Origin of the sequence: Candidatus Epulonipiscium viviparus, from assembly GCF_000171335.1 — a bacterium.
GTDB classification, from domain to species: domain Bacteria; phylum Bacillota; class Clostridia; order Lachnospirales; family Cellulosilyticaceae; genus Epulonipiscioides; species Epulonipiscioides viviparus.
The window spans coordinates 1-57671 of the sequence record NZ_ABEQ01000006.1; the positions used below are offsets into that span (position 1 = coordinate 1).

The 57671-nt window shown below is 36.0% G+C and carries 48 protein-coding genes and 1 pseudogene (1 of these 49 running past the window's edge); 40 read left to right on the plus strand and 9 right to left on the minus strand.

What is annotated here, in order from left to right; translation table 11 throughout:
* Window positions 1–745 precede the first annotated feature (745 nt).
* The 23 genes from EPU_RS01555 to EPU_RS01665 all read left to right on the plus strand — a co-directional run bounded on the left by EPU_RS01555 (window position 746) and on the right by EPU_RS01665 (window position 24226).
* Window positions 746–3448 carry a beta-agarase gene (locus EPU_RS01555; protein WP_010166127.1) on the plus strand — a complete coding sequence of 901 codons (2703 nt, stop codon included), beginning with the start codon at window positions 746–748 and terminating at the stop codon, window positions 3446–3448.
* Window positions 3449–3589: 141 nt separating this feature from the next.
* Complete coding sequence (locus EPU_RS01560) at window positions 3590–4828, plus strand: MFS transporter (RefSeq protein WP_010166128.1); 1239 nt, start codon at window positions 3590–3592, stop codon at window positions 4826–4828.
* Between the two features lie 63 nt (window positions 4829–4891).
* Window positions 4892–6178 (plus strand): FAD-binding oxidoreductase, encoded by a 1287-nt coding sequence (locus EPU_RS01565; RefSeq protein ID WP_010166129.1) that lies wholly within the window; start codon window positions 4892–4894, stop codon window positions 6176–6178.
* Window positions 6175–6966, plus strand: coding sequence for an electron transfer flavoprotein subunit beta/FixA family protein (locus tag EPU_RS01570; RefSeq protein ID WP_010166131.1), 792 nt, complete (start codon window positions 6175–6177; stop codon window positions 6964–6966). The genes EPU_RS01565 and EPU_RS01570 overlap by 4 nt, the downstream gene beginning before the upstream one ends.
* Window positions 6963–7946, plus strand: coding sequence for an electron transfer flavoprotein subunit alpha/FixB family protein (locus EPU_RS01575; RefSeq protein ID WP_010166132.1), 984 nt, complete (start codon window positions 6963–6965; stop codon window positions 7944–7946). Before EPU_RS01570 ends, EPU_RS01575 begins: the two co-directional genes overlap by 4 nt.
* 13 nt (window positions 7947–7959) lie before the next feature.
* Complete coding sequence (locus tag EPU_RS01580; RefSeq protein ID WP_010166134.1) at window positions 7960–9552, plus strand: BCCT family transporter; 1593 nt, start codon at window positions 7960–7962, stop codon at window positions 9550–9552.
* Between the two features lie 168 nt (window positions 9553–9720).
* Entirely contained in the window at window positions 9721–11157 is a 1437-nt protein-coding gene (locus EPU_RS01585) for an FAD-binding oxidoreductase (RefSeq protein ID WP_010166137.1), read from the plus strand.
* A gap of 45 nt (window positions 11158–11202) precedes the next feature.
* A complete protein-coding gene (locus EPU_RS01590; protein WP_010166139.1) occupies window positions 11203–11940 on the plus strand; it encodes an adenine nucleotide alpha hydrolase family protein in 738 nt (245 codons plus the stop codon).
* A 12-nt stretch (window positions 11941–11952) separates the two neighbouring features.
* Complete coding sequence (locus EPU_RS01595; RefSeq protein ID WP_010166141.1) at window positions 11953–12876, plus strand: FAD-binding protein; 924 nt, start codon at window positions 11953–11955, stop codon at window positions 12874–12876.
* A complete protein-coding gene (locus tag EPU_RS01600) occupies window positions 12863–13432 on the plus strand; it encodes a glycerol-3-phosphate responsive antiterminator (protein WP_010166142.1) in 570 nt (189 codons plus the stop codon). The genes EPU_RS01595 and EPU_RS01600 overlap by 14 nt, the downstream gene beginning before the upstream one ends.
* Before the next feature lie 192 nt (window positions 13433–13624).
* Window positions 13625–14410 (plus strand): SDR family oxidoreductase, encoded by a 786-nt coding sequence (locus EPU_RS01605; RefSeq protein WP_010166143.1) that lies wholly within the window; start codon window positions 13625–13627, stop codon window positions 14408–14410.
* Between the two features lie 36 nt (window positions 14411–14446).
* A complete protein-coding gene (locus EPU_RS01610) occupies window positions 14447–15874 on the plus strand; it encodes an FGGY-family carbohydrate kinase (protein ID WP_010166144.1) in 1428 nt (475 codons plus the stop codon).
* Window positions 15875–15987: 113 nt separating this feature from the next.
* The gene (locus EPU_RS01615; RefSeq protein ID WP_010166146.1) at window positions 15988–16476 is read left to right on the plus strand and encodes a tRNA (cytidine(34)-2'-O)-methyltransferase; all 489 of its coding nucleotides are present in this window, start codon (window positions 15988–15990) and stop codon (window positions 16474–16476) included.
* A 111-nt stretch (window positions 16477–16587) separates the two neighbouring features.
* A complete protein-coding gene (locus EPU_RS01620; RefSeq protein WP_010166148.1) occupies window positions 16588–17262 on the plus strand; it encodes a C40 family peptidase in 675 nt (224 codons plus the stop codon).
* Window positions 17263–17331: 69 nt separating this feature from the next.
* On the plus strand, window positions 17332–18477 hold the full coding sequence (locus EPU_RS01625; protein WP_010166150.1) for an iron-containing alcohol dehydrogenase: 1146 nt from the start codon (window positions 17332–17334) through the stop codon (window positions 18475–18477).
* A gap of 67 nt (window positions 18478–18544) precedes the next feature.
* Window positions 18545–19216 (plus strand): hypothetical protein, encoded by a 672-nt coding sequence (locus EPU_RS01630; RefSeq protein ID WP_010166151.1) that lies wholly within the window; start codon window positions 18545–18547, stop codon window positions 19214–19216.
* 63 nt (window positions 19217–19279) lie between these two features.
* Window positions 19280–20332 carry an ABC transporter ATP-binding protein gene (locus EPU_RS01635; protein WP_010166153.1) on the plus strand — a complete coding sequence of 351 codons (1053 nt, stop codon included), beginning with the start codon at window positions 19280–19282 and terminating at the stop codon, window positions 20330–20332.
* Window positions 20325–21149, plus strand: coding sequence for an ABC transporter permease (locus EPU_RS01640; RefSeq protein WP_010166154.1), 825 nt, complete (start codon window positions 20325–20327; stop codon window positions 21147–21149). The genes EPU_RS01635 and EPU_RS01640 overlap by 8 nt, the downstream gene beginning before the upstream one ends.
* The gene (locus EPU_RS14265; protein WP_010166156.1) at window positions 21149–21277 is read left to right on the plus strand and encodes a hypothetical protein; all 129 of its coding nucleotides are present in this window, start codon (window positions 21149–21151) and stop codon (window positions 21275–21277) included. Before EPU_RS01640 ends, EPU_RS14265 begins: the two co-directional genes overlap by 1 nt.
* Window positions 21277–22062: an ABC transporter permease gene (locus EPU_RS01650; RefSeq protein ID WP_010166158.1), complete on the plus strand. Its 786-nt coding sequence runs from the start codon at window positions 21277–21279 to the stop codon at window positions 22060–22062. Before EPU_RS14265 ends, EPU_RS01650 begins: the two co-directional genes overlap by 1 nt.
* Window positions 22059–23093 carry an ABC transporter substrate-binding protein gene (locus tag EPU_RS01655; RefSeq protein WP_010166160.1) on the plus strand — a complete coding sequence of 345 codons (1035 nt, stop codon included), beginning with the start codon at window positions 22059–22061 and terminating at the stop codon, window positions 23091–23093. The genes EPU_RS01650 and EPU_RS01655 overlap by 4 nt, the downstream gene beginning before the upstream one ends.
* 21 nt (window positions 23094–23114) lie before the next feature.
* The gene (locus tag EPU_RS11155) at window positions 23115–23444 is read left to right on the plus strand and encodes a DUF4190 domain-containing protein (RefSeq protein WP_010166162.1); all 330 of its coding nucleotides are present in this window, start codon (window positions 23115–23117) and stop codon (window positions 23442–23444) included.
* Window positions 23445–23518: 74 nt separating this feature from the next.
* A complete protein-coding gene (locus EPU_RS01665) occupies window positions 23519–24226 on the plus strand; it encodes a gamma-glutamyl-gamma-aminobutyrate hydrolase family protein (RefSeq protein ID WP_010166164.1) in 708 nt (235 codons plus the stop codon).
* Here the strand turns inward: EPU_RS01665 and EPU_RS01670 are convergent.
* From EPU_RS01670 to EPU_RS01695, 6 genes are all read right to left on the minus strand, one after another.
* Window positions 24215–25159, minus strand: coding sequence for a 1-phosphofructokinase family hexose kinase (locus EPU_RS01670; protein ID WP_010166167.1), 945 nt, complete (start codon window positions 25157–25159; stop codon window positions 24215–24217). The two genes, EPU_RS01665 and EPU_RS01670, sit on opposite strands and share 12 nt — an antisense overlap.
* A gap of 147 nt (window positions 25160–25306) precedes the next feature.
* Window positions 25307–26929 carry an extracellular solute-binding protein gene (locus EPU_RS01675; RefSeq protein WP_010166169.1) on the minus strand — a complete coding sequence of 541 codons (1623 nt, stop codon included), beginning with the start codon at window positions 26927–26929 and terminating at the stop codon, window positions 25307–25309.
* Between the two features lie 15 nt (window positions 26930–26944).
* A complete protein-coding gene (locus tag EPU_RS01680; protein ID WP_010166171.1) occupies window positions 26945–27826 on the minus strand; it encodes a carbohydrate ABC transporter permease in 882 nt (293 codons plus the stop codon).
* Between the two features lie 15 nt (window positions 27827–27841).
* Window positions 27842–28765: an ABC transporter permease gene (locus EPU_RS01685; protein ID WP_010166172.1), complete on the minus strand. Its 924-nt coding sequence runs from the start codon at window positions 28763–28765 to the stop codon at window positions 27842–27844.
* A 166-nt stretch (window positions 28766–28931) separates the two neighbouring features.
* Window positions 28932–29966, minus strand: a complete 1035-nt coding sequence (locus EPU_RS01690) for a uroporphyrinogen decarboxylase family protein (RefSeq protein ID WP_010166174.1) — start codon at window positions 29964–29966, stop codon at window positions 28932–28934.
* Window positions 29967–30083: 117 nt separating this feature from the next.
* The gene (locus EPU_RS01695) at window positions 30084–37904 is read right to left on the minus strand and encodes a midas domain-containing protein (protein WP_010166176.1); all 7821 of its coding nucleotides are present in this window, start codon (window positions 37902–37904) and stop codon (window positions 30084–30086) included.
* Between the two features lie 241 nt (window positions 37905–38145).
* Between EPU_RS01695 and pheS the strand changes: the two genes are divergently transcribed.
* The 9 genes and pseudogenes from pheS (at window position 38146) to EPU_RS01740 (ending at window position 47761) form a co-directional block, all read left to right on the plus strand.
* On the plus strand, window positions 38146–39165 hold the full coding sequence (pheS, locus tag EPU_RS01700; protein ID WP_010166180.1) for a phenylalanine--tRNA ligase subunit alpha: 1020 nt from the start codon (window positions 38146–38148) through the stop codon (window positions 39163–39165).
* 51 nt (window positions 39166–39216) lie between these two features.
* Complete coding sequence (pheT, locus tag EPU_RS01705) at window positions 39217–41601, plus strand: phenylalanine--tRNA ligase subunit beta (protein WP_010166182.1); 2385 nt, start codon at window positions 39217–39219, stop codon at window positions 41599–41601.
* Between the two features lie 330 nt (window positions 41602–41931).
* Window positions 41932–42762 carry an adenosylmethionine decarboxylase gene (speD, locus tag EPU_RS01710; protein WP_010166184.1) on the plus strand — a complete coding sequence of 277 codons (831 nt, stop codon included), beginning with the start codon at window positions 41932–41934 and terminating at the stop codon, window positions 42760–42762.
* Window positions 42752–44125, plus strand: a pseudogene (locus EPU_RS14530) (aminotransferase class I/II-fold pyridoxal phosphate-dependent enzyme); the annotation flags it as partial. The gene speD and the pseudogene EPU_RS14530, both read left to right, overlap by 11 nt.
* A gap of 93 nt (window positions 44126–44218) precedes the next feature.
* The gene (speE, locus tag EPU_RS14535; RefSeq protein WP_010166186.1) at window positions 44219–45082 is read left to right on the plus strand and encodes a polyamine aminopropyltransferase; all 864 of its coding nucleotides are present in this window, start codon (window positions 44219–44221) and stop codon (window positions 45080–45082) included.
* Complete coding sequence (gene speB / locus EPU_RS01725; protein ID WP_010166188.1) at window positions 45075–45917, plus strand: agmatinase; 843 nt, start codon at window positions 45075–45077, stop codon at window positions 45915–45917. Before speE ends, speB begins: the two co-directional genes overlap by 8 nt.
* Window positions 45914–46222, plus strand: a complete 309-nt coding sequence (locus tag EPU_RS01730; RefSeq protein WP_010166190.1) for a hypothetical protein — start codon at window positions 45914–45916, stop codon at window positions 46220–46222. The genes speB and EPU_RS01730 overlap by 4 nt, the downstream gene beginning before the upstream one ends.
* Window positions 46216–47331, plus strand: coding sequence for a hypothetical protein (locus EPU_RS01735; protein WP_010166193.1), 1116 nt, complete (start codon window positions 46216–46218; stop codon window positions 47329–47331). Before EPU_RS01730 ends, EPU_RS01735 begins: the two co-directional genes overlap by 7 nt.
* The gene (locus EPU_RS01740; RefSeq protein WP_010166195.1) at window positions 47318–47761 is read left to right on the plus strand and encodes a spore germination protein GerW family protein; all 444 of its coding nucleotides are present in this window, start codon (window positions 47318–47320) and stop codon (window positions 47759–47761) included. The genes EPU_RS01735 and EPU_RS01740 overlap by 14 nt, the downstream gene beginning before the upstream one ends.
* A gap of 32 nt (window positions 47762–47793) precedes the next feature.
* Here EPU_RS01740 and EPU_RS01745 read toward each other — a convergent pair whose 3' ends face one another.
* Complete coding sequence (locus EPU_RS01745; RefSeq protein ID WP_010166197.1) at window positions 47794–48342, minus strand: NADH peroxidase; 549 nt, start codon at window positions 48340–48342, stop codon at window positions 47794–47796.
* Between the two features lie 151 nt (window positions 48343–48493).
* Here EPU_RS01745 and dnaX point away from each other — a divergent pair, with 151 nt between their 5' ends.
* The 8 genes from dnaX (at window position 48494) to spoIVB (ending at window position 56531) form a co-directional block, all read left to right on the plus strand.
* Entirely contained in the window at window positions 48494–50062 is a 1569-nt protein-coding gene (gene dnaX / locus EPU_RS11165; RefSeq protein WP_010166198.1) for a DNA polymerase III subunit gamma/tau, read from the plus strand.
* 13 nt (window positions 50063–50075) lie between these two features.
* On the plus strand, window positions 50076–50417 hold the full coding sequence (locus EPU_RS01755; protein WP_010166200.1) for a YbaB/EbfC family nucleoid-associated protein: 342 nt from the start codon (window positions 50076–50078) through the stop codon (window positions 50415–50417).
* Window positions 50418–50440: 23 nt separating this feature from the next.
* The gene (gene recR / locus EPU_RS01760; protein WP_044149223.1) at window positions 50441–51019 is read left to right on the plus strand and encodes a recombination mediator RecR; all 579 of its coding nucleotides are present in this window, start codon (window positions 50441–50443) and stop codon (window positions 51017–51019) included.
* Window positions 51020–51122: 103 nt separating this feature from the next.
* Window positions 51123–52976 (plus strand): 1-deoxy-D-xylulose-5-phosphate synthase, encoded by a 1854-nt coding sequence (gene dxs, locus EPU_RS01765; RefSeq protein ID WP_010166203.1) that lies wholly within the window; start codon window positions 51123–51125, stop codon window positions 52974–52976.
* Between the two features lie 3 nt (window positions 52977–52979).
* A complete protein-coding gene (locus EPU_RS01770; protein ID WP_010166206.1) occupies window positions 52980–53786 on the plus strand; it encodes a TlyA family RNA methyltransferase in 807 nt (268 codons plus the stop codon).
* A gap of 2 nt (window positions 53787–53788) precedes the next feature.
* Entirely contained in the window at window positions 53789–54628 is an 840-nt protein-coding gene (locus EPU_RS11170) for an NAD(+)/NADH kinase (RefSeq protein ID WP_010166208.1), read from the plus strand.
* Window positions 54600–55058, plus strand: coding sequence for an arginine repressor (gene argR, locus EPU_RS01780; protein WP_010166210.1), 459 nt, complete (start codon window positions 54600–54602; stop codon window positions 55056–55058). The genes EPU_RS11170 and argR overlap by 29 nt, the downstream gene beginning before the upstream one ends.
* A gap of 174 nt (window positions 55059–55232) precedes the next feature.
* Entirely contained in the window at window positions 55233–56531 is a 1299-nt protein-coding gene (spoIVB, locus tag EPU_RS01785) for a SpoIVB peptidase (protein WP_010166212.1), read from the plus strand.
* Between the two features lie 220 nt (window positions 56532–56751).
* Here spoIVB and EPU_RS01790 read toward each other — a convergent pair whose 3' ends face one another.
* Entirely contained in the window at window positions 56752–57336 is a 585-nt protein-coding gene (locus tag EPU_RS01790; RefSeq protein WP_010166215.1) for a TerD family protein, read from the minus strand.
* Window positions 57337–57423: 87 nt separating this feature from the next.
* Window positions 57424–57671, minus strand: the 3' end of a protein-coding gene (tuf, locus tag EPU_RS01795; RefSeq protein WP_010166217.1) for an elongation factor Tu. Its footprint extends 946 nt past the window's final position; only the last 248 of its 1194 coding nucleotides appear in the window; its start codon lies off the right edge, out of view — the gene reads right to left on this strand; it ends in the stop codon at window positions 57424–57426.

Sequence of the window (57671 nt, forward strand, 5' to 3'; positions counted from 1 at the left end):
CTAAAATTTAGTACAAATCTTCTGATAGATATCATTATATAGTAATATATGGAGTATACACAAATTATATGTAAAAGGCAAGTAATTTTTGGCAAAAAAAAGAACCCAGGTTTCGGGGGATGAAACCCAGGTTGAGGGGGGATTTAGCGATGTACCTCACACTTGGTACAATCATAGTATTGCCACAATTTAGAATTATATACAACTAAAATAAAAAAAAATTGTATTGTACAGGCAATATATCTAAAAAAAATAAGATGAATTATACATATATGCTAATAAATAATTTATTTGTTTTATGGACAAGTACTAATTGATTTGATAATATTTAAAAACGAAAAAAACGTTTTGTCTAATAATTAAAAAGAAAAAAATATATTTTTGTGAGTTATATTCAAAGTTATTTAGAAAAAATATGAATAAAGTAAATGTTAAAAGCAAACCAAGTTGCGAAATGAAAAATTTCTGATGGTTGACCGGACAGTAAGAGTGATTCGATATATAACGGTTACAAATTAATTTTGGAGGGTAACATAAATATCGTTGTCCGATGGAGAACCGAATTTTGCACTTGATGTAGTTGCTTGAGTTAATAATACTAAAAATTTGTGTATAAATGATGAAGTTAAGCTAATTATAATATGTAGTGAGGTTGTTTGTTGTATTTATTTTAAGAAAGAGGTTGCTATGTGTGATTCCATTTGTTATTATATACATATAAAACCAATATTTGGAGGAGGACATTATGAAACTTAGAAATAAATTATTTGCTTTACTTTTATGCGGAGTTGTAGGATTTGGTTCTGTAACAATAACGCAAGCACAAACAGTAAATTTGCCTGCAGAAGTGGAATTAAACCTCAAAGACTTTGCAACTATATCAGAATTAGCAAACAAATATCCAACCCAGTATTATACATTAGTAAATAGCGATGAAAAAAGAATACGTCGTGTAGAATTTTTAAAAGGGCCTCTTGTTGTGGATGGAGAAGTAACGGTAGATTTGCCAGCAGATATTATAAAAGCATTAAGATTTTTTGATGATATCAGAATGTCTGGAGAGGGATCTGCCAATACCAAAATTACAATCGTAAATCCCAAAGGCGAAACAATGGACTGGAAAGGTGGTTCATATGGAAGCGGTACCAAGACAACCAGATATTTAAAAACGAATACGTTGGCAAATACTACCATAGGCTTAGACAATCCGCTATTAGTCGTTGATGATAATGGGGAGCCGATATATGAAGGCTATAAAATGGTGTTAAAAGGTAATGCAGTGATAAATGAGATGGTTTTATATGCGGAGCAGGGCGTTATCAACGAATACGATATTACTGCGTGGACAGTGATAGGAGAAGATAAGCCAACGTTGGATGTAACAGTCGATGTTGATATCACAAAAAATCTTAGTATCGAAGGCGAAATAAAATTAGATGAAGACAAATTTAAACGACTACATATAGGAAGCGGGCCGATTTCTAGCTTTGACATGAATAAAAACACATCTACAGTTGATAAGACCAATAGTATCCCAATGTCTAAATATGGATTTTATCCGGGGCGAGGAACAATTAGATTTGGCCCTCATTTAGAAGATATAAAAGCGGGGCAAGCTCCAAAGTTGACTGCCGATGAAGAAAGGGAAGGATATACAGACTATGCATACCTGGAGAAGCTGACTGTATTTGATCAAGATATAGTGGATAAAACCAATAGATTATTTCCATTTACTGGAGATGATTATGTAATGACATTCAATGACTGGCCATCTTGGATGCTAAACGATTCCAACGTGGATTTAAGCGCGGGGACTCCCGCAGTTAAGCATTTTGATGCGGCCGCGGAACTGGCAGCAGAAACGATGAGATTGTTAGACCAAAAATATGCCGATGAAGGGCCGAAATATGTGGAGGTTAAAAACGAGTCTTCGCTTACAAACGAGTGGGAGTATCACAAAACTGAGCCAGATAAGGCCTGGGACTATTTAGCAGATTTTCATAATCAGGTTGCGGATGCGGTAAAGGCGGTAGATGAGACAGTCTTAGTGGGTGGTCCATCAACTGCAAGCATGGGGATAGAGGCCGGAGACTTTAATAAGGCAAGAACGATAATGAAGTTTATGGATGATACCAAAGGTCACCTAGATTTTTATTCGCATCACTTTTATGAGTCGGAGACAGTTGTGTTAAATGATACGGGTAGTAATAATGTAGGATATACCGATGGAAGGTTAGAGGCAATATTTAGTTTATTTGAAAACCATATGTATCTGACTGACAACGAAAAACCGATTGTAATTACGGAGCAGGGGACGTTATATGAGGGAGATGCTGATCGCGACTATTGGATAAAGCTCAAAAATTATAACACATACATGATGACATTTATGAATATGACAGATACGGTAGAAATGATGGTACCATATTTGTATGGAGTGAAAAATTGGTTACCAAATTCTAAGGACACACTATATCTGTATGCAAACGCAAATACTGCATTAAAAAATCCGACACCTATGATGAACTATTTGGATTTGTGGGATGAATATGCAGGGGCATTTGTACCGGTTAAATCCAATCAATATCGAGTGGATACCAATGCAGTTTTGCAGGGAAATAAGCTGTATGTTGCAGTAAATAATATGAATCCGAATCGAGTGAATATTAATTTGGATATCGATACGGGAGACGCAAAAATTGTGGATGTAACTCGCAAACACACATATTTGGAGCTTGGAGAGTTGGTGCATGAAGAAATTCCGGTAGAGGATATTACAAATGTGCCTATGCGCGTGGAAGAGACTAGCATATTTGAAATCACGCTAGATAAGGCACCAGAATTTGAGGAAACGGTGTATCGGAAAACTTATTATGGCGACAAAACTTTGGTGCCTACATCTACCACGCCAGTAACATTCAATTTGGAATGTGATACAGAAGATTTAACCGCAGCAAACCTAAGAATCAATATAGCAAGTGATACGTCTGGATTTAAGGAAGATATGGTAATAAATGTAAATGGATATAGAGTATTGGTAGATTTGGGGCATACGGATCAGCCTGGCAGAATCTATACTTATGTTGATGTTGTAGTGCCAGCAGAATATGTTAAGGCGGAGAATGAAATTAAGATTACGTTGCCAGCCAATCATGGGTATATTGCCAATGTAGAAATGACAAACGACTACGCAGCTGCCGCGCCGGTTTCTGAAGATGTACTAGAGCTTGCCACAGAGACGGCTATCGCTATGTGGACTAGAGATAGAATAGCAGAAGTGCCAACGTCTGGATCTAATAAAGAAGCCTATGATGGATTAATTTTGGCGATTGAGTATGCCAAAGATGTTTGCGAATTTACATTAGCAACAGAAAAGGAAATTACAAAGGCGAGCGAAGCGCTTGCGAGAATGGTAGAATTAGCCGAAAGAACGCTAATAGCAAAATAAATAATTGACTTTTGACGCGTTTTGTTATATACTGAAAACATGTTACGAGAGTATAGAGAGTAGTGACTTTTTTTATAAAGCCATTGCTCTCTATTTTTTTGTGCAAAATTTAGCGAAAAAGATATTTTGAAAGGAGATAATATGGATAGAGCATTTATTAAGAAGTATGGGATATTAACATTGCTTGCAGCAGGAGCAGGAATAATTTATCAATTGCCTTACATAAGAGAAACATTTTATGTACCTATACAAAATGCAATGAATTTGACAGATGCCGAGATGGGTCTTTTGTCATCAGGATATGCAGCAGTTGCGCTAATTTCGTATTTTATAGGAGGTATAGTTGCGGATAGGTTTTCTGCGAGATATTTGCTTACGTTTTCGTTTTTGATAACAGGGATGTTGGGATTTTGGTTTTCGACATTTCCGAGCTTTACTGTTAGCAGAATAATTTTTATATTGTTAGGGGTTTCTACTATTATTACGTATTGGTCGGCATGTATAAAGGCGACTAGAATGTTAGGTTCGGCAGAAGAGCAAGGCAGATTGTTTGGGTTACAAGAGGGGCTACGAGGTTTGATAAATGCAGTGGTAGTTTTTGGCATGACCTTTGCGTTTAATCAGTTTATTGATGAGGTAGCAGGAACAGCTGCAGCTATCAGAGTGTGTTCAACCGCTATTATTATAATTGGAGTATTAAACTATATCTTTATAGAAGATACTTCAAGAGAAGAAAAACCAGAATCATTAGTGGAAATAACAAAAGGTATGTTTCAAACATTACTAATACCTCGGATATGGATATTAGTTGCAATTGTTTTTACAGCCTATAGTGTGTATGGGTTGTTGGGATATGTAACAACTTATGCGGTAAGATTTTATGGATTAAGCGCAGCGGCGGCGGCAACCATTGGAGGACTACGGTATTTGCTTCAAGGAGTGGGTGGTATATTAGGAGGATTTTTAGCAGATAAAATATCTCGTAGTAAGGTAATAGTTATTGGATGTATAGGTCTTGCGATTTCGTTTGCATTATATCCTATAATTCCAGAAGGGGCACAATATTTGTCACCAGTTATTATTAACTTCTTCTTTGGATTGATATTTATTTATTTTGTACGCAGTCAATATTTTGCAATACATCAAGATTCGCATATTTCATTGGGAATGAGCGGGCGTGTGTCTGGAATTACGTCTGCGTTGGGATATGCACCAGATATATTCTTGTATACTATGGTTGGATCTTGGATGGATTCGTATGGCAGAAACGGATTTAATATGACGTGGGCATACGCGGCAATTATGGCGACAATATGTATTGTGTTGACGATTATTTTAATGAGGATTAATAAAAAATTGGATAGTGAGCAAGCAGCATAAGAAATTTGAGAGGAACGGGGAAGAATATTCACTGTTCCTTATTATATATGGAGGGATAAAAATATGGATATACAAAATGTAATGGCATCAGATGTAGTAGATGAGTCGAAAATGATAGGTAATGCAGAAGGAATTTGCTATGCGGAAACTGAAGAGGATATTATAAACTTTGTAAAGTGGGTTATAGAAAAGAGCTCGACCATAACTATTCAAGGCTCGAAAACGGGGTTGGTTGGTGGAAGCGTTCCAAATGGTGGATATATTTTAAACTTGACCAAATATAACAAGATTGAAGCAGGCGATGCAAACAGTATAATAGCGCAGTCGGGAGCAACACTATTAAAGATAGGGCAGTATATTGATAAGCATTTTTCGAATTTGCGATTTATACCTAATCCAACAGAAAGCAGTGCAACAATTGGAGGCATAGTGTCAAACAATTCGAGAGGATTAAATAGATATGGAGAGGTTGGGCAATATATAAAAAATATTAAAGTATTGCTAGAAACATTAAAAATAGTTGATATAAAACCAGGTGAGGAATTATTTGATTTAGTAGTGGGTGGAGAAGGACTATATGGGGTTATATTAGAAGTTGAATTAGAATTAAGTATAAAGCCGGCAGATATGTGGGCAATAGCATTTTTCTTTGAGGAGATCTTGGAAAGTGCCAAATTTGTGGATCAGATTAAAGGCTACAAAGAAATAGTTGCCATAGAATTACTGGATAAAAATGTAATAAAGTTGATACAACAACGCAGAGAAATGTCAACGCAGCTGGCGCAAGTGCCAGTAATTAATGATAATTATGCTGCAATGATTTATATCGAGATAGAAGGTTTGGAAGAGGATATTATGGCAATGGCGGAGCAGTTATTAGAAATAGCGGCAGAGTGTAATAGTAATGTAGATGATAGTTGGGTATTTTCGGGATTAGCGGAAATGCAAAAAATCAGGAATCTTAGACATGCGGCAGTGGAAGTTATAGGAATGGAAATAGAAAAAATAAGATTACAAGATAGTAGAATAATGAAATTATCGAGTGACATTGCAAATAAAAAAACAAGTGCAAGTGACTTAGTAAAATTTTATTTAGAAGATAAAATAAACATAGAATATTGTATGTTTGGTCATATAGGAAGCCAGAATATACAAGTTAATTTGTTGCCCAAGACATATTTGGAATATATAGAGAGTGTAAAGTTAATGAAGAAGTGGGCTAAAGATGCTATAAAAGAGGGAGGAAAAATAGTAGCGGAGCAAGGATATGGAAAGTTGAAACCGTATATTTATGGAAAAGAAATAATGATGCAAGTAGAACAACAAAATAGGAGTGTAGTATTTCAATGAAAATATTAGTGTGTATTAAACAGGTGCCGGCGTTAAACAACGAAGATGCAGACAAAAACACAGGGCTAATAATTAGAACAGGCGAAATGATATTAAATGCGTATGATTTATTTGCAATAGAGGCAGCGTTGAGGCTGAAAGATAAATATGCTGTAGAAGTTGATGTAATAACAATGGGGCCAGCATCAGCGAAGGCTGTAATAAGAGACGCATATGCATATGGAGTGGATTGCGGATATTTATTATCAGATAAAGCCTTTGCAGGAGCAGATGTGTTGGCAACCTCATATGCATTATTTCAAGGAATAAAGATTTTGGATGAATATGATCTAATAATATGTGGAAAAAATACGACAGATGGAGATACAGGAATGGTGGGAAGTAGCTTAGCAAAGTGGCTAGAGATACCATATATTCCAAATATAAATCAAATAGTAATAGAAGAGACGGGATTAATGGTAACAGCAGTTAGGGAAAATCATAATGCAGTCATTAGGCTGTATAACAAGTGCGTAATAACAGTAGAACAAAAAGCGTATTGGCCGCGTGTGCAAAATTTAAAGCTGAAGATAGCAAGTAGGAAAAAAGATATAAGGCATTTGGTGTTGGATGATTTAGAAGATAGAGACCCTACACATTATGGAATGAAAGGATCAGCAACGAGAGTTAAAAAAGTATATGCGCCAGTAAATAACTCTCAAAGTCAAATAATGATAGGCGATAATGATGATGTGATAGATAGAATAGCCGAAGTAATTAAGCGATCTGTTGAGTGGAGTAAACAATGAATAATGATATATGTGTTTATTTAAGAGTAGCAGAAAAGGAATTATCGAGAGGAAGTTTACAAATATTGGGATTGGGGCAAAAGTTGGCTAAAAAATTAAATTCGAAGATAATAGCAATAATTGCTGGAGACAAAACCAAGATTATGAAAGCGACGGATTCTTTGCATATAGATGAAGTATGGTATATCAAAAAAGCGGAAAAAGAGGAATTAGATAATTGTCAGCTAGAAGCAAAAATGTGTCTGGACAAGATAAAGCCGAGTGTATTATTGATACTAGCAGATGCGGAAGGAAAAATATTAGCATCAGAGTTGGGAGTAATGTTTAGAACAGGAGTGACAGCAGATTGTATTAAAATAGAAGTGGATGAACTAGGATTATTACAGCAAACAAGACCTGCTTTTGGAGAAAGAATATTAGCAGAAATAATTACTCCAAAACGAAGACCACAAATTGCAACAATACGAGAAAATGTATTGCCTATAGATGTAGAAAATAGCGAATGTGATATAAAATATATAGCGGTAGATGAACAAAAAAGGAGTAAAGAATTTGAAGTTGTTGGGCTACAAAATATAGTACAAATACAAAAAAAATCGATAGAGGATGCTTCAATTTTGGTGGCAATAGGAAAAGGTGTGTGCCACAAAGCGGAATTGGAGAGACTATATAAGTTTGCAGATAAAATTGGTGCAACAATAGCAGGAAGTAGAGGTGCAGTAGAAGCGGGTTTAGTTGATGCTGAATATCAAATAGGATTATCTGGAAAAAATGTAAATCCCGAATTATTGATAACCGTTGGAATAAGAGGTTCTATACAATTTTTGGCAGGAATTAATAGATGTAAAAATATTATTGCAATAAACAATGATTTGGATGCACCTATTTTGAAAAGAGCAACTTACCCTGTTTGTTCAGATTGGAAATCGGTTATAGAGAAATTAGGTAAGAAATTAGAGACCATGGAATTTAATAAATAAGGAGGAATAGGGTATGGATGAGAAAACTAAGAAATATACTTTGAGAAAAGGTGTATTTTTTCCGCCATGGATTTTGGCAATTGTAATAGTTGTTATAAGTTTAGTGAATACAGATGGTTTTATAAATGGAATGAATGCCGTAAGTACTGTGATGTTGGATAGTTTCGCGTGGTTATTTAATTCGACCATTTTGTATGCCTTGGGAATTATTATAATAATATATTTTTCACCGCTTGCAAATGTGCGAATTGGCGGAAGCCAAGCTAAGCCTATTATGAAATATAGAGATTTGATATGGATAACATTATGTACCACGATTGCAGCTGGGATATTGTTTTGGGCTTGTGCGGAGCCGCTGTATCATTATTACGCGCCGTCAGTTCAATCAGGTGCGGATCCAGGTAGTACACAAGCGGCGATCTTTGCAATGAAAACTATGTATTTGGAGTGGACCTGGTCGCCATATGCCATATATACGTTAGCTACGTTGGGATTTGCATTTGCTTTTTATAATATGGATCAAAAATATACTGTAGCTGCAGCATTGGTGCCATTATTTGGAAAAAAGGTTCTGAAATTTAGTGGAGTAATAGATGTTGTATGTTTATTTGCATTAATGGCAGGAGTGGCGGCATCATTGGGGACAGGTACATTGACTATTGCGGGGGGATTGGAGTCGGTTTTTGGAATCGAAAGTAATTCAGTTTCGTGGGGGATTATTATTACAATAATTGTGGTTACATTTGTTGTATCTTCAATATCAGGAATTATGAATGGTGTTAGAATATTATCTTCGATTAACGCAAAGATCTATATGATATTGCTGTTGTTTGTATTTATTTTTGGACCGACAGTGTTTATGCTAAACTTTGGTCAAGAATCTTGGGGAGAGTATATTAGAGATTTTATACCGATGAGTTTGTATACGGGAGAGATATATAATGATGGATGGGCAAAAGCATGGCCTATATTTTATTGGTGTAATTGGTTGGCTTGGGCACCATCAACGGGGATATTTTTGGCAGGAATATTAAAAGGATATACTATAAGGCAGGCGATACATTGTAATTTTGTAATACCCTCAATTTTTGCAACCATATGGATGGGGCTATTTTCCACTGCAACATTATATTATGAAATGGATGGACTAAAATTGTATGAAACGATGCTTCAAAAAGGATCAGAATCGGTTGTATATTCAGTTTTTGAGCAACTGCCTTTAGCGGGTCTTATAATACCATTTTATCTGTTTATTGTATTTATTTCATTTGTCACAGCATCAGATTCAAACACTACCGCGATGGGTGGACTGTGTACAAATGGTGTAACACAAGATGATCAAAAGTCGCCATCGTGGTTAAAAGTTATTTTGGGAGTAACGATAGCGATGGTAACTTGGGTAACTATAAGTTTTGCAGGGATTGACGGAATAAAAGCCGCATCAAACTTGGGTGGGTTTCCAAATATATTTTTGATATTGTTAATTGGTGGATCGTTGCTTAAAGTGGCATATAACCCGGCTAAATATGATATACATAAAGAAGATTATACTGAGAGTAAAATAAATAAATGTACAAAATGCACTAAAAAACAAAGGGAAAATTAGGAAATTTTAGTATTGCATAATAGAGGGCGATAAGATATAATATTAGTAGTTACCTAAAGAGATGAAGAGGGAGTAACTTTGTATGTAGTTTTGCTATGTACAAAAGTTATGCCCTCTTTTTTTGTGTAATTTTTTTGTAATAAATAAATTTGGGAGAGGATCATAAATATGAAAAAAGAAACAATTATAAGTGACTTAAAAGAATTGACAAGTGAATTAAATGTAATAACAGATTTAGAAATTTTAAAACAACATAGTGCGGATAGATTTAGAAAATTTGAAACTATTTTTGGAGAATATACAAGACCTATACCAGTTGCTGTAGTGAAAGCACAATCTACAGAAGAAATTGCGGAAATAATAAAATATTGTAATGAGCACAAATTGCCAGTGATCGCGAAAACGGGGGGCTCTTCAATAGAAGGTGGATTAGAGACGGCGCTTGAAAATACTGTGGTAATTGATGGTTCAGAAATGAATAATATTTTAAATATAGACACTTATAATATGCAAGTAACATGTGAATGTGGAGTTTGCCTAGAAGATTTGGAAGAAAAATTGAGAAAGTTGGGATATACAACAGGTCATTCACCGCAGTCAAAACCGTTGGCACAAATGGGTGGACTTGTTGCGACTAGAAGCATAGGGCAATTTTCCACATTGTATGGCGGAATAGAAGATATGATAGTGGGAATGGAGATGGTAATGGCAGATGGTAGCATAGCTAGAATAAAGAATACGTCACGTCGTGCAGCAGGGCCGGATATAAGACATATCCCAATGGGAAGCGAAGGGGCTTTGTGCTATATTACAGAAGTAACTGTAAAGATTTTTAAATATATGCCAGAAAACAATAAATTTTATAGTTGGTTATTAAATGATATGAAAACCGGTTTTGAAATTTTGAGAGAAGTTATGGTTCAAGGATATAAGCCGTCATTTGCAAGACTATATGATTTTGAAGATGGCGAATATTATTTTTCACATTTTTGTGAAGGCAAACCAGTGCTAATTTTTATGGCAGAAGGACCAAAGTCTATAGCAGAAGCTACCGGAGTAGCAATAGAAGAAATCGTTTCAAAGTTTGATACGTATAAAAAAGTAGATGAGAACTATATAATTAAATGGTATGCGGGGTTAAATTGGCACCCAGGAAAAATTACAGAAGAGTATGAAATGATAGAAGCAACAAAAAATGTTGGATTTACAACCGAAATCTCTGCAAACTGGAGTAATATTTATGAAATTTATGAAGCTGTTATTACAAGAATTAAGAATGAAATACCAGATATAACGATGGTTGGAGGACATTCATCGCACAGTTATATTAATGGTACCAACTTATACTTTATGTATTATTATAATGTGGTAGATTGCGCCCCTACAGAAGAAATAAATAAATATCACAATCCTATCAATGCGATAATAGTAGAAGAGACTTTAAAAAGAGGGGGGTCAATGTGTCATCATCATGGTGTTGGCAAGTATCGTGTGCAATGGATTAAGGAAGAGCATGGAACGGCGTATCCTATTCTTAAAAAGTTAAAGGAAGCGTTTGATCCTAATAATATTATGAATCCTGGAACTGTAGTAGCAATAGAATAATTGTGATAAAAAGTGGTGCCCTCTCTGGTTGTAAGGAGAGGGTTTATGTATATGAAGGGAAATTTGATTATGAATATTATATCTTGTTTTAAAATTTTTGCTGATTATGAAATGCTTGCTAATGAAGAATGGAAAATCGATAACAATAAATTATTAGAAACGCAATATTTAAGAAATAGATATAGTTTGTATGATGAAATAGCATTGGAGTTATCGGTAAGAGCGGGAGCAGATAAGGTAACTGGATTAACTATAAAAAAAGAAGATTTATCTTTTAACACGCAGAACTTGTATAGTGTTGGAATTAGTGAGGTCGTGGAAATATATTCGAAAGAAGATGCGGGAGTGGCAATAGTAAGATATATAAAAGAATTGAATACTAATAATTATTGCTTAGTAATGGGGGCGCAATCGTCGGATAGTTATGGAGGCAGAGTGCCGTTTGAAGTAGCTCAAATGCTGGAAATAAGCTCTGTCGCAGATGTACACAAATTTAGTATTGAAGAAAATATAATAACTGCAACAATAATAAATGAAAAATATGAAAAAATTGTAAAATTACCAGCACCGTGTGTTTTAGTTGTGGGCAATGTACCAAAGACATATCTCAAAGTTCCTACATTAAAAGATAAATTAAATGCTAAAAATAAACAAACAACTAAAATATATGATGATAATGTTACGATGGCAACTGATAATATGATCGAAATAACCTATATAACTCAAATGCGTAACAATGATTTAATAGAAATTGATGAATTAAGAGATATATGTTTTAGTTAATGGAGGATAAGTATGAACGTCAATATTTTATTAAATGGATATAGCGGGGATATAAATAAGCAGCTATTAGAAATTTATACAAAAGTGGATAGTAGGGCTATTAAGAATATTGTTGTAATAGGTACAAAGCAAATGTTGGAGGCAACGAAAAAAATATCGTTGTGCAAAAATATTTTATGGTGTGAACTGGATCAAGATATAGATGCGGTGGCGTTCATTGCGCAGTATATAGAGAAAGATGCGGTATACATTTGTGGATATGGAATAGATAATCATATGTTGGCGGCTAAACTGGGAGTAAAGACAAAGGGAAGCACTTTAAATTTGGTGAATGAAATAGAGGTGAATAATCGGGTGACACTATATAAAAATATGTATGGAGGTAATATAAGAGGAAAATACGTATTGGACAAATATCCCGTCTTTGTTAGTGTAACGTATAGTAATAGTGAATTGGAAATAAAGCCAATAGCAGATGTGATAGTAGATAAGCTGTGTGAGATAACTAATTATAAAAATGATATTAATGTGGTGAAAAAGATAAAAATACCCGAAAAATATGATTTGTTAAATGCAGAAAAAATAGTGTTGATTGGCAATGGGGTAAAAACTCAAAATGAGTTGGTGCTTATACAAGCATTTGCAAAGAAAATAAATGCGCAAATTGCGGGAACCAGACCGGTTGTATTAAGAGGACTGTTGCCATTAGAAGCATTGGTGGGTGTATCGGGAAATATAATAAGACCTAAATTATGTATAACAATTGGCGTATCGGGGCTTCCGGCATTATATGAAGGCATTGAAAAAAGTGAAATGATTGTTAGTATAAATAACGATATGAATGCGCCGATAATAAAAAAATCAGATAAATATATATGTGAAGATTTTAAAAAAATAATTAAGTTAATAATGGAGGAAAATAATGACGTTAAATGAATTTATGGAAAAAATTGAAGCATATCCAGTAATACCTGCAGTAAAAAATGACGCTTGGCTGGAAGAATGTTGCAAACAAGATAGTGAGATGGTATATGTTTTATATGGAGATATTTGTAATATAGCAGATATAGTAGATAGGATAAAAAAATGTAGTAAAAAGGCGATAGTTCATATAGATTTAATAACGGGATTAGAGTCAAAAGCAATAAGTGTAGATTTCTTGTATAAGATTACGAATTTGGATGGAATTATTAGCATGAAACCTGCAATGATAAAAAGAGCGCAAGAGCTGGGAATATTTACGATACAACGATTCTATTTGATAGATGGGATAACGTATAGCAACGTAATAAAACATGTGAAAATTGGTAATCCAGATGTGATAGAAATTATGCCTGCAGGAGTGCATAAAATTATAAAATATCTGAAAAATGAAGTTGAAAAACCTATTATAGCAAGTGGTCTGTCGCAAGATACGGAGGATATAATGGCGGTATTAAATTCGGGAGGAGTTGCGGTATCAACAACAAATAAAAATTTGTGGGACTGTTAAAAATATATAAAGCTAATAGTGAAAGTTAGTATATTTTGCCGGTATTGACTTGCTGGAATTGTTATGTTAAAGTTAGAATAGTTACTAAGAGTAAAAGAGAGAGTAGCTTTTATATTTTGTGTTTTAGTGTGCGCAAATATAAAGGTTGCTCTCTTTTTGTCTTAATAAACTAAAAAATAGGAGGACGTTTTTATGAGTACATTAATTAATGATTTTTCTATGGATTTTTTTTCTTTGAAGGGCAAGAATGCAGTTGTAACAGGTGGTAATAGTGGATTGGGTCAAGCATTTGCATTAGCTTTAGCAAAAGCGGGGGCAAATATTTTTGCAGTGGCATATGTCGATGATGATGGAACAACAAAGAAGTTAATTGAAGGATGCGGTGTAAAATATACATTTATGCAAGCTGATATAACAGAAGATAATAAATGTGAAAATATAATAGACGAAAGTGTAAAGGTTCAGGGGTCAATCGACATTTTGATCAATTGTGCGGGAATTTGTAATATAGCAGATGTTCTCGATTTTGGACGCAAAGAATGGGATCCTATGATTGCCATTAACCTAACGGCAGCATTTGAGTTATCTCGTGCGGCAGCCAAATATATGATCCCTCAAAAAAGCGGAAGAATTATAAATGTATGTTCGTTATTTTCGTTTTTGGGAGGTTTGGGCTCACCAGCATATGCAGCCATGAAGGCAGGTCTTATGGGATTAACAAAAGCATATGCGGACGAATTGGGTAAACATGGAATTACTGTAAATGGTATTGCGCCAGGGTATTTCCAAACAAGTATGACGAGCGGAACAGGAAGCGCTAATGACGAGAAATACAATAAGATAAAAGATCATGTTCCAGCAGATAGATGGGGAGAAAGACAAGATTTAATGGGAGCGACAGTATTTTTGGCAAGCAAGGCAGCAGATTATGTAAATGGAACATTGCTAGTAGTTGATGGCGGATATTTGGTAAGATAAAAAGCTTGTAAAAATTGATTGAAAGGTCGAAAAAATATGAGTAAATATGTTGTAGGGATAGACCAAGGGTCACAAAGCACTAAAGTTTTTGTATTTGATGAGGAAGGAAATATAATAGCTGAAGGAAAGCAAGCGCTAAAACCGTATCATCTGCCAGAGCCAGGACATGTGGAGCACCCAGATGATGATTGGTGGGATGCAGTGTGTGGAGCTACAAGAAATTGTATGGCAAACTTTACGGGAAATAAAGACGATATTGTAGGCGTTGGGTTGTGTACAATAAGATATTGTAGAGCATATTTAAAAGCAGATGGAGAATTGGCGCAACCGGCTCTAAGTTGGATGGACGTTAGGGTATCAGAGCCATATGAACACAAAAATGAAGCAATAAAATATATAGTTGCATCGTCTGGATATATAACACATAAATTAACAGGAGAAACGAAAGACACTGTTGCAAACTATGAAGGTGGTTGGCCAATCGATGTAGATAATTGGTGCTGGTCGACAAATGAAGCCGACTATATAAATACTGGAATGCCAAAAGATATGCTATTTGAATTGGTAATGCCAGGAGATATATTAGGCTATGTAACAGAAGAGGCAGCCAAAGCAACTGGATTGCCTGTGGGAGTGCCTGTTGTGGCAACATCAAATGATAAAGCTGTAGAAGGTTTAGGAACAGGTTGCCAAGGTGAAACTACGGCTTGTATCTCGCTAGGAACGTATACTGCGGCAATGATGGAGGGAAAGGAAAACTTAAAAAATACAAAAGCAGTGTGGCCGAAATTCTCTTGCGTACCTAATAAATATTTGTATGATAGCAATGGGATAAGACGTGGAATGTGGACGATAAGTTGGTTTAGAGATTTATTGGGTGAAACATATTCGGAGGCAGCTAAGTTGCTAGGAATGTCGTCAGAAGATATGCTAAATGAGGAAGCAAAAACGGTGCCAGTAGGTGCTGATGGGTTGATGATAGTTTTAGATTGGTTGGCTCCAGTAGATGCGAGATATAAAAAAGGCGTAATGCTAGGCTTTGATGGGCGGCATACAAGAGCGCATGTATATAGAGCAATATTAGAAGCTGTCGCTATGACTATGAAAAAACATGTAGATGATATGATAAATGAATTAGGAGTTACATTGGATAAAATTATCATTACTGGCGGGGGCTCAAATAGTGATATATTCATGCAAATTTTTGCAGATGTATTTGGTATAGAAATGGTGCGCAATGAGATGAATGGAGCGGCGGCATTGGGAGCTGCAATATGTGCGACAGTAGCAACTGGGATACATGAAAATTTTGATGTTGCAGTTGCAAAAATGGTAAAAGTGAAAAATACATTTAAACCAATACAAGAAAACCAAGAGTTATATGCAAAAATGTTGCCGATATATGCCGATATAACAGGCTATACAGATGAAATACTAAAAAGAACTTATGAAATTTTTAAATAGATTATAAAAATAAAGGGTCGATTTGGAATAACAACCAAGTTGGCCTTTTTTCGTTGTTTATTACAGTAACTTGTGCTATGATGGATAAAAAAAAATAAGGTGAGGTTATAGTTATGAACATAGTACTTTTAGAACCAGAAATTCCGCATAATACAGGTGCAATAGCAAGGACATGCGCAGCAACAGGGGCAGCCTTGCATTTGATAGAGCCGTTGGGATTTAAGCTAGATGAAAAGCATGTGCGGCGTGCGGGGCTGGATTATTGGGACAAATTAAATATAAAAAGATATTGTAACTTTGCAGAATTTTTAGTGCAAAATGATTTTCCGAAAATATATATGGCAACGACAAAAGCAAAGCAAAAATATAGTGACGTATTATATGAAGCAGATGCGTGGATAATGTTTGGAAAAGAGAGTGGAGGCATTCCGGAAGAAATTTTGCGAGACCATAAAGAAACTGCAATTAGAGTACCAATGCTAAAAGATATCAGATCGTTAAACTTGGCAAACAGTGTGGCGGTAATATTGTATGAAGCGTTAAGGCAACATGAGTTTTTAAATTTAGAAGTTGAGGGAGATCTTCATCAATTGAATTGGTAAAAAATTATAAAAAAGTTTATATATTTATGTATAATTTCGGAATATATGATAAATAATGAAAATTGTGAGTGGATTTTTAGATTTTTACAAATTTTAGGAGACGATTTAATCATGAAGAAAGTTCTTTTAATAGCAGCAATTGCTATAACGATTAACATACCTTCGTTAGGGAACAGTATTTTTCCGGCAGCAATCGGATTTAGTGGAACTGTGGTAGATACTAATGTAAATATCAGAATGAGCCCGAATTTGAATGCCAATATTGTAGATACCGTATCTACTAGCGATGTAAAAATTTTGGGCCAAAATAATGGCTGGTACCAAATTGTATTTGCAGAAGATGTGGCCTGGGTTAGTTCGACATATGTGGATACTGACTATGCGGAATATATTCCTAATACATTTACAAAGGGAGAGCAAATTATAAATTATGGCCTAAACTTCATTGGAACACCATATGTTTGGGGTGGAAACAGCCTTACAAGAGGCGTTGATTGCTCTGGATTTACAAAGGGAGTATATGGGGCTTTTGATATAGAGATCAGCCGTGTTTCGTATCAGCAAGCAAACGACGGTGATTATGTAGAAAAGAGCGATTTAGAAACTGGAGATCTTGTATTCTTCGATACGAGTGGGATTAACAATGGAAACATATCTCATGTTGGAATTTATATGGATAAAGGTAAATTTATCCATTCTGACGGAACAAAAGGCGTTATGGTTAGCAGCTTAAGTAGTCCGTATTATTCTCAAAATTATGTTAAAAGTGTTAGGGTAATTCATTAATTGACCCCTTGCAAAATTAAAAATGTTTGATAGTATTAAACTGTTACTATTTTAATTTTGGAGGGACTTATGAATTTTAGTTATTATATGCCAACGAAAATATTTTTTGGACCGGATTCATTAGACAATTTAGCGCAGCTGGCGTTGCCGGAGGGAAAGGCTCTAATTGTTACTGGCGGAACTTCAACTACTAGGCTAGGATATGTGGATAGGGTTAAAAATCTTTTGCAAGAGGCAGGAAGAGAGTCGATAGTATACGACAAAGTACAGCCAAACCCAACAGTTGAGTCTGTGAGAGAAGCCTCAAAAATAGCACGCGAGAATCAATGTGGATTTATTGTGGGGCTTGGAGGAGGGTCTTCTTTAGATGCGGCAAAGGCAGTTGCAATTATGTGTACAAACGATGGAGATTTGTGGGACTATATTGGAAGCGGCACAGGCCTTGGAAATCCTATGAAAGAAATGCCATTACCTATGATAGCGATAACAACAACTGCAGGCACAGGAACAGAAGCCGACCCGTGGATGGTCATTACAAATGGCAAGGAAAAAATTGGATTTGGAGATTTTGATAAAACATTTCCGTTATATTCCATAGTGGATCCAAAACTGATGGTTTCTATTCCGGCACATTTAACAGCATATCAAGGGTTCGATGCGCTATTTCATTCGTTGGAAGGATATATAGCAAATACGGCTAATGTGATGAGTGATTTATTTGCGCTTGAGTCAATTAGATTGGTGGGCAAATATCTTCCTATTGCAGTGAAAAATCCAGAGGACATAGAAGCTCGCGGATACGTTGCTCTTGCTAATACCTATGCGGGGTTTGTAGAAAGTTTATCATCTTGTACGTCGGAGCATTCAATAGAGCACGCTCTTTCGGGGTTCCATCATGACTTACCTCATGGGGCAGGATTGATAATGGTATCATTAGCATATTTTGAATTTTTCAATAAAGTTGTTCCAGATAGAATGATAGATATGGCAAAAGCACTTGGAAATGAAAATGGCGATATTGTGGAAGCGCTTGCTAGCTTGCAAAAGGCTTGTGGAGTAGATAATTTAAAAATGAGTGAGTTTGGTATTACAAAAGAGTTGTTTGCAGAGTATGCAAAGCATGCGCAAGAGGATATGCCAGGTCTTTTTGCAACTGATAGGTGTCAATTAACAACAGAAGATATAATCGAAATATTAGAAAAGTCTTTTAGATAGTAATTTTGGGATACCTTGTTGTGGTATCCTTTTTTTATATAAGAAATCTAGAAAGGAATGAGGATTTATGCGCAAGATTGTTGTTGTGCTATTTACGGTTATATTTATGAATTGCTATTGTTTGGGCATACCAGAAGATGAAGCAGTTGTGAAGGACGCAACTGAAGGAGACATGACAGAAGAAAAAATGAAAAATGCGTTAAAGGGTGAAACTCAAATTGCTAATGTCATTATAAAAAAGGTTCAAATTAATCCGAGAAGGTTATTTACTTTAGATACTGCAACTAATGCTCCATTAACTTTTGAGCTTCCAAATGATACGCAAATCTTTTCGAGAATTTTATATGAAAATTGTGCATTCACTAATTTAAAAAAAGATATGGTATTAATTGTAGAATATGAACAACTAGAAGATGGATTGGTTGCAAAAAATATAGAGGTGCTTAAAGGACTTAGTACCTTAATAGAAGGATTGGCTATTGGAATTGTAAAAGAAGTAAATTTAAAGCAAGGATATATTTTGTTAAGTAATGCGTCCATTGATGACAAAAAATTTGACGAACTTTTAATTTATATAGATCAGTTTACTAAGATACGAACTAGCAAGGATACTACATTATTGAGTAAAAATATATTAAAAACAGGTCAAGAATTGCGTATAATTACAAGTGGATTATTTACTAATTCAAATCCGCCGGAAACGGTAGGGTTAGAAGTTATTTTAATTCTTTTGCAGTAATTTACAATTCTGGAAATAGGTGTATAATAAAGTTGTGAAACTTTTTCGAGAAAGGAGAACAGAGTGGAAGACTTTATTATAAGGGTAGAAAATTTATCGAAAACTTTTGAAGACGGTATACCGGTTTTAAGTGACGTAAACATCAACATAAGAAAAAATGAATTTGTTACTTTATTAGGACCTAGTGGTTGCGGAAAAACAACATTGCTGAGGATTTTGGGAGGATTTGAAGAGCAAACAGCAGGCGATGTTTATTTTGAAAACATATTGGTTAAGGGCATCCCTCCATACAAAAGAAAGCTTAATACTGTATTTCAAAAATATGCCTTGTTTCCACATATGAATGTTTCAGAAAATATAGCATTTGGTCTCAATATTAAGAAAATAGATAAGGCTATTATTCAGCAAAAAGTAACAGAAATGTTGCAGTTAGTAAATTTGCAAGGATTTGAAGCTCGAAAAGTTACTTCGTTAAGTGGCGGGCAGCAGCAAAGGGTGGCTATTGCACGTGCGTTGGTAAATGAACCCGAAGTATTGCTACTGGATGAGCCTTTGGGGGCATTAGATTTGAAGCTTAGAAAAGGTATGCAAATTGAATTGAAGAAAATTCAGAAAAAGCTAGGCATCACATTTATTTTGGTAACGCACGATCAAGAGGAAGCGCTGACTATGTCTGATACCGTTATTGTTTTTAAGGGAGGAAAAATTCAGCAAATTGGATCTCCTGCAGATATATATAATGAGCCAGAAAATGCTTTTGTGGCAGATTTTATTGGAGAGAGTAATATATTAGAGGGGGTTATGATAAAAGATTATTTGGTGAAATTTGATGATATAGAATTTGAATGTGTTGATGCAGGTTTTGGAAATAACGTTGCTGTGGATGTGGTAATTAGACCCGAAGATTTTCGAATTTTTGTAGATGATACTGGAAGGTTGGCGGGTAATGTTGTTGGAGTTACATTTAGAGGTGTACATTATGAAATGGAAATTGAGTCTGGAGACAGGGTATTTGTAGCGCACTCCACAAAAATGTTTCCTGTTGGAGCAAGTGTAAGCTTGGACTTAGAACCGGAGGATATTCATATTATGTGTAAGGAGGGTCAAAATGAATAATAAAAAATATTTGATTGCCCCGTATGTAATATGGAGTTTTATATTTGTTATGATTCCCCTGATTTTGCTAATTGTGTATAGTTTTACAGAGCAAGTAGATGGTAAGTTTATTTTCAGTTTGGATAGTTATGCTAAATTTTTGGATCCGCTATATGTAGACGTGCTGCTAAGATCGTTTAGATTGGCTTTTATTACAACTATCGTGTGTTTTGTTGCAGCGTATCCGTTGGCGATGATTTTAAATTCAAAAGAGTTTTCGAATAAAACCATAATACTTATTTTGATTGTTTTACCAATGTGGATGAACTCGCTGATGCGAACATATGCTTGGATGATATTGCTAGAAAATAAAGGCGTAGTAAATACTATTTTGAATTTTTTGGGAATACCAACGCAACAATTTTTATATGGAGAAAGCGCGATAATTTTTGGGATGATCTACAACTTTTTTCCATTTATGATTTTGCCTATATATAATTCGATTTCTAAAATTGATAATGCGCTTATAGAGGCATCGTATGACCTTGGTGCAAATAAATTTGTGACATTTAGGCGAGTAATATTGCCATTGTCGATGCCAGGAGTAATTACGGGCGTGATCATGGTATTTATGCCGTCGCTGACAACTTTTATGATCACTAGATTGCTAGGTGGTGGACAGGTAGTTTTGATTGGAAACATGATAGAAGAACAATTTACAAGAACTAATAACTGGGGATTTGGCTCTGCATTATCTATGATTTTGATGGCAATCATACTAGTTTCGATTGTATTTTTCTCTAAGAATGAATCGCTGGACAAGGGGGGACTAGTATAATGAATAATGAAAAAAAATATGTAGGCGCAATTATGACTGTTCTATACGCACCTACTGTTGCTTTGATAGCATTGGCGGCTAATTCAGCTAGAAAGAACTCTTCAAAGAATAGAGGGGAGCGTAGATAGTGAATAATTTGAAAAGAATTTATCTGGGGATAATCATAGCGATTTTATACGCACCGATTTTGGTGTTGATAGCCTTTTCATTTAATTCATCAAAAACGACAAGTTGGCAAGGCTTTACTTTAGATTGGTATACACAGATTATGCAAAATTCTAGCCTTCAATCTGCATTACAATATACCTTGATTGTCGCATTAGTTTCGTCTATAATTTCAACGATAATAGGAATTATGGCAGCGATAGTAATCAATAAGCTTCGGGGGGTAAAGCGGAGACTCATAATGGCAGTAACGTATATTCCGCTATTGAGTCCAGATATCGTAATTGGTATTTCGCTGATGATGCTATATTCGACACTGCAAATACCGTTTGGGTTAACAACACTAATACTGTCGCATATTACGTTTAGTACGCCATATGTAATATTGTCGATAATGCCTAGGCTTATGCAGTTAAATCCAAATATGTATGAAGCAGCGCTAGATGTGGGGGCAACGCCGTTTTATGCCTTTAGAAAAGTAATTTTGCCAGACATTATGCCTGGGGTTATTGCAGGCGCGTTTATTGCGTTTACGATGTCGATCGACGATTTTGTAGTAAGCTTTTTTAATACAGCATCGGGAGTAAATACGCTTTCCATTCAAATTTATTCTATGGCAAGGCGTGGGGTAAGTCCAGAAATTAATGCGGTATCAACATTGATTTTCTTGGTAATTGTAACAATTTTAACAATCACAAATATTAAGGCAAGTAGAAAAGTAAGATTAGAGGGGGGTCAAAAGTATTGAAAAAATTTAGTATTTTGTTATCTTTGGGGTTAATGCTAGCTTTGGCTGGATGCAGTGGAGAAGCTGCAGAAGTAGTTAAAGTTTATAATTGGGGCGATTATATTGATGAAAGTACCAATCGAATGTTTGAAGAAGAAACGGGCATTAAGGTGATATATGAGGTGTTTCCAACAAATGAAGAGATGTACGCAAAAGTAGCGAATGGAAATGCGGCATATGACGTGATTATCCCTTCTGACTATATGATCGAAAAAATGATAAATGAAGACTTGCTTGCAAAGATAGACAAAACACAGATTTCAAACTACGATTTGATAGATAGAGAATTTATAGATTTACCCTATGATCCAAACAATGAATATTCTGTGCCATACAGCTGGGGAACTATGGGAATCGTATATAATCCAACTATGATAGATGGAGAAATTGATCAGTGGGCAGATATGTGGGATCCCAAATACAAAAATCAAATTTTTATGTATGACAGCGAGCGAGATTCGATTATGGTGGCGCTTAAGATGTTGGGATATTCTATGAACACAAGAGATTTGGGAGAGCTAGAAGAAGCTAAACAAGCGCTGATAGAACAGAAAGAATTGGTTTTAGCATATGTGGGAGATGAAGGAAAAGGCAAGATGGTTAATGGAGAAGCTGCGATGATGTTGGCCTGGGCAGGAGACGCAGAAATAATGAGAGTAGATAATGCCGATCTTGAGTATATAATTCCGAAAGAAGGTACAAACTATTTTGTGGATGCAATGGTGGTGCCTAAAAACGGTGAAAATTATGATAATGCTCTAAAATATATCGATTTTATGTGTCGTCCTGATGTCGCAGCAATTAATATGGAATACATTGGATATTCGACGCCTATTTCTGAGGCCCGCGCTCTACTTCCAGACGAGATGAAGAATAGCGAAATTGCTTATCCAGATTTAAGTGAATTAAGTCTAGAAATGTTTAATGATCCATCTGACATTCTTGAGGTATATTCGAGAATTTGGACAGAAGTGAAAGCTGCAAGCAAATAAGAAAAATAGAAGGAGGTACAAATGAATAAAGAATATCTTGTAGAACAAGACGATACTAATGATTCAACGGATATGATGCCACACTTAAGCCAAACTTTTGATGAAAATCCTAGTGCGTGGACATCGTTTATATTGGGAATAGTCGCAAGTGTCGCATGGTTAATTCCTATCGCTGGGATACCAATTACTATTGTAGGAACAGTATTTGGTGCGATCAGTCAAAAAGATCCAAGAGATCGTGGTGTGGGAATAGCGGGGCTTGTGATCAATATTGTATTTATGGTATTTAGTGTAATTCAGTCTATAGTTTTGGTGTGGTTATACATCAAAAAGAAACAGCAAAATAAATAAAATTTTTTAGAGCTATGGTATGTGTTGCTGTAGCTCTTTATACTACTACATGGTTTAGGGAGGGAGATATTTTGATGCCAATTATTGGAATACCGTTAGCGACGATGACTACACCGACAAAAGAATCATATTACTTAAGCACAGAATATATACAAGCAATAGAAAAGATAGGAGCGTTTGTTGTACTATTGCCACATACTACAGATCAGGATAAAATTGTGAGACAAGTTAGCCATTGCGATGGATTTTTAATGCCAGGAGGGGATGATGTGACGCCTCATCTATATGGCGAAGAGCCGTTGACAAAATTGGGACAATGTGATGAAAAAGTGGATGAATACCATTTGCGTATAACAAAAGAAATAGTTGAACAAGATAAGCCGTTTCTTGGAATTTGCAGAGGGGCTCAAGTTTTAAATATAGCACTTGGAGGAAGCGTATATCAAGACGTAAGCTACCATAGTGAGAACGTATTGTTGCATAGACAATCAGGGAAAAGACACGACTTGTGCCATAAAGTATATTTTCAAAAGGGAAGTAAGCTTTATAAACTTTTTGGAGAAAACATGTTGGTCAATAGCTTCCACCACCAATCTATCTCTACTCTAAGCCCCAAACTTATGATAAGCGCGGTAGCATCAGACGGAATAGTAGAGGCGGTAGAAAGTTTAATCTCAAAATTTTGTATTGGAGTGCAATGGCACCCAGAAATTATGGTATATAATCATAGTATAATGAACAAATTATTTGAAGCCTTGATAGATAGCTGCTTAGATCATTGATAATTTTTCGACAACGACTTGTTTACTAAGTTCCTCGACTTGTGCTGGATCTACAAAGCCAGTTGCTTCGCTGAGTGCATTAGAAGTCCCGCTTGCACTAGCAAGTTTTATAATCTGCGCTATTGGAAGTCCTCTATTTAGACCTGCCGCAAAGCCTGCAATCATAGAGTCACCACATCCAACAGAGTTTACGGTTTTAACAGCTGGGATAACGATATTGTAAAGTTGATTTTCATATGCTACAACGCTACCGTCTTTGCCCATAGAAATAACTACCAGCTCAATGCCTTTGTCAAAGAGGTTTTTGGCAGCAGAAATAGCTTCCTCTGTGGAGATACTTGTTTTGTCTAAAAGGTAGGCAAGCTCGTCGGTGTTAGGTTTAATCATAGTAGGTTTTATATCTGAATCTAAAGCAGATTTTAAATAGTCTTTGCTAGTATCGAGAAGTACCTTCTTGCCCTTGGCCTTGGCAATAGCAACAAGCTCGTTATAAATTGCAGGTGAAGAGCCGGTGGGTACGCTTCCCGATATGGCAACAATATTGCATTTATCAACCAGCTTGGAATACATATCTTTAAATCTTTCTTCGTCTGCAGCAGTAACAGTAATGCCACCTTCGAGCACTTCGGTTTGAACGCCGGTAGCTTTGTCATACATATTGATACAAGTACGACTTTCGCCATCCACATAGCAGAATTCAGCTTCAATGCCTAGTTTTTTGATCTCATTTTCTATATACTGTCCAGAAAATCCACCAACAAAACCAGTGGCAATAACAGGCTCGCCCAATAAATGACAGACTCTAGCGACGTTGAGTCCTTTTCCTCCGGCACTAGCTTGGGTGCTTGTTGTACGGTTTACTTCACCAACCTGAAACTTGTCGATAACATATCTTTTGTCAATTGCCGCGTTTAGTGTTACTGTTAAAATCATAAATATGACCTCCAATTAAAAGTTATAGTGTGTACATTCTAATATAAAGCTACCCAATTTTCAATGTACGAAATAACAAAACTTTTACTATATATAAGGAATGAGTGCAACAAAATAAGGGAGATGCTATCCCCCTCATAAAAATTATTATTTGAGACCTAACTTAGCTTTGTTTGTATCCACAATTTCTTGTTGCAATGCGACGAGTTGGTCAAAGCCCAGAGCATCGCGTTCTGCAACAAAGTCGGCAAATATCTGATCAAACGTTGCTTCATCTGCTGCACGAATCAGCGCCGGTAAAGTTTCGCCCCATAGAGTTCCAACTTTTAGCGCAATCTTTTCTTCTTCAGAGCCGATAGGAGCAGTGAGCCCGCCGTATTGTGATGCAAAGACAGTATAAGGATACGCCCATTCTTCGAGTTGTGCCAGCGGTTCTTGCGTTGGAGCGCTCCATTGAAGTTGCATAGGGAGATCTTGAAGCATCCAGAAGGTGTCCTCAGCTCCATATTTCCTATCATAGGAAACTCGATCAGACATAAGTAGTTCGGTGACTTCTGGTTTAGTGATATGTTCACCATCTACCACGTCATACATCTCACCTTCTATGCCGAGCTTGATGAGCTTTTGTCCATGCTCACTCATCATATAGCTTAAAAATTGGATGGCACGATCGGGTTCTTCACAATTTTTAGAAATTAAAGTAACGGTCCAACCTTGGATGCCAACGCCAGGAAGCACGTGGTCATCTCCTGCAGAATTCTTTGGCCCATCAATTGCTAAATAAACAGTATCTGGATCGTTTGCAAAAAGAATTTGTTGCTGCGCGGCAAAGTCGGTGCGCTGATATAGCATAGAGAAGTAGCGACCCTGAGCTTGCTTTTCTTCCATTTGCGGCCTGCCATCAATAAATACATCATTGGCTATTAAACCATCTCTCCAAGCCTGATTGAGAGTTTTCAACCAAATAATATATTCTGGATCTGTAGTTCTATCATATAATTTGCCATCTTTCTCAAATGGAATAGCCAAAAAGTCTTGCAACCATACATCTAAAGATGTGTTCCCAACTGAGCTAAATCCATTGGCACCAAAAGGAATAAGAGGTTGCCCATTCACTTCGGGGAACATTTCTTGTGCCGCACTAAGCGCATCCAAAAAGCCCTCTGGAGTGGACATATCAGGGCTGCCAAGAGCTTCGTACATATCCTTTCGTACTGCAAAGATTGGGTTCGCTGCAATGTTATCGTACATCTCATAGTCTTCTGGTGTATAGGATGAATTTGGATATTGGTATAAATGCCCATCTGCACTAGTATACCAGCCCACTCTAGAATCATTAGTAACTTCAAAGAAATATGGGTCATACATTTGTGCAAGCTCATCTAACGCATAGACCATCTCGGCGTCTATAATTTCTGGAATTTGTCCTTCCCACCAGCCGAGTGTAATAATGTCTGGTAATGTATCAGAAGCAATCATCGTGTTTAATTTTTCTGCTTCGTTTCCAGCTGGAACTACAAAGTTGACTGTAACGCCGGTTTCCTCTGTAATCTTTTGAGAAGTCATATCCTCTCCCCAAGGTGTCGTAAACCAAGAAAAGTTGACATACCAGTCTAATTCTGTGGGTTCATTATTAAAAGTCCAACCAGGGATATCTGCAGAAACGGCATATTCTGGTGCTGTCAATTCTGTACTCGAAGAATCATCAGATCCGCATCCCACAAGCAACGTCATTCCTATCAATCCTAATAAAAATAAATTTTTCTTCATATCTAAATCCTCCTTTTATTCTTTAACAGCTCCGATAAGCATTCCTTTAACAAAATATTTTTGCAAGAAAGGGTATACACAAATTATAGGGAACGTCGTGATAACCATAGTAGACAATTTGATTGCAAGGGAAGTTGTAGTTTTGACGACATTTGTGGCAGAAGCGACCATTTGATTTGAGCCAGATTCGGCAACTATGCGATATAAGAACGTTTGGACAGGTTGCAAGTCGGCATCATTTATATAAATTACTCCCGAAAAGTAGTCATTCCAGTGATAGACACCAGTAAATAATGCGATGGTTGCAAGGACTGGCTTCGACAAAGGCAATATGATTCTAAAGAAGATGACAAGGTCGTTGGCACCATCTATAGATGACGACTCCTCTAGTGCGCTTGGAATTTCTTTGAAGAAGTTTACGAAAATTATTAAGTTAAAAAAGTTGAATAACGATGGCCAAATATATATCCAAAAGCTATCTAATAGCCCCAAATTTTTATATAGCAAGAACGCTGGTATTAAGCCCCCGCTAAAAAACATTGTGACTGTACCCATAGCTATGTAGAACTTGCGTCCTATTAAATTGCTCTTAGAAAGTGGGTAGGCAACCATTGCAGTAAAAAGCACATTTGTCACTGTGCCAACCAGAGTTCTTGCAATGGTGACGCCAAATGACTTCATAAGCCCAGTGTTTGCAAATACCGCTGTATAGTTTTCGATGGTAAATTTGCGTGGCCACCAAAATATGCCCCCTAACATGGCATCTGCGCCCTCGTTAAATGAGTTAACTAGGATATACCAAATTGGATATAGCGTGATAAAACAGATGAATAACATTAAAACATTGTTTACGCAGTCAAATACAATTTCACCATTGGTTCGATTTGATCGTCTCATACTTTCCCTCCTTTTTTAGAATAATGAACGCCCTTGTAATTTTTTTGTCGTAAAGTTAGCGATAATTAATAAAATCATAGCAATAACAGATTTGAACAATCCGATGGCAGTTGCATAAGAATATCTTCCCGCACGCATACCCATTTCATAAACATAAGTGTCGATCACCTGGCTAGCATCTGCGTTTAGTACATTGCCTAGTAAGAAAATTTGGTCAAAATTGGAATTTAACATTCCGGCCACTGCCAAGATGAACATCACCGCGATAGTGCCTTTGATTGCAGGAACAGTAATGTGCCATATTTTTTGAATCTTGGTTGCGCCATCGATCGAAGCCGCCTCATACATTTGTTGATCGATTCCAGATATGGCAGCCAAATATATAATTGCAGACCAACCCAGCTCCTTCCAAGTATCAGAAATTATAGTGAGCCCCCAAAAATACTTCGGATCCGCCAAAAATGCGATCGGGGCATCTATGATTCCAACTGCAACGAGAATTTCGTTGATCATCCCAGTCTCAGAAAGCCAAGTGATCAATAGTCCTCCAAGCACCACCCACGAAATAAAGTGTGGCAAATATGAAATCGTTTGAATAGATTTTTTATAGCGTGCATTTTTAACTTCATTCAAAAGTATTGCAAAAATAATAGGTAGCGGAAAGCCTATCAATAATTTGAGTAAGCTGATTCCTAACGTGTTTGTCATAACGTTAAAAAACTTGGGATCAGTAAAAAACTCTATAAAATGCTCGAATCCCACCCAATCGGCTTCCCATATTGATCGTGTAATTTTATAATCTTTAAACGCTATCACAATTCCTGACATAGGTATGTAATTAAAAACGAACATCCATAAAATTCCAGGAAGCACCATTAGCTGCAAATATTTCTGCCCCCATAATTTTTTTAGTAAACTTTTTTTTGATGATTTCTCCATAAACTCCCTCCTTCGTTTATATAATTTATATATATTTATATTATATAATACAAAATTAAATTTTGTGAAGTGAAATATTTGCTTTTTTAGTATTAAATTTTTACTAATCTTATTTAAATAGCAATAAAAAAATGGCCAAGAATAATCCGGCCATCCAAATTTATAATTAGACAAAACTGTGCGCTGCGTTAACCATAGCCTGAATATTAGCCAAAGGAATGTTGGGTGCAAGATCGCAACCTGGCATCAACAAAAATCCTCCGCTTCGTCCAGCAACTTTGGCGCGCCCGAGGCAATGCTCAAACACTTCGTCGGCAGTTTTAATTTGTAACACATCATAAGGATTCATGTCTCCACAAATAGCGTAATTTCCTCTAGTTAACGGAAGCGCTTCTTCCAAATTGAGAGTATCCACAGAGAATGCTGCGATTCCAGAATCCAAAAGAGGTTTGATTCGAGCCCTGGTATTGCCACAAATATGCAACAAATATTTAACGTTTAACTTATTCAATGCTGCAACCATTCCAGTAACAGAAGGCAGAGCATATTCCTCAAACATTCCAGGGCTAATCATGTCTCCAGAAGAAACAGGGTCCCCAACCATAATAACATCAGCGCCATATTCAACCAAGAGTTGGGCAAATCTAGCAATCAATTGTGTTGAAAATTCTATAATTGCCACTGCGCTATCTTCGTCATCATATGCTTGCGTCAAGAAGTTTTGGACACCCACCATCATTCCAGCAACGGTGAATGGCCCCCAAGATACTCCAACAATAACTCGCTCGTCGCCGTAATGTTTTTTGAGTAACGGAATCAACTTCAAGCCAGCAACAAACTCATCATCCGCCAAAGCCTGATTAATAAGTTCATCTACTGAAAAATTTTTGATCTCATCCAAAGTTTTTAGCGGGGGTTTGCTAATCTCAAATGCTTCTCCAACTTTGTCATACTGGATTTCGCCTCCCATATATTTCAAAAAGAAATTCGATATATGAGCATTTGCGCATACATTATCAACTGCAAATTCATCAAAAGCTTTTATAACATGAGAAGCTCCAAAATCCGCTGCATTGAGGAGATCCTTGTGCGAGATTTGATCGCGCTTGACAATCCAAGTGTATCCATCCAGAACTGCAACAGGCAGTCGGGGTGTTTCCTCAAAATTCAGTGCCCCCAAAAAAATTTCCTTACCGGTCATATCGTTCCCTCCTAATATTATCTTGCATATATTATAGCTCGATTAGCACCCAAAACATTATAAATTTTAACTATAAACTTAAAATATTTACTGTACATGACCATAAAAATTAAAAACTTAGCGCTTCGATGCCTGGCTAACTAGTTTAATAACCATCAAACATGCTACAACAGTTAACGCCTGAACAGTTAAAGTTTTGTAGAACTTGCGTTTGAGAGCAGATTTGTTAATAGGTTGTTTAATAACTTTGGCAATTTTGAGTTCGCCAGCCAAATCGGAGTCGATATGTTCGGCTCTGAATACTGAAATCGCAAGGTCAGCAGGGGGTTCGATAAAATCCAAAATGGCATTATCTTCCAAAAGGTGAGCATCGACAAACTCTTCAAAAGCAGTTACATCAATGGCTCTGTCATCAAATTTATCAGCATCATCGGAGGCATTATCAGCATGAGAAGCCGCGGTAGTTGCCGAAGATTTCTTAGCATTATTAGAAGCATCAGCATGAGAAGCCGTAGTTGTTGAAGATTCATCAGCATCATCGGAGGCATCATCAGCATGAGAAGCCGCGGTAGTTGCCGAAGATTTCGTAGCATTATTGGAAGCATCTTCATGAGAAGCCGCGGTAGTTGCCGAAGATTTCGTAGCATCATCAGAAGCATCAGCATGAGAAGCCGTTGTAGTTGCCGAAGATTTCTTAGCATTATCAGAAGCATCGTCATAAGAAGCCGCGGTAGTTGCCGAAGATTTCTTAGCATTATCAGAAGCATCAGCATGAGAAGCCGTTGTAGTTGCCGAAGATTTCTTAGCATTATCAGAAGCATCGTCATGAGAAGCCGTTGTAGTTGCCCAAAATTTACCAGCATTATCAGAAGCATCAGCATGAGAAGCTGTTGTAGTTGCGATAGATTTGTGTGCTTCAGCTAGAATGTCATCAATCTTAGAAACAGATTCATCAGTATTATCAGAAAGAACATGAATTTCAGAGGTCAATTTAATTGCAGCTGGAGCAGTTTCATCAGCATTATCAGAAGCATCTTCATGAGAAGCCGTTGTAGTTGCCGAAGATTTCGTAGCATTATCAGAAGCATCTTCATGAGCAGCCGCGGTAGTTGCCGAAGATTTCGTAGCATTATCAGAAGCATCGTCATGAGAAGCCGCGGTAGTTGCCGAAGATTTCTTAGCATTATTGGAAGCATCAGCATGAGAAGCTGTTGTAGTTGCGATAGATTTGTGTGCTTCAGCTAGAATGTCATCAATCTTAGAAACAGATTCATCAGTATTATCAGAAAGAACATGAATTTCAGAGGTCAATTTAATTGCAGCTGGAGCAGTTTCATCAGCATTATCAGAAGCATCAGCATGAGAAGCCGTGGTAGTTGCCGAAGATTTCTTAGCATTATCGGAAGCATCATCATGAGAAGCCGCGGTAGTTGCCGAAGATTTCGTAGCATTATCAGAAGCATCTTCATGAGAAGCCACTGGAGTTGCCGAAGATTTCTTAGCATTATCAGAAGCATCATCATGAGAAGCCGCGGTAGTTGCCGAAGATTTCGTAGCATTATCAGAAGCATCGTCATGAGAAGCCGCGGTAGTTGTTGAAGATTCATCAGCATTATCAGAAGCATCGTCATGAGAAGCTGTTGTAGTTGCGATAGATTTGTGTGCTTCAGCTAGAATGTCATCAATCTTAGAAACAGATTCATCATCATTATCAGAAAGAACATGAATTTCAGAGGTCAATTTAATTGCAGCTGGAGCAGTTTCATCAGCATTACCAGAGGCATCATCAGCATGAGAAGCCGTAGTTGTTGAAGATTTATCAGCATCATCGGAGGCATCATCAGCATGAGAAGCCACTGGAGTTGCCGAAGATTTCGTAGCATTATCAGAAGCATCAGCATGAGAAGCCACTGTAATTGTTGAAGATTCGTCAGCATCATCGGAGGCATCATTAGCATGAGAAGCCACTGTAATTGTTGAAGATTCGTCAGCATCATCGGAGGCATCATCAGCATGAGAAGCCACTGTAATTGTTGAAGATTCGTCAGCATCATCGGAGGCATCATCAGCATGAGAAGCCACTGTAATTGTTGGAGATTCGTCAGCATCATCGGAGGCATCATTAGCATGAGAAGCTACTGGAGTTGTTGAAGATTCATCAGCATCATCGGAGGCATCATCAGCATGAGAAGCCACTGTAATTGTTGGAGATTCGTCAGCATCATCGGAGGCATCATTAGCATGAGAAGCTACTGGAGTTGTTGAAGATTTATCAGCATCATCGGAGGCATCATCAGCATGAGAAGCCGTTGTAGTTGCCGAAGATTTCTTAGCATTATCAGAAGCATCGTCATGAGAAGCCGCGGTAGTTGTTGAAGATTCATCAGCATTATCAGAAGCATCGTCATGAGAAGCCGCGGTAGTTGCCGAAGATTTCGTAGCATTATCAGAAGCATCTTCATGAGAAGCCGTTGTGGTTGCCCAAAATTTACCAGCATTATCAGAAGCATCGTCATGAGAAGCCACTGGAGTTGCCGAAGATTTCTTAGCATTATTGGAAGCATCGTCATGAGAAGCCGCGGTAGTTGTTGAAGATTCATCAGCATCATCGGAGGCATCATCAGCATGAGAAGCCGTAGTTGTTGAAGATTTATCAGCATTATCAGAAGCATCGTCATGAGAAGCCACTGGAGTTGCCGAAGATTTCTTAGCATTATCAGAAGCATCAGCATGAGAAGCCGCGGTAGTTGCCGAAGATTTCTTAGCATTATCAGAAGCATCGTCATGAGAAGCCGCGGTAGTTGCCGAAGATTTCTTAGCATTATCAGAAGCATCGTCATGAGAAGCCGCGGTAGTTGTTGAAGATTCATCAGCATTATCAGAAGCATCTTCATGAGAAGCCGTTGTGGTTGCCCAAAATTTACCAGCATTATCAGAAGCATCGTCATGAGAAGCCACTGGAGTTGCCGAAGATTTCTTAGCATTATTGGAAGCATCTTCATGAGAAGCTGTTGTAGTTGCGATAGATTTGTGTGATTCAGCTAGAATGTCATCAATCTTAGAAACAGATTCATCATCATTATCAGAAAGAACATGAATTTCAGAGGTCAATTTAATTGCAGCTGGAGCAGTTTCATCAGCATTATCAGAAGCATCATCAGCATGAGAAGCCGTAGTTGTTGAAGATTTATCAGCATTATCAGAAGCATCGTCATGAGAAGCTGCGGTAGTTGCCGAAAATTTCTTAGCATTATCAGAAGCATCAGCATGAGAAGCCGCGGTAGTTGCGATAGATTTGTGTGCTTCAGCTAGAATGTCATCAATCTTAGAAACAGATTCATCATCATTATCAGAAAGAACATGAATTTCAGAGGTCAATTTAATTGCAGCTGGAGCAGTTTCATCAGCATTACCAGAGGCATCATCAGCATGAGAAGCCGTAGTTGTTGGAGATTTATCAGTATTATCGGAAGCATCTTCATGAGAAGCCGTTGTGGTTGCCCAAAATTTACCAGCATTATCAGAAGCATCGTCATGAGAAGCCACTGGAGTTGCCGAAGATTTCTTAGCATTATCAGAAGCATCGTCATGAGAAGCCACTGGAGTTGTTGAAGATTCATCAGCATTATCAGAAGCATCGTCATGAGAAGCCACTGGAGTTGTTGAAGATTCATCAGCATTATCAGAAGCATCTTCATGAGAAGCCACTGGAGTTGCCGAAGATTTCTTAGCATTATCGGAAGCATCGTCATGAGAAGCCGCGGTAGTTGTTGAAGATTCATCAGCATTATCAGAAGCATCGTCATGAGAAGCCGCGGTAGTTGTTGAAGATTCATCAGCATTATCAGAAGCATCGTCATGAGAAGCCGCGGTAGTTGCCGAAGATTTCTTAGCATTATCAGAAGCATCAGCATGAGAAGCCGCGGTAGTTGCCGAAGATTTATCAGCATTATCAGAAGCATCTTCATGAGAAGCCGTGATAGTTGTTGAAGATTTATCAGCATTATCAGAAGCATCGTCATGAGAAGCCGCGGTAGTTGCCGAAGATTTCTTAGCATTATTGGAAGCATCGTCATGAGAAGCCGTTGTAGTTGCGATAGATTTGTGTGCTTCAGCTAGAATGTCATCAATCTTAGAAACAGATTCATCATCATTATCAGAAAGAACATGAATTTCAGAGGTCAATTTAATTGCAGCTGGAGCAGTTTCATCAGCATTATCAGAAGCATCAGCATGAGAAGCCGTAGTTGTTGAAGATTTATCAGCATTATCAGAAGCATCTTCATGAGAAGCCACGGTAGTTGTTGAAGATTCATCAGCATTATCAGAAGCATCTTCATGAGAAGCCACTGGAGTTGCCGAAGATTTCTTAGCATTATCGGAAGCATCTTCATGAGAAGCCGCGGTAGTTGTTGAAGATTTATCAGCATCATCGGAAGCATCATCAGCATGAGAAGCCGCGGTAGTTGTTGAAGATTCATCAGCATTATCAGAAGCATCGTCATGAGAAGCCACTGTAACTGCCGAAGATTTCTTAGCAGCATTATTAGAGGCATCATCAGCATGAGAAGCCGTTGTAGTTGCCGAAGATTTCTTAGCATTATTGGAAGCATCGTCATGAGAAGCCGCGGTAGTTGTTGAAGATTCATCAGCATCATCGGAGGCATCATCAGCATGAGAAGCTGTTGTAGTTGCGATAGATTTGTGTGCTTCAGCTAGAATGTCATCAATCTTAGAAACAGATTCATCATCATTATCAGAAAGAACATGAATTTCAGAGGTCAATTTAATTGCAGCTGGAGCAGTTTCATCAGCATTATCAGAAGCATCGTCATGAGAAGCCACTGGAGTTGTTGAAGATTTATCAGCATCATCGGAGGCATCATTAGCATGAGAAGCTACTGGAGTTGTTGAAGATTCATCAGCATCATCGGAGGCATCATCAGCATGAGAAGCCAATGGAGTTGCCGAAGATTTCTTAGCAGCATTATTGGAAGCATCGTCATGAGAAGCCACTGGAGTTGTTGAAGATTCATCAGCATTATCAGAAGCATCAGCATGAGAAGCCGCGGTAGTTGCCGAAGATTTCTTAGTATTATCAGAAGCATCGTCATGAGAAGCCGTAGTTGTTGAAAATTCATCAGCATCATCGGAGGCATCATCAGCATGAGAAGCTACTGGAGTTGTTGAAGATTCATCAGCATCATCGGAGGCATCATTAGCATGAGAAGCTACTGGAGTTGTTGAAGATTCATCAGCATCATCGGAGGCATCATCAGAATGAGAAGCCACTGTAATTGTTGAAGATTCGTCAGCATCATCGGAGGCATCATCAGCATGAGAAGCTACTGGAGTTGTTGAAGATTCATCAGCATCATCGGAGGCATCATCAGAATGAGAAGCTACTGGAGTTGTTGAAGATTCATCAGCATCATCGGAGGCATCATTAGCATGAGAAGCCACTGTAATTGTTGAAGATTCGTCAGCATCATCGGAGGCATCATCAGCATGAGAAGCCACTGTAATTGTTGAAGATTCGTCAGCATCATCGGAGGCATCATCAGCATGAGAAGCCAATGGAGTTGCCGAAGATTTCTTAGCAGCATTATTAGAAGCATCATTAGCATGAGAAGCTACTGGAGTTGTTGAAGATTCGTCAGCATCATCGGAGGCATCATTAGCATGAGAAGCTACTGGAGTTGTTGAAGATTCATCAGCATCATCGGAGGCATCATCAGCATGAGAAGCTACTGGAGTTGTTGAAGATTCATCAGCATCATCGGAGGCATCATCAGCATGAGAAGCCACTGAAGTTGTTGAAGATTCGTCAGCATCAATATCAGTAATTTCAGGCTCGTAAACTTCATGAACTTCGTATTCAGCGGCAGTTTTGCCAGTGATAGAGATGGCCTCAATTTCTTCGAATGACACGGTTGCAATGCGTTCTTTTTCTATGAAAGCAGCAGGCGCGACTGTAGATTCAGCTATTTTTGCTTTTTCCTTCAATACCATTTTAATGGAAGAATCTTTTATTCTAACAGCTTTCTGATCGTCGGCTTCATTAGCAATACATAAATCATAATCAACGCATTTGGTGCAAATTGTCAGGTCAAAATATAATTCTTGCCCATTTTTTACTTTTTTAGACACAATATCTTCATCTTGAACACATTTTTTAACAGGCTTATTCTTTTCCAAGACCAAATAATCAAGTCCTTGCTTGTATAAAACTTTATCTGGCTTATTTTCTTTGGTAGAAGTTGCGTGAAGAGCCTGTTCCTGAGCGAAAGCAATAGCGGATGGATCCGCTGTTTCGATAAGAGCAAGACGATGCGCTTCAAATTCCCAATCCTCTTTGGAAGACAGCTTTTTGGTTGCAAAGAACTCTACATTGTAGCTCCTAAGCGTTTCGCAAAATTCAAAGGGTTCAAAATCAAATTCTTTGGATTCATAAATAAATAGATGAGATTTAGCAGCGGTAATGGCAGTGTAAAAAATATTGAAATAATGGCGGATACGATTTTTATTTGTATCTGCACCACTTAATATTTTGGCCCAATCAGCCTTGGCGGAAGACATAATATCATAGCAATAAATATTTTCGTATTCCAAACCACGAATTTCGTTGACCAAAAATAATCTACCAATAGCAATGTTATATTTTTTGGCTAATGTATTCTTAATTTTTTCGCTACCAACAACGATAGCAAAATAGTGTTTATCAGCAATGGAAGCAAAGAGAGCTTTTTGATCTTTCAACTTAACCATATGTGGAAAAGGACCATTTCTGGCACCAACTTCTGTATAATCATAAAAAGTTCTTTCGCAAAAAGACTGTCGGAGATAAGATACTTCGTTAACAAATTCTGACAGTTCTTTAATGGATCTGTAATTTATTTCAGAGAATCCGCAATACATATTGGGTGCAAATAGTGCAGAAAATGGTAAATACAGCAGTTGATTGGGGTCGCCAGTCCAAATAATTTTGGTAGAAGATAACCTAGAGATGGCAGCAATCTGTGCCTTGGTAAATTTATGAGCTTCATCGGCAATAATTAAATCGTAATCGGGAACTTTTGAGAGTCGCAAAACTTTCTTTGCAATATCATTAGCATCAAATAAATTCGATTCATCTAAAAAATCTTGATAGGCCTGAGCGAGCTTGTAAACTTGTTCTTTCGCACTGTGACTGAACTTGGAATACGGAAATTTTTTATATTCATGTAAAGGAAACAGAGTATGATGAATAGAGTAACCTTTGATTATTTCTGAGATTTCGGCAGCTATTTCTGAAATTTCCTTTTTGCTTACGATTTGAAATCCGGTTTGAGCTTTGAGCCAAGTGATAGTGGCAGCAGCAGATTGAATTTGGTCGTTAGATATACCCGCAACTTGTGCTAATGCAGCGGTCGCAGAGGTAAAATCGGCAGTGGCCGCGGGATAATTAGATTGGGCGATCTCTAAAGCAAGCCGAGAAGCAGTGAGATATAAGGTTTGTCCAGCAGTTAATTTTTCTAAAGGAAGAATAGTTTTACCAGTCCCTTTTGCCAAAAAAATTTGATTATTAAGAACCGGAGTGACATCGAGAATAGTGTGAACTTTTTTAATTGTGCGAGTAATAGAATGAGGAGCCAATTTAATATGGTTATAATTAAGTGAACGGGCATCCCTTTCCTGAGCATCATGAGTTACATAACCTAAATATACAATATTTTTTCCAGAAGCATCAAATTTAAATAGGATACGATTGGCCCTATCAAGACGGAATTTAAAGATTTCTTCACTTTTAGATTTGCGAATAGTACGAATATAATAGCTGTTGGGCATATTCCGTAGCTGATAATTGCAGTTGCGCAAATGATTTTCGAATTGTTCTAGCTTGGGAAGAATATCAACATTTTTAGGGACAGTTTTACTAAAGTTTTTTTTAAATTGCATATTAAACTCCTTTTTAATAAGTATAATTTTTATATTATGAAAATAACTAAATAGCATATCCACATACTCTGGATTATATGTAGAATATATAAAATTAGTTATTTTTTTTTCAAGGGATAATATTAACATACTTTTGAGCAAAATTCAATTATGAGGAAAATTTATGATAGATTGGATTAGAGAGGTTGACACAATAAAAAAAAAGAGTAAAATTAAGAAAGTTAGATGAAAGGAGACTATAATGAAAGAACAATTAGAAAATATAAAAAAATCGGCAACAAATGAAATAGAAACGTCAAAAACTGTGAGAGAACTCGAAGATATCAGAGTTAAATATTTAGGAAAAAAAGGAGAATTGACAGCAGTACTGAAAAGTATGAAAAACCTGTCAAAAGAAGAGCGTCCAATTGTAGGACAAGTGGCAAACGAAATTCGCGAGGCATTAGAAGCTGCATTGAAAGATAAGAAAGTTGCACTCGAAAAATCAGAACAAGATCAAAAAATAGCTAATGAAGTGATAGATATTACGCTTCCGGCAAAAAAAGTAGCAATAGGAAAAATGCATCCTCTGGATAAAACGTTAGAAGAGTTGTCTAATATATTTATTGGGATGGGATATGAAATCGTATCTGGGAGAGAAATTGAAAGCGGATATTACAATTTCGATGCATTAAATTTGGGGAAAGAGCATCCGGCGCGTGATGAGCAAGATACGTTCTATATAACAGCAGATACAATGCTAAGGACCGCAACATCGCCAGTGCAAGTTCATACAATGGAGAACCAAGAGCTTCCTATTAGAATGGTAGCGCCAGGAAAAGTGTATCGATCCGATGAAGTGGACGCAACACACTCGCCAATTTTTCACCAAATAGAAGGGTTGGTAATAGATAAAGATATTACCTTTGGAGATCTAAAAGGAGTACTGGCAGAATTTGCCAAAAAATTCTTTGGAGATAAAGTAGAAGTAAAGTTTAGACCACACTATTTTCCGTTTACTGAGCCAAGTGCAGAAGTGGATGTAACATGTGTAATGTGTGGAGGAAAAGGTTGTTCAGTATGTAAAGGAGAAGGATTTATAGAAATTTTAGGATGTGGAATGGTGCATCCAAATGTGTTAGAGATGTCGGGAATTGATAGTAGCAAATATCAAGGATTTGCATTTGGGATGGGAATTGAGAGATTGACGATGTTAAAATATAATATTAATGATATAAGATTATTTTACGAAAATGACGTAAGATTTTTGGATCAATTTTAAGAAATAACGAAATATACAGTTGCAGAAGAAAGCAACAAATTGGAGGAAAACATGAACGTACCAATGTCATGGCTAAAAGAGTATGTAAATATTGACGCAGACATAAAAACTTTTGTTGATAAAATGACTCTTACAGGTTCTAAAGTAGAAAAAGTAGAAGAAAGTGGAAAAGATATTACAAATGTAGTTGTAGGAAAAGTTGTCGCAGAAGAGAAACATCCGGATGCAAAAAGACTGCGCGTCATGAAATGTGATATAGGAGCAGAAGTGATACAAATCGTAACTGCAGCGACAAACTTGCAAGTGGGAGACGTTGTTCCGGTGGCATTAGCAGGGGCAGACCTAGCAAATGGATTAAAAATTAAGAAAAGCAATTTGAGAGGAGTAGAATCTAACGGAATGTTTTGCTCTGTGGAAGAGTTGGGTTTATCCAAAGAGCAGTTTCCAGACGCACCAGATGATGGGATCTATATATTTTTGAATCCAGAAAACATGAAATTGGGAGAAGATGCGAAGCCATACTTTGGATTGGGAGAGCAAGTTGTAGAATACGAAATTACGTCTAATAGATCTGATTGCTTTAGCATTTTGGGAATAGCAACAGAAGTGGCAGCAACCTTCGATACAGCATTTATGTTTCCTAAAATAGAAGTAGCAGAAACGAAAGAAGATGGCACAAAGCTAGCCAAGATTGCGATTGCATCGCCAGAACTTTGTAATAGATATGCAGCAAGAATTATTAAAAACGTAAAAGTAAAGAGTTCTCCGAAGTGGCTACAAGACAAATTGATATCGGCTGGGTTGAGACCGATAAATAATATTGTAGACATCACAAATTTTTTATTGCTAGAGTTTGGGCAACCAATGCATGCGTTTGATTATGATAAGTTGGCAGGGGCAGAAATAAACGTTCGACTAGCGAAGAACGGCGAAGAGATGACAACATTGTTGGGAGATACGATAAAACTGGATGATACAATGTTGATAATCGCAGATGCAGAAAAGCCTGTCGCAGTTGCAGGAGTTATGGGTGGCGAAGATACAAAAGTTACAGAAGAAACAACAACAATATTGTTTGAATGTGCAAACTTCAACGCGTTTTCGGTGCGACAAACTTCCAAAAAACTGGGAATAATGAGTGATTCGTCCAAAAAATATGTAAAGGGCATAGATCCAGAAATAATTTCTTGTGCACTCGACCGTGCGGCACAGCTAATAAATATGACAGAAGCTGGAGATGTGTTAGCAGGAGTTATAGATATTTATCCTGTTCCAAGAGAGCCGATTACAATACCATATGATGTGGAATGGATTAACTCATTTTTGGGCATCAAAATTTCGAAAGCAGAGATGGAAGCAATATTTAGACGAGTGAGATTTGTGGTAAATGCAGATGGAACAGTAACGATTCCGACAACTAGACCGGATGTAACAATGAAAGCAGATTTGGCAGAAGAAGTTGCTAGAATATATGGATATGACAAAATTCCGGTAACATTAGAAAGAGCGACACCAACAGTGGGAGGAAAAACGTACGAGCAAAAAGTAGAAGATAAGATTAAAGAAACGCTTCGAAATTGTGGAGCATATGGAATTCGCACCTATACAATAGAATCGCCAAAAACATTTGATAAATTGGGAATTGACGAGGAGCTAAGAGATGCCGTCGTGATTCAAAACCCATTGGGCGAAGACTTTAGTATAATGCGAACTACCACTGCAAATGCGATGTTAAACGCACTCAGTTTGAATAATAGTAAGCGCAACGAATCTGCCGCGTTATATGAAATTGGGAAAGTTTTTTTTAAGGCAAAAACGGAATTGGAATTGCCTAGTGAAGTAGAAAAAGTGACGGTAGGATTGTATGGACCAGAGGCAGACTTCTTTGATATAAAGGGCATTGCAGAAACGCTTATAAAAGCACTGAATATTAAAGACGCATCGTATGATAGGAACCAAGAATTGGCATTTATGCATCCAGGGAGATGTGCAAACCTGTTGGTAGGAAATAAGATTGTAGGATTTTTGGGTGAAGTGCATCCGGAAGTATTGAAAAGCTATGGATTCAGTCAAAAAGTCTATATAATGGAATTAGATTTGAGAACGTTAATCGATGTTGCGCAAACCGAGCGAGTGTATAAGCCGCTTCCAAAATTTCCAAGTATGACAAGAGACTTAGCAGTGATAGTGAGTCGAGAAGAGTTAGTTGGAGATATGATCAAATTGATAAATCAGCGTGGTGGGAAAATCCTTGTGGGCACAGAATTATTTGATGTGTATGAAGGGGAGCAAGTTGAAACGGGACAAAAATCTGTAGCATTTAACTTGGTATTTAGAGCTAAAGATAAGACATTAACCGATGAGGAAGTAAGTAAAAGCATCAAGAAAATTTTGAATGGATTAGAAACTAATTTTGCCGCGAAGTTAAGAGCATAAGTTGAAGCCTCTCTAGTGATAGGGGGGCCATTTTATTAAACTTTTAAAAATTATTTTTGTGAGAGGTTTATGAAATATAAAAAATGTCAACACTATAATTTAGTGAGCAAAAGAAATATAAGCTTACTCAATAGTGAAATATGAAAAGGTTTAAAAAATATAACAAAATAAGAGCTTCAAAAGTTTCGATAGAGGTATTAGTGTTGGAAAGAAGTTAAGGAAAAACTTTGATATCTTTTATAAGTGGAACTAGCTCACCCCTTGCTTATGTGAATGAATTAAAATATAATCATAATGATATTAATATTAATTAAAAGGGGGTATTGTAAATTGAGTTCATCTAGGCTAAAACTACATGGATTTAATAACCTAACCAAAACTTTAAGTTTTAATATGTATGACATTTGTTATACAAAAAATGAAGCTGACCGAACCGCGTATATTGAATACATTGATGAACAGTATAATGCAGATAGACTGACACATATCTTGACAACGGTGACAGAAATTATAGGAGCTAACGTCTTAAATATTGCAAAACAAGACTACGAACCGCAAGGAGCAAGTGTGACAATTTTAGTATCAGAAGGTCCTGTAAATGCAAGAGAGCAAGAGATTCAGGTACACACAGCATCTCCGGGACCAATCCCAGGTGCAATAGCAGCTCATTTGGATAAAAGTCATATAACTGTGCACACATATCCGGAATACCATCCACATGAAGGAATAAGTACATTTAGAGCAGATATTGATGTATCTACATGTGGCGAGATTTCACCCCTAAAAGCGCTTAATTATTTGATACACTGTTTTGATGCAGACATAATGACGATAGACTATCGTATTCGTGGATTTACAAGAGATATCACCGGCAAAAAGATGTTTATTGACCACAAAATTAATTCGATACAGAACTACATTCCAGATGATGTGATTAATATGTATAATATGATTGATGTGAATATCTATCAAGATAAAATTTTTCATACTAAATGCAAGCTCAAAGAATTTGACTTAGATAATTATTTATTTGGTTATACAAAAGAAGAGCTACACCCGGGGCTGCGTCGAGAAATAGCAAAAAAAGTTAAGAGAGAAATGGACGAAATTTTTTATGGTACCAACGTAAAAGACGCCATGTTCAAGATAGATGAATCATAACAAAACCCCCCTACTTAGAGGGGTACTAGATTATGTGAAAACAGAGCCGACCTGCTTTGATGTTCCGGGGCATAAGATGGGAAAAGGCATAACACATTTACCAGATTTGTGGGGAGAAATGGTATTAAAAATGGACATAAACTCTTCACCAGCAGTGGATAATCTGGCAAATCCAAAGAGTATTATTAAAGAGGCAGAAGTTTTGCTAGCAGATGCGTATGGGGCCGAGTTTGCATATATGTTAGTAAACGGATCAACCAGTGGTGTAATAGCTATGATTATGAGTGCGATATCATTTGGGGATAAAATAATTTTGCCTCGAAATGTTCATAAATCTGCGATAAACGCATTAATTCTCTCGGGAGGCATTCCAGTTTTTATAGATTCTGAAATTGATGAACAATTAGGGATATCAAATGGAGTAACACTAAGTAAGATAGCCCATGCGTTGGATTTAAATCCGACAGTGAAAGCGGTATTTGTATTGCACCCAACATATTTTGGTGTAACATCAAACCTAAAAAGCATAATAAAATTTTGTCATGAGCGAGGCATAGCGGTTTTGGTGGATATGGCACATGGGGCGCATTTTGGATTTTCGGAATATACACCTGTAAATCCAGCAAGGCTAGGAGCAGATCTTGTAACAACGAGTATGCATAAAACGGGAGGAGCACTCACTCAAACTTCTATAATTTTGCAAAATACAGGATTAATTACAAAAGAGAAAGTGCGATGCGCAATTAACTTATTGCAAACGACATCGGCATCATACTTATTGATGTGTTCGATAGATGAAGCGAGAAGGATGCTTGTGATAGAAGGAAAAGAGCGGCTAGATGCATTATATAAAATAGCGGCAAAGGCAAAAGCTGAAATAAACAGGATGAACGGACTTAGTTGTCTAATGCGGGAAGAATATGTTGAAGCAAAAGGAGTCTTTGATTTCGATGATTTAAAAATGGTTATTTCTGTAAAAGAGCTTTCAGTATCAGGATTTTTTGTATATGCATTATTGAAAGAAAAGTATAATATTCAAATTGAATTAGCAGAACCATTTGTGATCCTTGCAATTATTTCGTTTGGAGATACAGAACAAACAGTAAATAAATTAGTAACTGCACTTGCCAATATAAGTGAGTTATACTATAAAAAAGATAAAGGGAGCAAAAATACAATTCACTTTAATGAGTTTCCCAAAACAATTCTTTCTCCAAGAGATGCGTACTATTACGCCAAAAAAGAGGTTGACATAAGACAGGCAGTGGGTCAAATATGTGGAGAAGTTGTAATGATTTACCCTCCAGGGATACCAATAATTATTCCGGGAGAAAAGATTAATCGAAAGCTCATTGACTATTTTCTGTACTTAATGCAAGAAAGTGTTATGATTTTGAAGGATAGTGAAGTTGTAGAGAATATATTAATAATAGATAAAAATTTGGAGGAAAATTCTATGGATTTATGGTATACAGAAAATCATCAAAACGATACAAAGTTTTCTATTCAGGTAAGCGAACATATTCATACAGAGAAAAGTGAATTTCAAGAAATAGACTTTTTTAAAAGTAAAACCTTTGGTACGTTTTTTACATTAGATGGGCTTATGATGGTAACTGAAAAAGATGAGTTTATTTATCACGATATGATTGTGCATGTGCCTATGGCAGTTAATCCAGACGTTAAGAAAGTGTTAATAATTGGCGGAGGAGACGGAGGAACAGCGCGTGAAGTTTTGAGATATAGCAGTGTGGAACAGGTAGATATGGTAGAAATAGATGAAAGAGTAGTGCGTTTATGCCAAAAATATTTGCAGCAAACAGCTTGTAAGTTGGATAATGATGTGCGCCTCAAGATGTATTTTGAAGATGGATTAAAATTTGTTCAAGAATGTGCAGATAATAGCTATGATTTAATTTTGGTAGACTCGACAGATCCAATAGGACCAGGAGAAGGGCTATTCACATATGCTTTTTATAATAACTGCAAGAGAATTTTGACAAAAAATGGTATATTAATTAATCAACATGAGAGCCCGTACTATGAAAGCTATGCTCATGAGATGCGTCGTTCATCGAAGAAAATTCGCGAAACATTTCCGATAGCAAAGGTGTATCAATTTCATATGCCGACATATCCATCTGGACATTGGTTATTTGGATTTGCGTCTAAGGAATTAGATCCTATTGTAGACCTAAAGGCAGACAAGTGGAATAGTCTGGGGCTAAAAACTAAATATTATAATACGAATTTGCACGTGGGATCGTTTATGTTGCCAACATACGTAATAGAAATGTTAGAGGATACTGCAAATGTTTGATATGATAAAGGGACCGAAATTTATTTCATGTGAAGCTGAAGTTGAAGATGCGGAGATTGTAATATTTGGGGCACCATTTGATGGAACGACATCATTTAAACCGGGAGCGCGTTTTGGGCCTATGGCTATAAGAGGAGATTCATTTGGGTTAGAGACATATTCACCGTATCAAGACGAAGATTTGGAAGATAAAAGAATAGCAGATGTGGGAGATTTGGATTTTCCGTTTGGAAATCCAGAGCGAGTTTTGCAAAACATTAATAAATTTACATCTAGCATATCTGGAAAAAAAACATTAATGTTAGGTGGAGAGCACTTAGTAAGTTTGGGAGTAATTGAGGCGTTAGCAGAGCAATATCCAGATATGTGCATAGTTCATTTTGATGCGCACACAGACTTGAGAGAAGAATATTTGGGTGAGAAACTCTCTCATGCTAGTGTTATAAAGAGAGCATGGGATATTTTAGGAGATAAACGAATTTTTCAATTTGGAATACGTTCTGGAACAAAAGAAGAATTTGAGTTTGCTAAGAGACATACTTATTTAAATAAATTTAATGCTTCTATGATTAAAGAAGTTTTACCTCAATTGAAAGGAAAGAAAATTTATCTTACAATTGATTTAGATGTATTAGACCCTTCTATATTTGCAGGAACAGGAACACCGGAGCCAGGTGGTGTGAGTTTTAACGAATTTTTAGAAAGTCTATTATGTTTAAAAGGTCTGGATTTTGTTGGAGCTGATATTGTGGAGCTTGCACCGCACTATGATCAAAGTGGGGTATCAACAGCAGTGGCGTGTAAAGTTGTAAGAGAAGTTTTGCTTATGTTATGAAAATATCGGCACGAGTACAAATTCAGAAAAAAATTAAATTTTTGCGAAAAATGAGAAAGAATATATCAAAGGGACGCTATCCAAAAGGACTATATTTTTTGTGTACAGCAAGAGATAACGTGCAAACATTGGAAATAATACAGGGTAAATTTTTAAATGAGAGTTATGATGAGTGTTATTTGATAGGGTTAGCCAAAAGTAAGAAAATTATATTAGAATATTTAGTAAATATTATTGATGAGATCTATAATAAAGGAACAGTATCTTTGAAACAGTTAAAGGAGAAGGAAAGAAGTTTATGGTAATTTTACAATTGACGGGAAGTATTCTTTTTATTCTGCTGACTGTGATAATATTAATTTTATTTTTGCCGAATAAGTATGTTATTTATATGGAAAATTGGGAACAATTATTATTGAAGATTAAGTTTATGCTTTGGAACTTTATTAAAATACAATTTGAATATATTAATAAAAAAGTGTTATTTGAAGCTTATGTATTTAATAAATTAGTGTATCCATCATCGAAAGAAAAAAAGAAGAAAAATAAAAGATTTGGTGTTGACTTAAAGGCAAAGAAAACTAAGAAAAATGTGGAGAAAACACAATCTGAAAAAACGCCTAAAGCGAATGTAGCGTCATCTGAAAAAACATCTAAAGCGAATGTAGCGTCATCTGAAAAAACGCCTAAAGTGAATATGGCAGATACTGGAAAATACAAGACTTTTATAAAGGGAATTAAAACTGAAGTTGAAATGCCAAAGCCTGTAGAGAATTGTGTGTATCAAGTTGGTGAATTAGATAAGGAATTTCAGCAAGTATTAGATGAAGAGTTTATAAGAAATATGAATTTTTCATTAGCAAAAGAGTTTGAGATTGTGTTTAATTATAATTTAACAGAGGAATTTGATAGAGAATTCAATTCTACTTTTAGTATTATATTTGATGATACTGAGAGTAGGGACAAAAGAGAAGCTAAAGCGAAAAAAGTTAAAGAAAATGCTGAAAAGACTGATTACAAAAAAGTTTTTAGTACTATAAAAAATAGTGAATATAGACACGATGCGGTATCGAGATTTGTAACAGCATTGAAAAAAACGATAAAAGCGACAGCTCCAGACAAATTTCAGTTTGAAGTGGAAGTAGGTGCAAAGTCAGCAGCAACAACGGGAGAAATTATCGGTGCTTGCGCTATGTTTTATCCTTATTATGCTCCGTATGGAACAATTAATGGAAATTTTAGTGATGAAGTTCTTAAAGGTGATGCTTTTATAAAGGGGCAATTTAATGTTGCGACACTGATGTTGATAATGTTAAATCTTATAGTGTATAAACCGTTTAGAATTTTTACGCAAGAGATTTTAGATAGTATGAAACCAGAGAAGAAAGAGGAATCAAATGATGACAGAAAATAATATTGGAAGTTTGTTAAAAGATTTGGAACATTTTATTACGACTAAAACTGTGGTAGGAGAGCCAATCCATATAGAGAGTACAATTTTAGTACCGTTAGTAGATGTAAGTTTTGGGCTTGGTATTGGCGGAAATAGCTCATCAAAACTGAAGGAAAAAAATAAGGAAAAAGAAAGATATGTTGATGGACCGATGGGAGCAAATGCAGGAGGTGTGGGCGCAAAAATTTCTCCAAGTGCTGTACTTGTAATTCAAAATGGGACGACACAGTTGATTAGTCTGAAAAACCAAGATGGGCTTAGTAAGTTATTGGATATGGCGCCTGGAATTGTAGCAAATATTCCGGATGTACTCAATAAATTAAAAGTGAATAAGAAAACAGAACAAACGGTAGAACATAACGTGGATGAAGATGAGGAACTTATATTTTAAAAAAGCTCCGAAAAAAGGAGCTTGTGTGGTGACTAACTAAAAAATCTTTGTAGAAGACCTTGGAAAGCTTTACCGTGTCTAGCTTCATCTTTTGCCATTTCGTGAACAGTATCATGAATCGCATCAAGATTAAGCTGTTTCGCAAGAGTTGCTAATTCTTTTTTACCTGCAGTGGCGCCATGTTCGGCAGCAACACGCATTTCGAGATTTTTCTTGGTAGAGTCGGTTACAACTTCGCCAAGTAGTTCAGCAAACTTTGCGGCATGCTCGGCCTCTTCGAAAGCTGCTTTTTCCCAGTAGACTCCGATTTCTGGATAACCTTCGCGATAAGCAACTCTGGCCATGGCAAGATACATTCCAACTTCACTACACTCACCTTCGAAGTTGGCACGAAGACCGTCGACGATTCGTTGGTCAACCCCCTGAGCTACACCAACAACATGTTCATCTGCAAAAACAAGACCGTTAGTTGCTTCTTGTTTTTTGAACTTACTAGCAGGTGCTTTACAAATAGGGCATTGCTTAGGTGGTTCAGTTCCTTCGTGAATATATCCACATACAGTACAAATAAATTTTTCCATTTTGATCCTCCTATAAATGTCAATTAATGAGATTTACGATAGCATCTATGAGATGGGTTAGTCAACTATAATTATTATAAGTAGCCTATAATATAAAGTATAAGGCTGATATAATAACAATAGATTTTTTTAGATTAATGAAAGGAAAGGCATGTATCTTACACTATATAGAAAGTACCGTCCACAAAAGTTTTCGGACATGGTTGGGCAGGAGCATATTACAAAAACATTAAAGAATCAAATAAAATTAAATAGAATTGCTCATGCTTATCTTTTTACTGGTAGTAGAGGTACAGGAAAAACTACAGCGGCTAAAATCTTTGCACGAGCAATAAATTGTAAAAATTCAGTTGACGGCAAACCATGTGAAAAATGTGTAGTTTGCAAAGAGATCGCGGAGGGAGCTTTTGTTAATATTATAGAGTTGGACGCAGCATCTCATAATGGAGTCGATGATATTCGCCAGATTAATGAGGAAGTATTATATACACCTGCGGTGGGAGTATATAAAGTATATATTATAGATGAAGTTCATATGCTTTCGCCAGCAGCCTTTAATGCGATGCTAAAAACATTAGAGGAGCCACCGCCATATGTTGTATTTATTTTAGCAACAACAGATCCTCAAAAGATTCCTGCAACAGTTTTATCTAGATGCCAGCGATTTGATTTTAGACGAATTAGTACAAGTGATATCTGTGATTGCTTATTAGACTATATGCAACGTGAAAATATTGAGATAGAAAAAGAGGCAGTAGAACTGATTGCACGATTAGCAGATGGTGGAATGAGAGACGCGTTAAGTATATTAGAACAGTGTATTTCCTTTTATATAGATGAGAAAATCACACATAGTAAAGTGTTAAAACTTGTTGGGGCTGTTGATAACGCTCTACTTTTTGAAATGATGAATGCAGTGATAGAAATGGATGCAGCAAAAGCTATAGCAGTTTGTAATGAGATTAATCAACAAGGCAGAAATATTAAGCAGTTTGCAAAAGATTTGCTTATGCATACCAGAAATTTATTGATAGCAAAAACAACAGAGCAAAAAACTGAAATATTAGATTATACGCAAGAGCACGTTAGAGAATTAACGCAGCAAGCAAATGAATTAGCAATAGAGACTATATTTAGATATATTAAGAATTTTACAGAATTAGATATGGAGATGAAAACTTCGACATTTCCGAGAATTACACTAGAAGTGGCGGTTATAAAATTATGTACACCAGAGGTTGATTTGTCAAAAGATTCTGTTCTTGATAGAATGCTTTCGATAGAAAAACAATTGGAAGAAGTAAAAAAAAACGGCATTAAAGTAGTGGAGAAGGCTTCCGAGGAAGCTGTAGTAACAGAAATTGAAAGAGTAAAGGCAACGTCTGAAGAATACCAAACTTTCTTGCCAATATGGGAGAAAGTTTTAGCGAAATTGTGGTCATTAACGAGGTCATTATTTGAGGCTGGCACTCTAGAAATGTATGTAGAACATGATGTTATACAAATAGTAGATAGATCATCGCAAAATAATGCAGCTAATAAAAGATCCACATTGGCTGAAGGTGTGTTAAAAGAAATAAGGGATAAAATTATAGAAGTGACAGGTAAAGAATATACTATAAGAGCTATAGATGAAGTAATATATTCGCAAAATTCAGCAGCAGAAATATTATCAATGATTGGAAATAGAGTAAATTACTCAATTACAGCAGTAAAATAGGGAGGAATATAAAATGTCAAAACAAAATTTTGGAATGCCTAATATGGGGCAACTGATGAAGCAAGCACAAAAGATGCAAAAGCAGATGGAAGAAGCACAAGAAAAATTGGCGGACCTGACTGTAACAGCAACAGTGGGAGGGGGCATCGTAGAAGTTGTAGCGAGCGCTAATAAAGAAATAAGAAATGTGACAATCAAGGAAGAGGCAGTAGATCCAGATGATATTGAAACTTTAGAAGATCTAGTTATGACGGCTGTTAATGAGGCTCTTAGACAAGCGGAAGAATTATCTCAAAAAGAAATGGCTAAAATTACTGGTGGAAATCTGCCTCCAGGAATGGGAGGATTGTTTTAGTGAATAATTATTATGGAAGCAAGATGCTTTCGCTAATTGGAGAGTTATCTAAGCTTCCGGGGATTGGTACAAAGTCTGCAAGTAGGCTGGCATTTTATATAATTTCTATGCCAAAAGATAAAGTAGATCAGTTGGCAAAAGCAATTGTAGAAGCAAAGGAAAATATTCGTTATTGTGAAAAATGCTGTACCGTGACTGATGATGTATTGTGTCCTATTTGTAAAGATGATAGACGAGAAAAGAATCTTATTATGGTAGTAGAGGATTCACGAGATATGGCTGCCTATGAAAAAACAGGTGAATATCGAGGCGTATACCACATATTAAACGGAGCAATTTCACCTCTTATGGGAGTTGGACCCAATGATATAAAGGTTAAGGAACTGTTAAGTAGAATAAAAAACGAGAAAATAGACGAGATAATATTAGCAACTAACCCAAATATAGAAGGTGAAGCAACAGCAATGTATATTAGTAAGCTCACTAAACCACTTGGAGTGAAAACTACTAGGATAGCACATGGGGTTCCAGTTGGAGGAGATTTGGAGTATGTAGATGAAGTAACGTTATCACGTGCCTTACAGGGTAGAATGGAAATTTAGAACGTCCTATTAGTGGGCGTTTTTTTATTTATATTCCCTTGCCTTATTAATAAAAAAAAAGTATACTAAAAAAAATTAATAAATGGAAAAGGAAGAAGGAACTATGTTTAAAATTTTATCAAAAATAAAAAAAGTATCAGATATCAAAGAATTAGATACAAAACAGCTAGAAGTTCTTTCGCAAGAGGTCAGGCAATTTTTAATTAGATCTATTTCTAAAACAGGAGGGCATCTGGCATCAAATTTGGGAGTAGTGGAGTTGACACTAGCATTGCATTATGTTTTTGATTCACCAAAAGATAAAATAGTCTGGGATGTGGGGCATCAATCATATACTCACAAAATTTTGACAAGTAGAAAAACAAAATTTAAAACATTAAGGCAATTTGGTGGAATAAGCGGATTTATAAAGCGTCAAGAAAGTCCACATGATATTTTTGAAACGGGGCATAGCTCGACATCTATTTCTGCAGCATTGGGAATTGCAACAGCAAGAGATTTACAAAATGAAAAATTTAATGTAATAGCAGTGATAGGAGATGGGGCCTTAACAGGAGGAATGGCTTTTGAAGCATTAAACAATGCGGGGCGTTCAAATAATAACTTAATAGTGGTGTTAAATGATAATGAGATGAGTATTTCGAAAAATGTTGGAGGTATAAGTAAATACCTTACATCGCTTAGAGCAAATCAAAAGTATCAAAATGTAAAAATAAAAGTGATACGTTGCTTAGAAAAAATTCCTAAAATTGGAGATTCATTAAAAGGAACAATTAAATATACTAAAGATAGTTTAAAAAACATGGTGATTCCTGAAACAATATTTGATCAGATGGGATTTAAATATTTTGGACCGATTGATGGGCATAATGTAGAAGGATTAATTAAAATTTTTTCGCAGGCAAAAACAATTAATGGTCCAATATTAATTCATGTTAATACTATAAAAGGAAAAGGGCATTATTTAGCAGAAAAGGAGCCAGAAAAGTATCATGGGGTTTCTTCAGTTAGGGCTCAATCTGAATATACTTTCTCAGATGCCTTTGGAGACGCTATTGTTGATATAGCCAAAGATGATGATAAGATTGTTGCCATAACTGCTGCAATGACAGAAGGCGTGGGGCTAAAAAAATTTAGTGAGAAATTTCCAAAACGATTTTTTGATGTAGCAATAGCCGAACAGCATGCCGTAACTTTTGCAGCAGGCATGGCTATTGAGGGAATAAAGCCCGTAGTAGCAATATATTCTTCATTTTTGCAAAGGGCATATGATCAAATTTTACATGATTGCGCATTGCAGAATTTACCTGTTGTGTTTGCAATTGATAGAGCTGGGTTGGTGGGAGAAGATGGGCAAACGCATCAAGGAATATTTGATATAGCATATCTTTCGCATATTCCTAACATGACGATTTTGTCACCCAAATATCCAGGTGAAATAAAAAGCGCATTAAAATATGCATTAGTTAAAAAAACACCTGTCGCGATAAGATATCCGCGTGGAAATGTAGAAGAAACAGAATTGAGTGCCGTGATTTATAATCAGGATATAAGTCCGGTAGTGCATATAAAAGGTAAAGAAATTTTAATTATGGCAACAGGAAAAGCAACTATTTGGGGATTGGAAGTATGTAAAGAATTGCAAAGCGACCATAATATAATAGCAGGTTTAGTTGAGATTCCTGTTATAACGCCATTAAATGTTGATGTTTTAATTGAATTGGTAAAAGGTTATAGCACTGTTGTGACAATAGAAGATCATGTTTTGACAGGCGGATTTGCTAGCTTGATTGTAAGAGCATTGGTGGCTAATGACGTGTCAAAAAAATATATTCAATTTGGCTATGAAGATGGTGTTATAGAACATGGAAAGATAGATGAATTATTAAAAAAATATAATATGTTGCCTAAACAAATGGTAGCAATAATAAATGATAAAATGAACAAGGAAACTTAAAAAATGAATGAATTAAAAGAAAGATTAGATGTATTAATTACGAAAAGAGCTTTAGCAGATTCACGTGAAAAGGCGCAAGCATATATTATGGCAGGAGTTGTATATGTTGATGGGCAAAAAGAAGATAAAGTTGGGTTAAAAGTAAAAGTCAGTGCTGAAATTGAAGTACGACAAAAAATGAAATATGTAAGTAGAGGCGGATTTAAGCTAGAAAAAGCTATTCAAAAATTTAACATCAGTTTAGCTGGTAAAATTTGTATGGATGTTGGATCGTCAACAGGTGGATTTACAGATTGTATGCTGCAAGAAGGGGCTGCTAAAGTATATGCCGTAGATGTAGGATATGGGCAGTTAGCATGGACATTGCGCCAAAATCCAAAAGTAATTTCGCTTGAAAAAACTAATATGCGTTATGTAACTCAGGAAGAAATATCAGAACAAATTAATTTTAGTTCGATTGACGTATCGTTTATTTCTTTAACAAAAATTTTGCAGCCAACTAAAAATTTATTAGCAAAAGATGGAGAAATAGTTGCATTAATAAAGCCTCAATTTGAAGCTGGAAGAGAAGAAGTTAAGAAGCACGGAGTTGTAAAAGATCCTATAGTGCATCAAAGAGTGATCGAAAACATATGGAATTATGTAACTGAAATAGGTTTTTCTGTTGTAGGATTAGATTTTTCGCCTATAAAAGGACCAGAGGGTAATCGTGAGTATTTAATATATTTGTCAAATGAATATAAAGTTGATAAATTGGATAAAAATGACATAGTTGCTAAAGTTGTAAAGTTGTCGCATGAGGAGTTGTAAATGTGAAAATTGGGGTAGCTACTAATTTGGATAAAGACAAGGATTTAAAAGTTACATTGCAAATAGCAGAAATTTTAAAAAGAGAAAATATTGAGTTTGAATTGGAGTGTAATAATAGAGAGATCTGTAGTTGGGCAGATATGCTAATTGTTGTGGGTGGTGATGGAACGATATTGCGAGTAGCGCAAGACGCAGTTCTCTATGATATACCTATTTTGGGAATAAATTTGGGAAGATTAGGTTTTTTGGCAGATATAGAAGCTTCGGAAATAGATAAACTGTTGACAAAAGAAAATCTAGTTAAAGCCAAGATAGAAGAACGAATGATGCTTAATACTACTGTTACTAATGCTTTAATGAAATATGAATATCTAGCTTTAAATGAAACTAGTTTAATCCGTTCATTTAGTAGTAGAATAACAGAATTTGAAATAAGTGTAAACAAAAAAGTGGTTGATATTTATCCAGCAGATGGAATATTAATATCCACTGCAACAGGTTCGACAGCCTATAATTTATCTGCTGGAGGACCTATTGTTGTTCCGGAAGCAGATAATATAATTTTAACTCCAATTTGTCCACATACAATTTATTCTAGAAGTATTGTTCTTACTAATAAAGATGAGGTTTCTATTAGATTACCAGATCAAGAAGAATTGAGTTTATGCATCGATGGAGTTGTTAAAATGTCAATAAATAAAAATGATACAATAGAAATTTGCAAGGCTTCAAAAAGAGTAAAACTTTTAAAGCTTTCTGACAGAGATTTTTTTGAGGTACTAAGTAAGAAAATATTTAAAAAGGACGATAACAATGGGGAAGAAAGAAGAACGACAATCTAAGATTTTAAATCTTATTAATGAATATAACATTCAAACACAAGAAGAATTAGTAGAAAACCTTGAAAAAGCAGGATTAAGAGTGACACAAGCTACGATTTCTAGAGATATTAGAGAATTGAAGTTGACAAAAATTGCAATGAGTATAGATAAACAAAAATATATTGCATTAAACAATGCAGAAATTAATATATCGGCAAAAGTGGTGCGAGTGTTTAAGGCAGGTTTTTTGACTATAGATATAGCACAAAATATTTTAGTTATAAAAACGCTTCCAGGAATGAGTCAAGCAGTGGCATCGGCTATAGATACATTTAATTACAAAGATATAGTTGGTACTATTGCAGGAGATGATACAATTTTTTGTGCTATAAAAGATATTGATAGAGCATCTTATATAATAAAAGAGTTTAATAAAATTTTAAATACTTAAAAATGATGTAAAAACAATGTAATGTTTTTTGTTTATTGATAAAAAATTCAATAATTCCTTGTATTTCTTTTTTATGAAAATAATACCTTATGAATAATCTGTAAAACTGTATAAATGTTACCTAAATAGGCAATTTTATAAGTATTAGTATATTACAGAATAGGATGTGTAAACTTGTATGAGGATAAACATAAAAAAATATTATTGATTTTTTTATCACTTATAAGTATTATGATATTAATAAGCCCAGTGGTAATTGCAAAATATTATTTACCAGATGAAATAAATATGGTTGTAGGTCAGGAATATAGTATAGATTTTAATATTCCAGTTAAAGCTACTATAAAAGCTCAAGATGAAAATTTAATTTTAGATGATAATATAAATAATGTATTAGAGGGGATAAAAAACATAAATTTGAATGATCCTTTAGTAGTAAAAGCTGCAGATGAAGGAAGCGCAAAACTGAAAATAAATTTGTTAGGATCTATTCCAATCAAAACAGTTATCGTTTCGGTTCGTCCTCATATGGAAGTGATTCCGGGTGGAGATGTAATAGGAATAGAAATACATTCTGTGGGAGTTTGTGTTGTTGGAACTGGTGAATTTGAATCTGATGGGAATCAAGTACATCCTTGTAAAGGAAAGATTAAAAAAGGTGATCGAATTCTTTCAATTAATAATAATCCAGTAAATACTAAAGAAGATTTTAAAAAATATATAGAAACCAATTCTAATACTCCTGTAGTTTTGGATATCATGCGTGAAGATAAATATATTCAAACAGAAGTGGTACCTGAATATTCAAATGCAGAAGATAGTTATAAATTAGGAATATGGATAAAAGATACTGTTCAGGGGTTGGGTACACTTACTTATGTTGAACCAGAAACGGGAAATTTTGGTGCATTGGGTCATGGCATAACAGATACCGATTTTGAAAAAATTATTCCTATTTCGCATGGAAAAATTATGGAAGCAGAAATAGATGGCATCAAAAAAGGTGAAGCGGGTGTTCCAGGTGAAATTAGTGGAATAATTGATACAGCTGATGCAGCAAGTCTTGGTAGTGTAGCTAACAATACTAATTGCGGAATTTTTGGAATTATGGATGAAAATGATATAGAACAAGTGACCAAAGAAACAGTTCAAGTAGCTACTTCGAGTGAAGTAGAAGAAGGAGAGGCTGTAATTTTGGCTGATTTAACAGGAGAGGGAGTGCGGTCATATGATGTAAAAATTCAAAAGATAGCGAAGCATATTAGTGAACCGTCTAAAGGAATGATTGTAAAAATTATTGATGAAGAATTGTTAAATATTACAAAAGGAATAATTCAAGGGATGAGTGGGTCTCCTATTATTCAAAATGATAAAATTATAGGAGCTATAAGTCATGTATTTGTCAATGATCCAACAACAGGATATGGAATTTTTATAGAGAATATGCTAAAAACAGCAGAAAATATTGAGTAAATTGCATAAAAAAGTGTTGTAATTAATGGATGATACAAGGATAGCACTTTGTAGCGTCAATTTTTATAATTTGAAAGAAGTAATAATAATTTGATTTGGTAATGAGTTTGCATATAATGAAAAGAATAATGAGTGATGTAAAATTTGTATAAAAGATATGATAAATAAAAAAAGGGTAATATGAAATAGACTGTAAATGAATTTGCAGTCTATTTTGATTTTAATGATATTTTTTTATTAAGGAATTTAGAGTAGGATCTGTCGTACCCTGTCCAATAGCATTGAAGCGCCATTCACTGTCTTTTTTATAAAGTTCACCAAATATGAGGGCGGTTAAATTAGAATAATCATCGGTTAAATTATATCTGCAAAGTTCGATATTATTTTTTGGATCTACTATTCTAATAAAAGCATTTTTTACATTGCCAAAATGTTGTTTGCGTTCTGTGGATTGATAAATATTAACTACAACTATTAAGGAATCAAGAGATGGAGGCATTTTTGAAAAATCTACAATAATTTGTTCATCATCACCGTCACCATCACCTGTTAAATTATCACCAAGATGTGTGATGGCTCCACTTGGATGTGATAGGTTGCCATAATATATAACATCACTATTATTTGTGAGTTTTTTATTCGATAATGCAAGAACAGAAGCATCGCAATCAAAAGGTTTAGTTTTTGAAAAAAGACTAGCTTTCTGATTTTTCGCATCCCATCCTAATCCGATTATTACTTGGGAAAGCCCAGGGCGTTCTTTGGTCAAACTAATTTTTTGCCCTTTTTGTAAACTAACTGCCATTATAAATTCCCCTTTCTAAGAATTTAGATACAAAAGAAGGCTATACCTCCCGTATTAAAACTTGGAAATATAGCCCTTATCTTTAGATTATTCAATGATTTCAGAAACAACTCCAGAACCTACTGTACGTCCGCCTTCACGAATCGCAAATCTAAGTCCTTGTTGCATAGCTATTGGATGGATAAGCTCAATTTCCATTTCGATGTTATCCCCAGGCATACACATTTCTACGCCTTCTGGTAATTTAATTAGTCCAGTAACGTCTGTTGTACGGAAATAGAATTGTGGTCTATAATTTGAAAAGAATGGAGTATGACGACCGCCCTCTTCTTTTT

Coding starts and splice junctions, on each gene's coding strand:
- EPU_RS01690 (WP_010166174.1), bottom strand. CDS start 29,966: ATGACCGGTAAGGAAATTTTTTTGGGGGCACTGAATTTTGAGGAAACA.
- EPU_RS14265 (WP_010166156.1), top strand. CDS start 21,149: ATGAATAATGAAAAAAAATATGTAGGCGCAATTATGACTGTTCTATAC.
- EPU_RS01575 (WP_010166132.1), top strand. CDS start 6,963: ATGAATAATGATATATGTGTTTATTTAAGAGTAGCAGAAAAGGAATTA.
- EPU_RS01675 (WP_010166169.1), bottom strand. CDS start 26,929: ATGAAGAAAAATTTATTTTTATTAGGATTGATAGGAATGACGTTGCTT.
- EPU_RS01595 (WP_010166141.1), top strand. CDS start 11,953: ATGAACGTCAATATTTTATTAAATGGATATAGCGGGGATATAAATAAG.
- EPU_RS01560 (WP_010166128.1), top strand. CDS start 3,590: ATGGATAGAGCATTTATTAAGAAGTATGGGATATTAACATTGCTTGCA.
- argR (WP_010166210.1), top strand. CDS start 54,600: ATGGGGAAGAAAGAAGAACGACAATCTAAGATTTTAAATCTTATTAAT.
- EPU_RS01580 (WP_010166134.1), top strand. CDS start 7,960: ATGGATGAGAAAACTAAGAAATATACTTTGAGAAAAGGTGTATTTTTT.
- EPU_RS01620 (WP_010166148.1), top strand. CDS start 16,588: ATGAAGAAAGTTCTTTTAATAGCAGCAATTGCTATAACGATTAACATA.
- EPU_RS01605 (WP_010166143.1), top strand. CDS start 13,625: ATGAGTACATTAATTAATGATTTTTCTATGGATTTTTTTTCTTTGAAG.
- EPU_RS01740 (WP_010166195.1), top strand. CDS start 47,318: ATGACAGAAAATAATATTGGAAGTTTGTTAAAAGATTTGGAACATTTT.
- EPU_RS01665 (WP_010166164.1), top strand. CDS start 23,519: ATGCCAATTATTGGAATACCGTTAGCGACGATGACTACACCGACAAAA.
- EPU_RS11155 (WP_010166162.1), top strand. CDS start 23,115: ATGAATAAAGAATATCTTGTAGAACAAGACGATACTAATGATTCAACG.
- EPU_RS01680 (WP_010166171.1), bottom strand. CDS start 27,826: ATGAGACGATCAAATCGAACCAATGGTGAAATTGTATTTGACTGCGTA.
- EPU_RS01585 (WP_010166137.1), top strand. CDS start 9,721: ATGAAAAAAGAAACAATTATAAGTGACTTAAAAGAATTGACAAGTGAA.
- EPU_RS01630 (WP_010166151.1), top strand. CDS start 18,545: ATGCGCAAGATTGTTGTTGTGCTATTTACGGTTATATTTATGAATTGC.
- EPU_RS01610 (WP_010166144.1), top strand. CDS start 14,447: ATGAGTAAATATGTTGTAGGGATAGACCAAGGGTCACAAAGCACTAAA.
- pheT (WP_010166182.1), top strand. CDS start 39,217: ATGAACGTACCAATGTCATGGCTAAAAGAGTATGTAAATATTGACGCA.
- EPU_RS01640 (WP_010166154.1), top strand. CDS start 20,325: ATGAATAATAAAAAATATTTGATTGCCCCGTATGTAATATGGAGTTTT.
- EPU_RS01625 (WP_010166150.1), top strand. CDS start 17,332: ATGAATTTTAGTTATTATATGCCAACGAAAATATTTTTTGGACCGGAT.
- EPU_RS01695 (WP_010166176.1), bottom strand. CDS start 37,904: ATGCAATTTAAAAAAAACTTTAGTAAAACTGTCCCTAAAAATGTTGAT.
- EPU_RS01615 (WP_010166146.1), top strand. CDS start 15,988: ATGAACATAGTACTTTTAGAACCAGAAATTCCGCATAATACAGGTGCA.
- pheS (WP_010166180.1), top strand. CDS start 38,146: ATGAAAGAACAATTAGAAAATATAAAAAAATCGGCAACAAATGAAATA.
- EPU_RS01555 (WP_010166127.1), top strand. CDS start 746: ATGAAACTTAGAAATAAATTATTTGCTTTACTTTTATGCGGAGTTGTA.
- EPU_RS01770 (WP_010166206.1), top strand. CDS start 52,980: ATGAATGAATTAAAAGAAAGATTAGATGTATTAATTACGAAAAGAGCT.
- dnaX (WP_010166198.1), top strand. CDS start 48,494: ATGTATCTTACACTATATAGAAAGTACCGTCCACAAAAGTTTTCGGAC.
- EPU_RS01745 (WP_010166197.1), bottom strand. CDS start 48,342: ATGGAAAAATTTATTTGTACTGTATGTGGATATATTCACGAAGGAACT.
- EPU_RS01590 (WP_010166139.1), top strand. CDS start 11,203: ATGTATATGAAGGGAAATTTGATTATGAATATTATATCTTGTTTTAAA.
- recR (WP_044149223.1), top strand. CDS start 50,441: ATGCTTTCGCTAATTGGAGAGTTATCTAAGCTTCCGGGGATTGGTACA.
- EPU_RS01670 (WP_010166167.1), bottom strand. CDS start 25,159: ATGATTTTAACAGTAACACTAAACGCGGCAATTGACAAAAGATATGTT.
- EPU_RS01730 (WP_010166190.1), top strand. CDS start 45,914: ATGAAAATATCGGCACGAGTACAAATTCAGAAAAAAATTAAATTTTTG.
- speB (WP_010166188.1), top strand. CDS start 45,075: ATGTTTGATATGATAAAGGGACCGAAATTTATTTCATGTGAAGCTGAA.
- EPU_RS01565 (WP_010166129.1), top strand. CDS start 4,892: ATGGATATACAAAATGTAATGGCATCAGATGTAGTAGATGAGTCGAAA.
- EPU_RS01570 (WP_010166131.1), top strand. CDS start 6,175: ATGAAAATATTAGTGTGTATTAAACAGGTGCCGGCGTTAAACAACGAA.
- speE (WP_010166186.1), top strand. CDS start 44,219: ATGGATTTATGGTATACAGAAAATCATCAAAACGATACAAAGTTTTCT.
- EPU_RS01790 (WP_010166215.1), bottom strand. CDS start 57,336: ATGGCAGTTAGTTTACAAAAAGGGCAAAAAATTAGTTTGACCAAAGAA.
- EPU_RS01755 (WP_010166200.1), top strand. CDS start 50,076: ATGTCAAAACAAAATTTTGGAATGCCTAATATGGGGCAACTGATGAAG.
- EPU_RS01735 (WP_010166193.1), top strand. CDS start 46,216: ATGGTAATTTTACAATTGACGGGAAGTATTCTTTTTATTCTGCTGACT.
- EPU_RS01685 (WP_010166172.1), bottom strand. CDS start 28,765: ATGGAGAAATCATCAAAAAAAAGTTTACTAAAAAAATTATGGGGGCAG.
- dxs (WP_010166203.1), top strand. CDS start 51,123: ATGTTTAAAATTTTATCAAAAATAAAAAAAGTATCAGATATCAAAGAA.
- EPU_RS01600 (WP_010166142.1), top strand. CDS start 12,863: ATGACGTTAAATGAATTTATGGAAAAAATTGAAGCATATCCAGTAATA.